The 57,671-nt window shown below is 62.9% G+C and carries 43 protein-coding genes (1 of these 43 only partly in view); 11 read left to right on the top strand and 32 right to left on the bottom strand.

The features are described 5' to 3' along the window. Nucleotides 1-147 precede the first annotated feature (147 nt). Nucleotides 148-2,076 (top strand): sensor histidine kinase, encoded by a 1,929-nt coding sequence (locus tag Q4S41_RS03210; protein WP_305029655.1) that lies wholly within the window; start codon nucleotides 148-150, stop codon nucleotides 2,074-2,076. 39 nt (nucleotides 2,077-2,115) lie between these two features. Here Q4S41_RS03210 and Q4S41_RS03205 read toward each other — a convergent pair whose 3' ends face one another. The 3 genes from Q4S41_RS03205 to Q4S41_RS03195 form a co-directional block, all read right to left on the bottom strand. Next, nucleotides 2,116-4,257: an FUSC family membrane protein gene (locus Q4S41_RS03205; protein ID WP_305029654.1), complete on the bottom strand. Its 2,142-nt coding sequence runs from the start codon at nucleotides 4,255-4,257 to the stop codon at nucleotides 2,116-2,118. Nucleotides 4,258-4,454: 197 nt separating this feature from the next. Further along, complete coding sequence (locus tag Q4S41_RS03200) at nucleotides 4,455-4,757, bottom strand: hypothetical protein (RefSeq protein ID WP_305029653.1); 303 nt, start codon at nucleotides 4,755-4,757, stop codon at nucleotides 4,455-4,457. A 63-nt stretch (nucleotides 4,758-4,820) separates the two neighbouring features. Further along, on the bottom strand, nucleotides 4,821-6,182 hold the full coding sequence (locus Q4S41_RS03195) for an alpha-amylase family glycosyl hydrolase (RefSeq protein WP_305029652.1): 1,362 nt from the start codon (nucleotides 6,180-6,182) through the stop codon (nucleotides 4,821-4,823). Nucleotides 6,183-6,657: 475 nt separating this feature from the next. On the opposite strand from Q4S41_RS03195, the gene Q4S41_RS03190 reads away from it, so the two are divergent. Continuing rightward, on the top strand, nucleotides 6,658-8,415 hold the full coding sequence (locus Q4S41_RS03190; RefSeq protein WP_305029651.1) for a T9SS type B sorting domain-containing protein: 1,758 nt from the start codon (nucleotides 6,658-6,660) through the stop codon (nucleotides 8,413-8,415). 154 nt (nucleotides 8,416-8,569) lie between these two features. On the opposite strand, the gene Q4S41_RS03185 is transcribed toward Q4S41_RS03190, so the two are convergent. Further along, entirely contained in the window at nucleotides 8,570-9,532 is a 963-nt protein-coding gene (locus Q4S41_RS03185) for a bestrophin family protein (RefSeq protein ID WP_305029650.1), read from the bottom strand. Between the two features lie 57 nt (nucleotides 9,533-9,589). Then, nucleotides 9,590-10,009, bottom strand: coding sequence for a RidA family protein (locus Q4S41_RS03180; RefSeq protein ID WP_305029649.1), 420 nt, complete (start codon nucleotides 10,007-10,009; stop codon nucleotides 9,590-9,592). Between the two features lie 155 nt (nucleotides 10,010-10,164). On the opposite strand from Q4S41_RS03180, the gene Q4S41_RS03175 reads away from it, so the two are divergent. From Q4S41_RS03175 to Q4S41_RS03165, 3 genes are all read left to right on the top strand, one after another. Then, complete coding sequence (locus tag Q4S41_RS03175) at nucleotides 10,165-10,977, top strand: energy transducer TonB (RefSeq protein WP_305029648.1); 813 nt, start codon at nucleotides 10,165-10,167, stop codon at nucleotides 10,975-10,977. A gap of 126 nt (nucleotides 10,978-11,103) precedes the next feature. Next, nucleotides 11,104-12,606 (top strand): DNA integrity scanning protein DisA nucleotide-binding domain protein, encoded by a 1,503-nt coding sequence (locus Q4S41_RS03170; RefSeq protein ID WP_305029647.1) that lies wholly within the window; start codon nucleotides 11,104-11,106, stop codon nucleotides 12,604-12,606. Nucleotides 12,607-12,643: 37 nt separating this feature from the next. Then, a complete protein-coding gene (locus tag Q4S41_RS03165; RefSeq protein WP_305029646.1) occupies nucleotides 12,644-12,973 on the top strand; it encodes a hypothetical protein in 330 nt (109 codons plus the stop codon). 23 nt (nucleotides 12,974-12,996) lie between these two features. Here Q4S41_RS03165 and Q4S41_RS03160 read toward each other — a convergent pair whose 3' ends face one another. The 9 genes from Q4S41_RS03160 to Q4S41_RS03120 all read right to left on the bottom strand — a co-directional run bounded on the left by Q4S41_RS03160 (nucleotide 12,997) and on the right by Q4S41_RS03120 (nucleotide 27,641). Next, the gene (locus Q4S41_RS03160; RefSeq protein ID WP_305029645.1) at nucleotides 12,997-13,497 is read right to left on the bottom strand and encodes a PaaI family thioesterase; all 501 of its coding nucleotides are present in this window, start codon (nucleotides 13,495-13,497) and stop codon (nucleotides 12,997-12,999) included. A gap of 158 nt (nucleotides 13,498-13,655) precedes the next feature. After that, the gene (locus Q4S41_RS03155; RefSeq protein WP_305029644.1) at nucleotides 13,656-15,632 is read right to left on the bottom strand and encodes a DUF3857 domain-containing protein; all 1,977 of its coding nucleotides are present in this window, start codon (nucleotides 15,630-15,632) and stop codon (nucleotides 13,656-13,658) included. Between the two features lie 60 nt (nucleotides 15,633-15,692). Next, nucleotides 15,693-18,611, bottom strand: coding sequence for a T9SS type A sorting domain-containing protein (locus Q4S41_RS03150; RefSeq protein WP_305029643.1), 2,919 nt, complete (start codon nucleotides 18,609-18,611; stop codon nucleotides 15,693-15,695). A gap of 42 nt (nucleotides 18,612-18,653) precedes the next feature. Beyond that, nucleotides 18,654-20,594, bottom strand: coding sequence for a DUF3857 domain-containing protein (locus tag Q4S41_RS03145; protein WP_305029642.1), 1,941 nt, complete (start codon nucleotides 20,592-20,594; stop codon nucleotides 18,654-18,656). 203 nt (nucleotides 20,595-20,797) lie between these two features. After that, nucleotides 20,798-24,100, bottom strand: coding sequence for a tetratricopeptide repeat protein (locus Q4S41_RS03140; RefSeq protein WP_305029641.1), 3,303 nt, complete (start codon nucleotides 24,098-24,100; stop codon nucleotides 20,798-20,800). Between the two features lie 114 nt (nucleotides 24,101-24,214). Next, nucleotides 24,215-24,760 (bottom strand): PPC domain-containing DNA-binding protein, encoded by a 546-nt coding sequence (locus Q4S41_RS03135; protein WP_305029640.1) that lies wholly within the window; start codon nucleotides 24,758-24,760, stop codon nucleotides 24,215-24,217. Nucleotides 24,761-24,940: 180 nt separating this feature from the next. Next, a complete protein-coding gene (locus Q4S41_RS03130; RefSeq protein ID WP_305029639.1) occupies nucleotides 24,941-26,188 on the bottom strand; it encodes a hypothetical protein in 1,248 nt (415 codons plus the stop codon). Then, the gene (locus Q4S41_RS03125; RefSeq protein WP_305029638.1) at nucleotides 26,185-26,931 is read right to left on the bottom strand and encodes a hypothetical protein; all 747 of its coding nucleotides are present in this window, start codon (nucleotides 26,929-26,931) and stop codon (nucleotides 26,185-26,187) included. The genes Q4S41_RS03130 and Q4S41_RS03125 overlap by 4 nt, the downstream gene beginning before the upstream one ends. Before the next feature lie 137 nt (nucleotides 26,932-27,068). Continuing rightward, on the bottom strand, nucleotides 27,069-27,641 hold the full coding sequence (locus tag Q4S41_RS03120) for an RNA polymerase sigma factor (protein ID WP_305029637.1): 573 nt from the start codon (nucleotides 27,639-27,641) through the stop codon (nucleotides 27,069-27,071). A 151-nt stretch (nucleotides 27,642-27,792) separates the two neighbouring features. Here Q4S41_RS03120 and Q4S41_RS03115 point away from each other — a divergent pair, with 151 nt between their 5' ends. From Q4S41_RS03115 to Q4S41_RS03095, 5 genes are all read left to right on the top strand, one after another. Next, nucleotides 27,793-28,335, top strand: coding sequence for a hypothetical protein (locus Q4S41_RS03115; protein ID WP_305029636.1), 543 nt, complete (start codon nucleotides 27,793-27,795; stop codon nucleotides 28,333-28,335). A 156-nt stretch (nucleotides 28,336-28,491) separates the two neighbouring features. Beyond that, complete coding sequence (locus Q4S41_RS03110) at nucleotides 28,492-29,562, top strand: NAD-dependent epimerase/dehydratase family protein (RefSeq protein ID WP_305029635.1); 1,071 nt, start codon at nucleotides 28,492-28,494, stop codon at nucleotides 29,560-29,562. A gap of 38 nt (nucleotides 29,563-29,600) precedes the next feature. Then, nucleotides 29,601-30,671, top strand: a complete 1,071-nt coding sequence (locus Q4S41_RS03105) for an NAD-dependent epimerase/dehydratase family protein (RefSeq protein ID WP_305029634.1) — start codon at nucleotides 29,601-29,603, stop codon at nucleotides 30,669-30,671. After that, nucleotides 30,668-31,411, top strand: a complete 744-nt coding sequence (locus tag Q4S41_RS03100; protein ID WP_305029633.1) for a glycosyltransferase family 2 protein — start codon at nucleotides 30,668-30,670, stop codon at nucleotides 31,409-31,411. Before Q4S41_RS03105 ends, Q4S41_RS03100 begins: the two co-directional genes overlap by 4 nt. Nucleotides 31,412-31,420: 9 nt before the next feature. Next, nucleotides 31,421-32,656 (top strand): hypothetical protein, encoded by a 1,236-nt coding sequence (locus tag Q4S41_RS03095; protein ID WP_305029632.1) that lies wholly within the window; start codon nucleotides 31,421-31,423, stop codon nucleotides 32,654-32,656. Between the two features lie 20 nt (nucleotides 32,657-32,676). Here the strand turns inward: Q4S41_RS03095 and amaB are convergent, their stop codons facing one another. The 16 genes from amaB to Q4S41_RS03015 form a co-directional block, all read right to left on the bottom strand. Beyond that, nucleotides 32,677-34,281, bottom strand: coding sequence for an L-piperidine-6-carboxylate dehydrogenase (gene amaB / locus Q4S41_RS03090; RefSeq protein ID WP_305029631.1), 1,605 nt, complete (start codon nucleotides 34,279-34,281; stop codon nucleotides 32,677-32,679). A 112-nt stretch (nucleotides 34,282-34,393) separates the two neighbouring features. Then, on the bottom strand, nucleotides 34,394-34,855 hold the full coding sequence (locus Q4S41_RS03085) for a hypothetical protein (protein ID WP_305029630.1): 462 nt from the start codon (nucleotides 34,853-34,855) through the stop codon (nucleotides 34,394-34,396). 201 nt (nucleotides 34,856-35,056) lie between these two features. Next, the gene (locus Q4S41_RS03080) at nucleotides 35,057-36,247 is read right to left on the bottom strand and encodes an AAA family ATPase (RefSeq protein WP_305029629.1); all 1,191 of its coding nucleotides are present in this window, start codon (nucleotides 36,245-36,247) and stop codon (nucleotides 35,057-35,059) included. A 303-nt stretch (nucleotides 36,248-36,550) separates the two neighbouring features. After that, nucleotides 36,551-38,047 carry a S1C family serine protease gene (locus tag Q4S41_RS03075; protein WP_305029628.1) on the bottom strand — a complete coding sequence of 499 codons (1,497 nt, stop codon included), beginning with the start codon at nucleotides 38,045-38,047 and terminating at the stop codon, nucleotides 36,551-36,553. A gap of 244 nt (nucleotides 38,048-38,291) precedes the next feature. Continuing rightward, nucleotides 38,292-38,813, bottom strand: a complete 522-nt coding sequence (locus Q4S41_RS03070; protein ID WP_305029627.1) for an Hsp20/alpha crystallin family protein — start codon at nucleotides 38,811-38,813, stop codon at nucleotides 38,292-38,294. A 245-nt stretch (nucleotides 38,814-39,058) separates the two neighbouring features. Then, nucleotides 39,059-39,886 (bottom strand): hypothetical protein, encoded by an 828-nt coding sequence (locus Q4S41_RS03065; RefSeq protein WP_305029626.1) that lies wholly within the window; start codon nucleotides 39,884-39,886, stop codon nucleotides 39,059-39,061. 68 nt (nucleotides 39,887-39,954) lie between these two features. Next, complete coding sequence (locus Q4S41_RS03060) at nucleotides 39,955-41,151, bottom strand: M20 metallopeptidase family protein (RefSeq protein ID WP_305029625.1); 1,197 nt, start codon at nucleotides 41,149-41,151, stop codon at nucleotides 39,955-39,957. A gap of 164 nt (nucleotides 41,152-41,315) precedes the next feature. Beyond that, the gene (locus Q4S41_RS03055; RefSeq protein ID WP_305029624.1) at nucleotides 41,316-41,888 is read right to left on the bottom strand and encodes a hypothetical protein; all 573 of its coding nucleotides are present in this window, start codon (nucleotides 41,886-41,888) and stop codon (nucleotides 41,316-41,318) included. Continuing rightward, the gene (gene deoC, locus Q4S41_RS03050) at nucleotides 41,869-42,537 is read right to left on the bottom strand and encodes a deoxyribose-phosphate aldolase (RefSeq protein ID WP_305029623.1); all 669 of its coding nucleotides are present in this window, start codon (nucleotides 42,535-42,537) and stop codon (nucleotides 41,869-41,871) included. The genes Q4S41_RS03055 and deoC overlap by 20 nt, the downstream gene beginning before the upstream one ends. A gap of 33 nt (nucleotides 42,538-42,570) precedes the next feature. Beyond that, nucleotides 42,571-44,250 (bottom strand): T9SS type A sorting domain-containing protein, encoded by a 1,680-nt coding sequence (locus Q4S41_RS03045; protein ID WP_305029622.1) that lies wholly within the window; start codon nucleotides 44,248-44,250, stop codon nucleotides 42,571-42,573. A 179-nt stretch (nucleotides 44,251-44,429) separates the two neighbouring features. Then, nucleotides 44,430-46,127 (bottom strand): T9SS type A sorting domain-containing protein, encoded by a 1,698-nt coding sequence (locus tag Q4S41_RS03040; protein ID WP_305029621.1) that lies wholly within the window; start codon nucleotides 46,125-46,127, stop codon nucleotides 44,430-44,432. A 203-nt stretch (nucleotides 46,128-46,330) separates the two neighbouring features. After that, on the bottom strand, nucleotides 46,331-47,953 hold the full coding sequence (locus Q4S41_RS03035; protein WP_305029620.1) for a T9SS type A sorting domain-containing protein: 1,623 nt from the start codon (nucleotides 47,951-47,953) through the stop codon (nucleotides 46,331-46,333). Between the two features lie 170 nt (nucleotides 47,954-48,123). Beyond that, nucleotides 48,124-51,534 carry a preprotein translocase subunit SecA gene (gene secA, locus Q4S41_RS03030; RefSeq protein WP_305029619.1) on the bottom strand — a complete coding sequence of 1,137 codons (3,411 nt, stop codon included), beginning with the start codon at nucleotides 51,532-51,534 and terminating at the stop codon, nucleotides 48,124-48,126. A 245-nt stretch (nucleotides 51,535-51,779) separates the two neighbouring features. After that, the gene (gene glf / locus Q4S41_RS03025; RefSeq protein ID WP_305029618.1) at nucleotides 51,780-52,958 is read right to left on the bottom strand and encodes a UDP-galactopyranose mutase; all 1,179 of its coding nucleotides are present in this window, start codon (nucleotides 52,956-52,958) and stop codon (nucleotides 51,780-51,782) included. A gap of 96 nt (nucleotides 52,959-53,054) precedes the next feature. After that, nucleotides 53,055-54,350, bottom strand: a complete 1,296-nt coding sequence (locus Q4S41_RS03020; protein WP_305029617.1) for a glycosyltransferase family 1 protein — start codon at nucleotides 54,348-54,350, stop codon at nucleotides 53,055-53,057. Nucleotides 54,351-54,534: 184 nt separating this feature from the next. After that, a complete protein-coding gene (locus Q4S41_RS03015; RefSeq protein WP_305029616.1) occupies nucleotides 54,535-55,056 on the bottom strand; it encodes a GNAT family N-acetyltransferase in 522 nt (173 codons plus the stop codon). 203 nt (nucleotides 55,057-55,259) lie between these two features. Between Q4S41_RS03015 and Q4S41_RS03010 the strand changes: the two genes are divergently transcribed. Next, nucleotides 55,260-55,988, top strand: a complete 729-nt coding sequence (locus Q4S41_RS03010; RefSeq protein ID WP_305029615.1) for an MOSC domain-containing protein — start codon at nucleotides 55,260-55,262, stop codon at nucleotides 55,986-55,988. Nucleotides 55,989-56,000: 12 nt separating this feature from the next. On the opposite strand, the gene dapF is transcribed toward Q4S41_RS03010, so the two are convergent. Together dapF and Q4S41_RS03000 are read right to left on the bottom strand one after the other, a co-directional pair. Further along, entirely contained in the window at nucleotides 56,001-56,801 is an 801-nt protein-coding gene (gene dapF, locus Q4S41_RS03005) for a diaminopimelate epimerase (protein WP_305029614.1), read from the bottom strand. A gap of 178 nt (nucleotides 56,802-56,979) precedes the next feature. Then, nucleotides 56,980-57,671 carry the 3' portion of a peptidoglycan D,D-transpeptidase FtsI family protein gene (locus Q4S41_RS03000; RefSeq protein ID WP_305029613.1) on the bottom strand. The gene runs 1,129 nt beyond the window's last position, so the window shows 692 of its 1,821 coding nt (coding positions 1,130-1,821); its start codon lies off the right edge, out of view — the gene reads right to left on this strand; its stop codon occupies nucleotides 56,980-56,982.

Here is a 57,671-nt window from a genome sequence, read left to right as displayed (position 1 = left end):
CCGGCTCCATAGAGCACTAACCCATAAATCCAGCAGCTCACCGCCCGAATTCCGGCTGGTGAGCTGCTGGATTTTTACATTATAAAAAGTGAGTTTTTAATGGAATAATAGTTACTTGCCGGCACTAATGTGCTTGACTATTCGCCTATGCGCTTTTTTCTATTCGCGGTATTAACGCTGGTTAGGCTGATAGGTGGGCAAGCGCATGCCGCAGAACCGTCGCATCCCTTCCGCGACACCCTGCTGCTAAAAGACCCCAAAGGCGCCCACGTTTCCGAAGCCTACCGCTACTACACCGAGCCCTTCGGCCCGGCGCCCGACCCGGAGCATGCCGAAGCCCAGTGGCGCGCCGGCCGCTTCCGCCCCGGCCCCTGGCACAAAACCCTGAACCTGGGCCTGATGCACCAGCGCGTGTGGCTGCGCCTGCCGGTGCGCAACACGGAGGCTCGGCGCCTGCGCTATCTGTGGAGCATTTTCAACTTTGCCGACAGCGCCGCCCTGTATTGCCGGCGCGCGGGCGAAACGACGTTTGCCCACCTGGGTGCCGCCAGCTCGTGGGTGCCGGCGGCCGAGCGGCAGTTTCCGGCCCGCTCGCTCAGCTTCCCGTTCGAGCTGGGGGCCGGCGAGTCGGCCGTGCTGCTGCTGCGGATTGACGTGCATACCGGCGGCGTTTATCTGCCCACGTACATCGAAACGGCCGAGCACTTTCTGGCTTGGGAAATGGGCTTTCCGTTTGAGCGGCACTGGGTGTGGCTGCTGGGTTTTTACCTGAGCAGCGCCTTGTTCAACCTGGTGCTGTTTGCTTTTCTGCGCGACCGGATTCATCTGTGGTACGTGGCCTACGTGGTGGCCGTGACGCTGTTTTTGATGATGGAAGACGGCTTGGATGCCATGCTGCTGCCCACGTGGCTCTACCAGCTGCTGTGGTCGGTGGGCCAGTATAATTTTATGATTCTGGCCGGGGCGGCGGGCATTCGCATCATGCTGCTGTTTTTAAGGCTGCCGCAGCGGCGCCGGCTCCACCAAACCGGCATCTGGCTGGCGGGCGCGGCCGTGGTGCTGGTGGCCGGGTATGCGGCGCTGTTTCCATGGGCCGTGCGCCACAGCCTGCCGCTGGTAGAAGCCCTGAACTGGGGCCGCGAGCTGCTGATGGTGCTGGTGTTCGGCTACGGCTGGGTGACGCTGATTTCGGCCTTTCTGACGCGGCACCGGCAACGGCTGGCAGCCTACTATGCGCTGACGTACCTGTTCTTTTTTGTGGGCTACGGCGTGTTTTGGCTGAATCATCTGGGCCTGTCGAGCTTCAACCCCGTTTATCCCAACACACTGGCCTGGGGGCTCTTCGCTGAGCTTTTGGTGCTGAGTGCGCTGCTTACCGGCCGCTTCCGCCACACGCTGCGCCAGAATGCCCAGCTGCGCATCCGCCGCCTGCAGCAGCGCAACGACGAAGGCGCCCGCCTCATTGCCGCTCAGGATGCCGAGCGCGAGCAGCTGGCCCGCGAGCTGCACGACGCCCTCGGCCCCAACCTGGCCGCACTGCACATGGCCTGGCAAAGCAACGCCGTGCGCGACGCCCTAGCCGCCGCCCCCAACGCCGCCACCATCGGCCTGCTGACGGAGGAAATTCTGGGCCAGCTCTACGGGCAGGTGCGCCAGCTCAGCCACGCGCTGCTGCCCACCGCGCCGGGCACCAACCGGCTCAGTACCTCCCTGGCAGCCCTTTGCGACGCCTTCAACCTGAACGGGACGCCGCACGTGACGACTCAGTTCGAAGGTGAGTTGGACAACCTGCCTTCCGCCGTGCAATCGGCCGCCTACCGCATTGTGGCCGAGCTGCTCAACAACGCCGTGCGCCACGCCCAGGCCCATCATGTGCAGGTGCAGCTGCGCCGCCGGCTGGCCGCCCTGGAGCTGTGCGTGCAGGACGATGGCCGCGGCTTCGGGCGCGGCGAGGACTCCCCCACCACCGGCATCGGCCTGCGCGGCGTGCGCACCCGCGCCGCCTACCTGGGCGGCACCGTCCGCATCGAAACGCCGGCAGTGGGCACGCGGGTGGTGGTGAGCTTGCCGTGCTGAGGGGAGGTTGGGCCCGTCTGCCATTGCAAGGACAGGTGACTACTTCACCAGCACCTCCGTAATCTTCCCGATATCCCCGCTCACCTTCTGCAGAAATGTCAGTTGCTCCAGCAGTGATTTGTCATCGGCATCGGCGGGCACGTCGGGCGCGGTGGGCGGCAGCTCGGGGCTGGGCTCGGTGGCGGCGGGCGCGATGCAACTCAGGCTTTTCTGGAGGGCGGTGGCGGCGCTGTTGAGGGCGCGGCGGCCCTCGGCGGCAAAGGGCGGCACGGCGGGCGCGGCCTCGCGCAGGGTACCGGTGAGGGCGGCGATGTTGGACGAGAGAATGTGGTTCAGCACCACGAATTCGTGGGTTTCGGTGGGGTGGTGCTGCTTGCTTTTGGGCTCGGTGAGCATGCGCTGGAAGGCCGCCGCCAGGTTGGCCTCGCTCACGTACACATTCTTGCGCAGCAGGCGGTACTCGTGGGGCGGCAGCGGGCGGCCGGCCAGACGGTTGGCCAGCTGGCGCAGGTAGGCCAGGTTAGCGCGCAGGGCGGCGGCCATGTAGTCGGTCAGCTGCTCCGATTCCCAACTGGGAAACAGGAAATAGCCCGCCGAAAACGCAATGGCGCAGCCAATAAGCGTGTCGGTGATGCGCTCCTCGGCCACGCCGATATAACTCAGCCCCAGGAAACTGAACATGATGAGCAGGTAAGCTGTGAGGAAAATGACCGTGGCCAGGTACACCGTGCGCTGAAAGCTGTAGGCCATTATCATAAACACCACCAGCACGCCGAAACGCACCTCCGTCCAGGGCACCAGCCACAGAATGGCGGCCCCCAGCGCCCCGCCCGCCAGCGTGCCGATGATGCGCTCTTGGTTGCGCTGGCGCGTGAGGCTGAAGCCGGGCTTGAGCATGATGGTCACGGTCATCAGAATCCAGTAGTTGTGCTGGCCGTGCCAGAGGCCTTCGGCGATGGCGAAGGCCACGAGGCAGGCCAGCGTCATGCGCACGGAGTGGCGAAACACGCCCGATTTGAGCGTAAAATTCTGGCTCAGGGCCTGGGCTTCGATTTCCTGGTGGGCCACGAAGCGGGTGTGCTCGGCGGCGCGGCTGGGCACGTTGGCGGGCGCCAGGCTCTCGTCGAAATAGCGCCGGATGTTGCCCACGCGCCGGATGATGTCGCGCAGGTTGACCAATATTTTCTTCAGCACCCGCGTATTGCCTTCGGCGTCGGTGTCGAGGGCGCTGATGCGGGCTTGCAGGCGCATCCACTCGTCGCTGAGGTCGGGGCCGACGCCGTCGTAGGGGCGGTTGGCCTGAATGGCGACGCCGAGGTGGTCGAGTTCGGTGGCGATGTGGCGGATGAGGGTGGAGATGTAGGGCAGTACCCCGCTGCGGCCGAAGCTGTCGCGCACGGCGGCGTAGTCGTAGTAGCCAGCCGTTACCCGCTCGTACATGTCCACGGTTTCGACGAAGGTGAGCACCAGGCGGCGGCCGGTGCTGGTGGTTTCGTTCACAATCTGGCGGGTGCGGAACAGGATGTCGCGCACGGCCTCCTGCTTTTCGTTCACCACCACCTGCTGGGCCACCAGCTCGCGGTAGTCGGAGTCGAGGGCTGTGGCCGGGTTGTAGAACTTGGCTTTCAGCTCCAGAAAACGGGCCACGGCGTGAATGCATTCGCCCAGCGCCTGCTGCGCCGGCCGGTAGGGCCGCACCTGATACGTCACCATGGCCAGCCCCGCGTACCAGAGGCCGCCCAGCAGCAGCAGGCCCGCGTGGGGCAGCGCCTGGGCCAGGGTGGGCGGGTGGGCCAGCATCAGCACTACGTTGAGCAGGCCGGCGGTGCCCACCGCCCCGGCCCGCGCCCCCCACACCAGCAGCATGGTGCAGCCGAAGCTGAGCACGCCCACTTCGAGCCCCAGCAGCCACACGCTGGTGGCCGCCACGCTGGTGAGCAGCGACGTGACGAGCACCATGGCCAGGGCGGCCAGCATGCCGTTGCGGCGGTGCGCGGCCGGGCCGGGCGTGTCGGTCACGCTCACGCACACGGCGCCGGTCGAGACGGTGAGGCCAAGGTCAAAATGCCCCCACTGGGCCAGCAGCAGCGCCGGCAGCAGGATGGCCACCGTGGTGCGGACCCCATCGGAAAAGTGCTGCCCGGAAAAAAAATAGCGAAGGCGGCGGGAGTAGGTGTTCATTCGGAGAAGCGGCGGACTGGCTGCGAATAAACGGGAAGCCGGGGCAAATGGGTTATTCCAGTTAAAAGTTAGCAGAACGGTCATGCTGAGCGCAGTCGAAGCATCTCTACCGCGCAACTAACCCAATCGACCGGATTTACTGCTGCGGCAGAGATGCTTCGACTGCGCTCAGCATGACCGTTTATGAAACTCTTAACTCAAAGCGTCGTCGTGTTCGGCCGGCCGTCCTCGTCGTCATAGGCGGCGGAGTCGCCCTCGTCCTCATACACGGCGCTTTCCAGGTCATCGACGCAGGTTTCGAGCTGGGCCACTTCTTCTTCTTTTTCGGCCAGTTGCTGGCGCAGGGTGGCCAGCTCGCGGGCCTGCTGCTGCTGGACGGCTTCGAGCTGGGCGAGGCGTTGCTGGTCGGCCTGGCAGGCGGGCAGCGCCGTCATCAGCGCCAGCGCCACGCTGCTACGGCCAATCCAGCTTTTTCCTCGGGTGGTCAACAAGGCTTTCATTACCCCAAAACTACGCACGCCGCCCGCCGCAGTTGCCCGGCGGGGCTTATGCATCTGCCCGTTTCAGCGCTGCCACACCGCGTAGCCGTAGGCGGCCAGCGGCACGGCGGCGGGGCTGCCCACAGCCGTTCTGGTCAGCGAATTGGTCCAGGCCGCGCCTTGCGACACGGCAGGCAGCGGCACCGAAACGGCGCTGCTGCGCAGGTTCACCAGCACCAGCACTTCCTGCGCGCCCAAGCGGTGGCGCACTACCACGGCGCCGGGTGCCTGGTCGAAATACTCAACCAAGCCGTAGCGCAGGGCCGGCTGGTCGTTGTATACGCGCAGCAAACCGCGGTAGAAAGGGCCCGCCGTGGGGTCGTTATTCCAGCGAATGGGCGTGCGGGTGGGGCTGTTGAGCTGGGCCGGGTCGCCGGCCTCCTGGCCGTTGTAGAGGAGCGGCGCGGCCCCGAAGGCCAGCGTGGCCACATAGGCGGCGCGGGCGGCGGCTTCGCTGCCGAAGCGCGCGGCCGGCGTGCCCTGCTGCACCTCGTCGTGGTTGGTGGTGAAGCGCAGGCGGTAGCTGCCGGCGGGCACGTTCTGCAGCTCGGCGGCGTGGGCGGCGGCCAGCGTGGCCGTCGGGGCCTGGTTGATGACCACGCGTTGCAGGGCATTATAGAAATCCCAGCCGAAGGTGAGCTGGAAGCCGGCGGCGTAGTGGCTGGTCTGGCTGCCTTCGGCGAGAAAAAACAGGTTGGGGTTGGCCTGGCGCAGCTCCGCGATGGCCGCCTGCCAGTAGTCGTCGGGCACGAGGTCGGCCGCGTCGCAGCGGAAGCCGTCGATGGCGTGCCCAGTCACCCAGGTTTTCATGGCGGCCGTCATGGCCTGGCGCAGTTCCGGGCGGTTGTAGTTGAGGTCGGCCACGTCAGTCCACTGCGGGTTGGGGTGCACGATTTGGCCGTTGGCGTCGCGGGTGTACCAGTCGGGGTGCTGCTGAACCCAGGGGTGGTAGTACGAGGTGTGGTTGGCCACCCAGTCGAGCAACACGCGCAAGCCGCGCTGGTGGGCAGCGGCCACAAGCCGGTCAAAGGCGGCCAGGTCGCCCAGCTCGCGGTTCACGGCGCCGTAGTCGTCCACGGCGTAGGGCGAGTTATGCGTGGGATGCAGCGGCATCAGCCAGAGCGTGTTCACGCCCAGCTTTTGTAAGGAATCGAGCCGCGGCAGCATCCCGTCAAAAGTGCCGGCCGCGCTGAAATCGGGCACGAATACCTCGTACAGCACCGCATCGCGGGCCGACAGCGCGGGCAGCGGGCTGATATTGGCTTCCGATGCCGGCGGCTCGGGCGAAGGCTGCTTGCAGCCGCCCCACAGGCACTCCAGCAGCAGCAGGTACAGCAGCAACCTGGGCCGCAGCGGCGGGCGGAGCAGTTGGAAGAGGTGGTTCATTGTCAAAAATAGGCAAGTATTCGCACCGAAGTAGCGCGACTGAAAACGGTGGCGCACGCTTTCCTTTTCGCTCCGGCCCCATCCCGAGCAATTTGCCGGTGCAAGGTTCCCGCCCGAACGCACGACCAGGCCACGGCGCGGCGCCGGCGCCGGATGCGCGGGCCCAATCGGGCCGGGCGGCAGGAAAAGATGCGCTTCCTTGCTACGCTTGGCTGAAGGGCGGCGATAAGTGACGCTCAGCCGGCAGACGGCCAGAAACGGGGTTTCCCAAGCCTGAAGGGCATAACGCCGCACGAAACCCGGGGGGGCGCAAAAAAATCTGTCTCTTTCGCAGGCCTTGCCATCGCCGAATCTGAATGCGGGCATGAAAATTGTCGCTGCTTAAACGTTTATTGTGGCTAATTTGCCCGCAGTAAGCGACTTTTTACCTCTCTTTCTTCACCACCCCTTCATTTTTTCACCCCCTCATCACCCAATGAGAACAAAAATTACGCATCTGGCCCTCTTGCTCGCGCTGCTGAGTCCGGGGGCATTGCGCACCGCCCGGGCGCAAACCGTGTACGTACCCGCAGCCGTGACCGGCTACACCGCCGACGTGGTGGCCGAAGGCACCGCCACCGGGGGCCCCGGCACGGTGGCCAGCCAAACCACCAACACCGTGGACCGCGGCAACTCCGCGGTGCGCTGGTGCTTTGCCACCACCAATTACCAGAACCCCGCCGGCCAGCGCCCCACCCGCGGCTTGCCGCAGTCGGGCCTCATCACCAGCATCAGCACGCCGGGCCTCACCTACCAGATGGGCCCCTTCAATGGCAACAACTCGCTGCGCATCGACGGCGCCAGTTCGGGCACGCTCACCCTCACCAACCCGCAGCCATGCAGCGAGGTGATGGTACTGGCTACCGAGGGCAACGGCAGCACCGTCGGTAAAACGTTCGTCGTGACTTTCACCGATGGCACCAGCCAGACGTTCAACAACATCGTGGTGCCCGACTGGTTCGGCGGCACCATTACGCCGGCCATCATCGTGGGCAGCCGCGTGAACCGGCCCGACGACGTGATTGACAACCCGGCCAACGACCCGCGCATCTACGAAGTGCGCCTGACGCTGAGCGTGGCGAACTACAGCCGGTCGGTGCAAAGCGTGAGCGTGACGAAAACGTCCACCGACCCGGTGCTCAACGTGATGGGCATCAGCCTGGGTTCCAACTGCCTGGGCGTGCCGCTGGGTGGCACGGCCATTGCCAGCGCCACCAGCGTATGCCCCGGCCAGCCGGTTGGGCTGGGCTTGGTGGGCGCGTCGAATACGGGCGGCATCACCTACCAGTGGCAGGTCTCGACGGACGGCGGCACCACGTTCGCCAACATTTCGGGCGCCACCACGGCCATCTATACCGCCAACCCTACCGTATCGACCCAGTACCGGGCCGTGGTGACCTGCCGCCTGCAGTCGAGCAACTCGACGGCGGTGAGCGTGACCGTGCCGCCCAGCGTGGCCACGGTGGCCTACGCACCGGGCCCCTTCTGCCAGGGGCTGGCCACCGGCCCCGTCCAAACGGCTTTGCCCACGTCCTTCACCCCCACGGGCGGCACGTTCACGAGCACCACGGGCCTGGTGCTCAACGCCACCACCGGCGCCGTGAACCTGACGGCCTCCACGCCGGGCACCTATACGGTGACGTACACCATTCCGAACTCCTGCCAGGCCGTGGGCACCACGTCCATCACGCTGGTGCGCACGGTGGCTGCGTTGGCTTACCCCGGTTCGTCGTTCTGCCGCGTGGGCACCACCGGCGCGCCCACCTTCTCGCCGCAGGGTGGCACGTTCACGAGCACGGCCGGGCTGTCGCTCAACCCCAGCACGGGCGCCATTGACCTGGGCAACTCCTCGGCCGGCAACTACACCGTGACCTACACCAGCAGCGGTGCCTGCCAGGCTACGGCCACGGCCAGCCTCACCGTGAAAAGCGACGCGCTGCCCGTCTTCCCTAACGTGCTTACGCCCAACGGCGACACTAAAAACGACGAGCTGAAGCTCACCATCAGCGACGTGTCGGGCTATCACATCCGCGTGTTCAACCGCTGGGGCCGCAAGGTGTACGAAGGCTACGACGCCGCCAAGGGCTGGAAGGCCGAAGACAACAGCGCCGGCATGTATTACTATCAGGTAGAATACGCCGACTGCGCCGGCCGCCGCCAGGAATACAAGAGCTGGGTGGAAGTGGTGAAATAGACTATAGAAGCTGACGCAAAAAGGGCCGTCATGCTGAGCGCAGTCAAAGCATCTTTACCTCACAAGTAATTATTTACTCTTGCGGTAGAGATGCTTCGACTGCGCTCAGCATGACGGCCCTTTTTAATTTTAAGTTCTTATCCGACCGACGACCTTAATACAGCACGTCGTCCACGGCTTCAATCTTGGGGGGCAGTTCGGTTTCCTGCAGCAGCTCGCGGATGTCGATTTCGATGCTGCGGCAGATGGTCGTCATGGGCACGTCGTAGATGTCGTTTTCGAAGGGGTTTTCGCTGGTGTGGCCCACCACTTCGATGACGTTGAACACCCACGAAACCAGCGTCGAAAACGGCACCATCAGCCACACGTGGTACTGGCCCAGGGCCACGCGGTGGTCGAACTCCTCTACCAGGCCCAGCGGCAGAATGGCGGCGAATATCCAGACAAATGCGAAGCTGAAAAACGCGAACTGCCGCGGAAATGGCGTGTTTTTGATGCGCTCGCAGCCGCCCTGCGCGTTGAACAAGTCCTGAATGGTTTGCATGAGGGCCACCTGGCGAAACTCGGTGAGCAGGCCGCGCTCGGCCAGCTCGCGCAGCTCGACGCTTTGGCGGCGCAGCAGGTGGGTGGGCGGGTTGCTAAGGGCTTTGGCTTGGGCAGCCTCGGCGGCGGGCAGGAAGGGCGCTACTTCGGTGTCCCACAGCTCGGCAGTCTGGCGGCGCAGGTGCAGGCGCAGGGCGTTGCACCACGCCACTTGCCGGTAGGCCAGGCGGCGGTGCAGGGCAGCCAGCTCGGGCTGGGCGTCGGGGTCGGCGTTGCCTTCGGGGTGCACGAAATCGAACACCCGAATGGCCCAGACCCGGCTGGTGTTCACGATGCTGCCCCACAGCTGCCGGCCTTCCCAGAACCGGTCGTAGGAGCCGTTGCTTTTAAAGCCGATGTAGAACGCCACAGCCGTGCCCAGCAGCGCCACGGGCTGCCACGGAATGTCGAGCACGTGCACGTTGAGCGGCCCGTAGAGCAAGCAGACCAGGGTATTGTAGACGATGAAGATGAGCAGGCTGCGCCAGGTAAGGTGCCAAACTACGTTCCACCGGAGGTTTTTACGAATGTACATTCGCCTCTTAACCGGAAAAGCAGCGCGGCGGTTGCGCTCCGTCCCGTCAAAGCCTGATTAATGCGACAAAGCCGCAATGCACTTCAGCTCGATGGCAATGGGCGTGGGCAGGCAATTGATTTCGAGGGTGGTGCGGCAGGGCTGGGCCGTGGCGAAGTACTCGGCGTAGAGGCGGTTGTACACCGGAAAGTCGTCCTTCATGTTGGTGAGAAACACGGTGACGTCCACCAGGTCGTCCCACTTGGCGCCAGCTTCTTCCAGGATGTAGCGCACGTTCTGAAACACGGCGTGGCACTGGCTCTCGAAGTCGTATTGCAGCACGTTGCCGTCCTCGTCGACCTCGACGCCGGGAATGCCGTTCTGGCCGCGCTGCCGCGGGCCCACGCCCGACAGAAATAGCAGGTTGCCCACGCGGCGGGTGTAGGGGTAGGCGCCAACGGGCTCGGGGGCGCGGGAGGTGGTGGGGGACTTGGCCATGCGGGAAGTAAAATGAGGTGCGACGGGGCGAAAGTAAAACGCCGGGCCGCACGTCGGCTTATTTGGCGGCTCCGGCTGGCAAGGTTTTTTCAGTGAGCGGTGTTCTCCATGCCGTAATTTGCATCCAACCCCGTCGAATTTATTCCGCTGCTCCCATGAAAACCCGGTTCCTTCTACTGCTCGCTTGTTCCATTGGCTTTGGCGCCCAGGCCCAGAAGCTCAAGATGCCGCCCAAGCCCTCCAGCGGCACCGTGTACGACTCGGTGGCCCAGCCAGCCGTGCCCATTGGCGGCACCGAGCGCTACGCCCAGTTTCTGGCCGACCACCAGAAATACCCCGCCAGCGCCATGCAAAAGGGCATTCAGGGCACGGTGAAGGTGAGCTTCATTGTGGAAAAAACCGGCACCGTGAACGATGTAAAAGTAGAAACCCCGCTCTCGCCGGAGCTGGATGCCGAGGCCATTCGCCTCATCAAAAGCGCCCCTAAGTGGACGCCGGCCCGCCACCACCGCAACGAAATCGTGCGCCAGCGCGTGGTGGTGCCCGTGTCGTTTGTGATGTCGCCGGGCAGCACCATCACCGTGGGCACGGCCGGTAAGGAGCGGCCCATCCTCACCCCGGCCGCCGACATCGCGGCCTCGGCCAACCCCAACGTGCGCCCTGTGGTGGCCCCCGACCGCCCCACCCAGCCCGTGGGCGGCACCCAGGCCTTTTTCGACTGGATTGAGAAAAACCAGAAGTACCCTTTGCTGGCCAAACAGCGTAAGATTCAGGGCAAGGTGATGGTCGAGTTCATGGTGCAGCCCGACGGCAGCCTCACCGACGTGCGCGTGGCCCGCAAGATGGGCTCGGGCCTGGATGAGGAAGCCCTGCGCCTTATCAAAGCCGCGCCCAAGTGGGAGCCCGCCATGTTTCAGGGCAAACCGATAAAGCAAAAGATGCTGTTGCCCGTCTTGTTTCAGTTGTAGGCCTCCGCGTTGCGGCGTTCGGGAGCGGCAGGTTTCGCTTGGCCCGGGCAATGCGAAATTTCCTTGCGCCCCGCGTGGGCATAGTGGATGTGGGAGGTTTTTGCCAGCCGTTTGTTATAGCGCTATATGATTCCCTCCCTCATCCTCGCCACCTCTCCCACCCTGCTTTGGGCCCATCAAATCCGCTACCACCAAGCCACCCAGGCCCTGGCGAATGACCTCTTCGATTTTCTCGACGACGACCTGAAGCCCTTTGTGCTGCTGCTGGCCCTGCCCACTGACCCCACGCAGTGCGCCCGCTGCCTGGAGCCCGAAGATTGCGGCCTGCCCAGCGAGCCGTTCGACGGGGCCGTGGCGCGCGGCAAGGTCATTCAGCTCACCGCGCCCCGGCCCTACGTGGAGAGCGACGACGTGCCCGCCGACATGGTGCGCCGCAAGCACGAGGTGCTGGGCATCCGCGATGCCGTGCAGGAAACCCTGGACCAGCTGGACGAGCACGCGCCGCACCAGCATTTTGCCGGCTGGCCCGTGGAGATGCACGGCCACTACGTGGTGACGGTGCTGCGCCTGCAGCGAAAACCGCTGCGGGCCTATCCGTCGCTGCGGCCCCACCGCTTCTATACCAGCGGCCGGCCGCTGGCGCCGTCGCTGCTGGTGGCGGCCATGTACCGCTTCAACGACGAAACCGTGAAGGCGCTGAAGGACGTGGCGGCCGGCCTGGGCTTTTTCGTGCGGCCCCGCGAGAGTGAGGAATTGCTGCGTAGCGCCGGCAAGGCCCTGATGGACACGCCCGCGCAAGCCCTGGGCCTCGACCCGGCCATGACGCAGCTCTTCAGCACCTGCAACACCATCAGCAGCCTGCGCTACGAGGGCGCCGAGGGCGTGGGCAAGCTGCTGCTGGCCCGCCGCGGCCACCCCAACCTGGAGGAAATATTCGCCCTCACCTGCCCCACGGCCCTCACCGACTACCGCGCTGTGCGCAAACTGCTGGAGATGACCACGCCCGACGTGCACCTGCTGGCCGACGGCGACAGCGTGTACGCCCTGGGCCGCCAGGTGGGCCCCTACGATGCCGAGCGCGAAGACCTGTTTATCATCAGCTTCGTGACGCACTACGCCTGGGAGTTGCAGCACGCCGGCCAGGTGCTGCTACGCTCGCACTACGGCCTGCCCGGCCTGCCCCACACGCGCCTCAACCGCACCGGTTTCCGCAAGGCCCTCAAGCGCACCTTCGCCCTCACCGACCCGGCCAAGGTGGAACGCCTCTGGGACGTGGTGCTTGAAGCCAGCCGCCAGAAGCACGGCACGCTGCTCGTCATCACCACCGAGGCGCTGGCCGAAGCCGACCGCCTCAAGCTGCAGTGCACGCTCATCGAGCCGGTGCCGCTCACGCCGCTCATCACCCAGCTCGTCACCAGCATCGACGGCGCCGTACTGCTCGACCCGGAGGGCTACTGCTACTCTATCGGCGTCATTCTGGACGGCCGCGCCTCCGGCCGGGGCGATGGCGCTCGTGGCGCCCGCTACAACTCGGCCCTGCGCTACGTGGAGAGCTCGGAGTATCCGTGCATCGCCATTGTGGTGAGCGAGGACGGGCTGGTGGACGTGATTCCGTCGGAACGGGAGTAAGCGTGAAACCATGTGCCCCGAATGTTTTCAGCAAGAATTGACAACATTTCCCTCTTATTGGGAATTCGCTGTTTTTGAAGCTGTGCTGCATGAGAAACTTGCGCAACAGAAATTATTCCCCTGGCAGCATCTGCCGTTCAAAGCCCCAAACGATTCAGATACTGAGCAATTATACCGATGCCCAGCCTGCGGAGAAATATGGGCGCTTTCCCAGCCAGATAATGCTTGGCGTGGCTATTTCCTGCCGCAACAGAAGGCCGAAACGTACCGCAGAAAACTTCACCGACAAGACTTTGCAAAAGGTCTCATCGGTGGAGTTTGCTTATTAGCGCTGATTGTTTTTTCGCTGTGGAAACTCTTGGGCTAAACCACGTTTCATCAAAAGAAACCCTACTTCTTCGCCCTAAACGACCAAGTGAGCCGGAACACGGCCACCACGTCGCCGGCTTCGTCGGTGCCGGTACTGGTGCATTCCACGGTGCGGCCTTCGCCGGTGGCGCGGCTTTCGGCCACGGCCTGGGCAATGCGTGGCCCGTCGGGACAGGTGAAGGAAATCAGGCCCACGGCTTTTTTGGTAAAATCGCCCTGGATGCTCACCACCAGCATCGAAACCGGCCCGCCGGCCTGCACGTGCATCATGGCCTGAATGCCGCTGGCCAACTCGGCTGCCATCGCTAGGCAGGCAAAGTAGATGCTGCGAAACGGGTTTTGCGTGAGGTATTTGTAGCGGATGGTGACGGTGGCTGCCTCCGGCGTGAGCGCCGTAAGGCGCAGGCCCGCCAGCCAAGCCATGGGCAGCTTTTGCAGCAGAAAGAGTCGCAGCTTCAGCGGGTTGAGTACCTGACGGCGAAAGGCGGCGGCTTGCGGAGAATCGGCGGGGACGGTGGGCATGGTCTTAAAGTTGATTGGTCTAAAGAACGTCATGCTGAGCGAAGTCGAAGCATCTCGCGTGGGGTAGTAAACCAATCGATTAAGTTACTACCCTACGCGAGATGCTTCGACTTCGCTCAGCATGACGTTCTTTTCTTACCAGTCCAGCGCAGGCGGCGCTAGCTTTTCTTGTCCAGCACCAGCACCACTTTGTTCCAGTTGGCCGAGGCATTTACCACGGCGCGGAAGGCTTCGAAATCGGCTTTGGGCCAGCGGATTTGGCGGTAGTTTTCGTCTACTGTCACCGTCACGGTCTGGCCCTGCTGTACGTAGGAAGAGTGGAAATCGTAGTCGGGTTTGGCGGCGTCGGCACCGGCTTTCACGTCTACGTTCAGGTCGTTGAGGTTGCGCACGGTGTAGCCGGCCGGCACGTCGAAACGGATGGTGCGCAGGTAGCGGCGGTTGTTGTCGTTTTCTACGTCGAACTGCCGCTCTTCCTTCTGGTAAAGCTCGGTTTGCGGGCCCAGCAGGGTGCCGATTTTGAAGAGGTAGCGCGGGCCGGCTTTGTCGAGCAATGAAGGCGAGTCGAGCTGGCCTTCGATGATGAAAGGCTTTTCGAGTGGGCTCACGCCGCGTTCTACGTTTTGCACAGTCATTTTCTGGAAGTTGGTGGCGTCGGCCACCACGCCTTTCTGCAGCTGTTGCATGATTTCGGTGCGCTTGGCTTCGGGAATTAAAGCCCAGAAAGGCTGGATTTGCAGGGCCGGGTAGCCGCCCAGCGTCTGGCGGAGCTGCACGGTGCTGCTGCTCAAATCGGGCGAGAAGGTTACGGTGGCATCGATGTTCTGTGGGCTCTGCTCGGCCGTGAGGGCCGGAATTTCCTTCACCTTGCCCACCGCTGATTCAATATTGCCCAGCTTTACACCCTTGATGAACAGCCCGGAGCCGGCCGTCCAGTCGGCGGGCAGCATGCCGTAGCGGTACTCGGGGCGGCCGGGGGCCAGGTACTGCCCGGTGGCCGGGAAATACAGCGCGAAATGGTCGAGGTAGTTCCAGGTATCGAAGCTGCCGTCGAAGGGCGCGGCCTCGCGTCCGCTCGTCACTACCACTTCATAATCGATGCCCAGCGTGCGGTAGATGGCGGCCAGCAGGTGGGTAAAGCCGGCTTCGGGGGCGTTGTGGGTGGCTACGACCTGGCTTAAGGCTGGGTTGGCGCCTTCTTCGAGGTTAAAGTTGAGTTTCACGTAGTTCTCGGCAGCCATAATGCGCTCGGGCAGCGGCCCGCTGGTGGGCAGCTTGGCGGCGGCCAGCACCTTGGCCACAGCCTTCACGTCGTCCTTGCCCAGCTCGGTCATGTTGCGGTAGAGAAACTGGCTGGCGTCGGCCCAGGTGAACTGGCGCACTTGGCCCTTGCTGGCAATGTAGGCCAGCTTGTACTCCACGCGCATGCGCTGGGCGGGCACGTTGGCGAAGGCTTCGTCGCGCACGCCCGGCACCGATTTTAGGGCGAGGCGAAGGGCGCGGTGGCCGGTCATGGTGGTGTCGACGGTCACGGCCGGGCCGTTGTAGACGTGGGCTTCGAAGGTCAGGGCTTCGGGCGAAATCAACTCGAATACCACGTCGCGGGCCGCAATGTCGGTTTGCAGCACCTCGCTGCCAAAGTGGTTGAAGCGCCGCTCGCGGGTGTAGAAGTACTCCACTTCGCTGCCCTTTTCCACGCCGTCCACGGCAAACACGCGGAAGCCGCGGCCGCCCTCCTGGTCCTTCAGCTCCTTCATGTCGGCGGCTTTCACCTCGTGCACCTCGCCGCGCGGGCTGATGGTGCGGGCCTTGATGTCGACGGGCGCGCCGGTTTCCAACACCGGCACTACAATCTTGTTAAACCGCTCGATGCCGTCGGACGAGTTCACGCGCACAATGCGGTGCTCGGTGGCAAACAGGCGCATGTCCTTACGCGACTTGTCGTAGTAGTACTCAATGCTCGTGAAATCGCGCAGAATAATGGCCGGCAGTTCGGCCTCCTCTTTGGAAATGGGTAGGCGCTGCTTGCGGGCCACGTCCCAGTTGTAGCCGGCGTGGATGAGGTCGGGCGGCAGGGTTTGGGCCGGTGCAGCGGCCGCGATGAGCAGGAGAATGGCGAGGAGGAAGGGACGCATTTGAAGGGGTAGCAAAACAATAAGTAAACGATTGGCAGACAGTTATTTTTGAATCAAGAACTAATATTTCACCAGCGTCTGCGAAATTGGCCCTTGCGTGGTGAAGAGCCGCAATACGTACAAGCCTGGAGCCAATGTACTTGCATCGAGCGAATAGCCGGAAGCATCGCGGTTAAAAGGCAACTCCTGGGTTTGCACCACCTGGCCCAGCTCGTTCAGCACCTCCGCCCGCAGAGCGGCCTGGGGCTGCAAGCCCGCAAGGCTGATGGTGACATGGCCGGTGGTTGGGTTGGGAAACAGGGTCAGCGCCGCACCCGGGCGTTTTGCCACCGTGGCCAGGGGCACGCGCCGGGCCCCGAGCACGGCGGTCCAGTAATCGTAGCCGCCCTGATTGGTGGACTGGTGCTCGCCGCTGGCGGTGGGCGAGTTGGACTTGCCGCCCACGGCGTACCCGTAGCCGCGCGTGGTGGCGAGGCAGGTGAGCACATCTTCGCCGCTGCCACCCAAGCGCTTATCCCACGAGGGCGTGCCGCTGCTGGTGAGGCGCAGCAGCCAGTAGTCAGTGCCACCGCGGCTCGGCTGGGTCACGTCGCCGCTCACGGGCGAGGTGCTGGAGGCGCCGATGATGTAGCCGCCGTCGGGGTCGATTTCGAGGGTGGCGGCCAGTTCGGCGCCGCTGCCGCCATAGCGACGCTGCCACTGCACCAAGCCGGTGTCGCTCACTTTCAGCACCCAGAGGTCGCGGCCGCCGTGGCTGGCCTCGGTCATCTCACCGCCGATGCCGGAGGACGTGGTGCCCAGCAAAATGCTGCCGCCGTCGGCGGTGGGGCGCGCTGCGGCCAGCCAATCGTTTCCTGGGCCACCGTAGCGGCGCTGCCATTGCAACACGCCCAGGCTGTTTACCTTCACCAGCCAGAAATCGGCGCCGCCGCGGCTGGGCTCCGTCACGTCGCCGCCAGCGGACGAGGTGGTGGAGCCGGCAAGCAGGTAGCCACCATCGGCAGTTTGGCGCACACTCACCAGCGAGTCGAGACCGGAACCGCCAAAACGGTGGTCCCATTGACGCGCCTGACGGTTGTTGATTTTCAGCAACCAGAAGTCGGTGCTGCCGCGGCTGGCTTCGCTGTGGTCGCGCCCGCTGCCGGAGCGGGACGTGCCGCCCAAGATGCTACCGCCATCGGCCGTTTGGCGGGCTTCGGCCAGCCAGTCGTCGCCAGAGCCGCCGAATTGAGCTTGCCAACGGAAGCGGCCCTCCGCCGACAGCTTCCACACTTCAAAATCCGCATCGAGCGGCAGGCGGGATGAACAGTAGTCCGGGCCGCCGCTAAACATCGTGCCGCCTACCAGCAGACCGTGGTCGGGAAGTTCCTGAAGCGAAGCCAGGTAGTCGTCGCGGCCTTCGGCACTAAAGGTGGTATCCCAACGAGCGACGCCGAGGGAGTCGCGCTTCACCAGCCACCAGTCGTTCAGGGTGCCATAGTTTGAGTAGCTGACGTCAGCCCCTGGCCCCGATTGTTTGAACCCAGCGCTGAGATACCCGGAATCAAAGGTTTGCAATACGGCCGTCTGCGTTTCGTCGCCGCTACCGGTGGCGGCCCGGTCCCACACGTGGTTTCCCAGCGAATCGGCTTTTACCACCCAAGCCTCTAGCACGCCCCGTCGGGGCTGGGTTCGGGTGCCCGACACCGACGAGGACGAGGTGCCAATGGCCATGACGCTGCCATTGGCGCCCGGCACCAGGGCCCCCATTAGCTCGTCGCTGCCGCCCCCGAAGACATGGTCCCAGCGCACTGCGCCGGTAGCGGCGAGGCGCAGCATCCAGATGTTGTCGAAAGCCGTGAAATTGGCCTGGGTTTTATCGCCGCCGATGGGCCCGCGGGTGAATCCGGCCACCACAAGGTCGCCGCCGGGCAGCTCCAGAATGTCGCGCGGCACGTCGTCTTCCACGGAGCCGAAGCGGCGGTCCCACACTTTCTGGCCGGTGGCGCTCAGCCGCAATATCCAGTAGTCGCTGCCGCCCCGGCTGAGCTGGCTGTGGTCGTGGTCTTGCCCCGACCACGAAACGCACCCCAGCACGTAGCCGCCGTCGCGGGTTTGGCGCACGGTCAGGGCTTCCTCGCCGTCATCGCCGCCCAGGCGGCGGTCCCACTGCTTGGTGCCGGCGGCGTCGTACTTCACCACCCAGACATCGTCCTCGTAAACCGGACCATTGGGATTGATGCGCGGCTGCGTGACGTCGCCGCCGGCCGCCGAAGCCGTTGCGCCGGCCAGCAAAAAGCCGCCATCGGCGGTGGGAATGCCGCGGCCCAAAATGTCGTCGCCTTCTCCCCCGAGGGTGCGGTCCCACAGCTTGTTGCCTTGAGCATCAAGTTTGATAATCCAGATGTCGTACCCGCCCCGGCCCGGTTCCGACTTGTCGCCCTGGGGCGGGGTGGCGCTTGGCGTATTGTTCCAGGTGTGGCCGGCTATGATGTAGCCGCCGTCAGCCGTTTGCCAGCAGCTTTTCACGAAGTCCATGGAATCGGTGCCGAAGCGGCGGTCCCACTCTTTGTTGCCCAGCGCATCGGTTTTCACCACCCAATAGTCCCAGGCGCCGCGGCTGGGCTGGGTGCGGTCGCCGCTACGGCCCGAGGTCGATTCGCCCGCTAGCAGGTAGCCGCCATCGCGCGTGGGCCACACGGCGCTACCCTCGTCGTCGCGGCTGCCGCCGTAGCGGCGGTCCCACTGCCTGGTGCCTGCGGCGGCGTATTTTATCAGCCACATATCGTTGCCGCCGCGCAACGAATCGGTCATGTCCAGCCCCCGCCCGGCGTATGAAGTAGCCAGGACGGCAAATCCACCGTCGGGGGTGGCAGTCCCGGCCCAAGCCTCAGTATGGCCCAACCCGGAAAACGTGCGTTCCCAACGCAGCGCCTGCGCCGCCAGCAAGCCCGGACTCAGCACGCTCAGCAGCAAAGCGAGGATGGAAATACGCCACATAATCATTCTAAACGAAAGGTTGCCTGATGCCCCACGGGGCGGCTAGGTCTTCTTTTTCTTCAAAATCACCACCTCGCGGTAGGCGCTGCCCAGCTTGCCCACCACGGCGTTCCAGCTGCCGAATTGCTTGGGCTGGAGCAGCAGGTAGTTCACGTACACCTCACGGTCCTGGATGATTTTGTCGCCCTGGCGCTCGTAGCTCACCTTGAAGCCGAGGGCGTCGCCCTGGGCCTGCACGGTGGGCGGCAGGTAGCTCACCTCGTAGCCGGCTGGTACTACCAGCTCGGTGCGGGTGTGGTCGGTGTGGGCAAATTCGTTGTAGCGCGGCAGCTTGCGGGTGGTCGAGTCGATGCGGTCGGTGGCGTAGGGGCGCTCCAGGCTCAGGTTCACGTATACCTCGTCGTCCACTTTCTGCACATAGTCCTGCAGGCGGTAGTCGTAGCTGATGCTCAGCGGCTGGTCGCGGGCGTCGAGGTTGGCGATGCTGTATTTGTCGACGAAGAACTTGTTGTTGCCGCGCTCCAGCAGGGCCTTGATGTACTTGGGCTCGGCCGTGCGGTCCAGCCCGTCGAGGCCGTAGCTGTGGTTCACTTTGGTGTAGCCGGCCAGGCTCAGCTTGCCGGTGCCGCGCAGGGTGGTGCCGTCCAGCGTCAGCACCGAGGCATCGTCGAAACCGCTGCGGGCCTTATCCATCGTGGGAATAGGCACTACGAGGCTGTTTTTAGGGTCGAGGCCGAGCAGGCCTTCTTTGCCCTGAATCATGGCTGAGGGCATGCCGTAGGGCGTGTGCTTGCTGGTGGCATCCAGGAAAACGTACTGGCCCGGCTTGGGCTCGTAGGTCGCAATCATGTGGTTGTCGACGCCGGGCGTGGCCAGCTCGGCGTACTTGTAGGGCAGGTCGCGGGTGCCCACCCAGGTGAGGTAGGCGTTTTTCACGCCGGCCAGGTGCAGCATGTCGTTGGTGAGGTTGGCCATGTCCTTGCAGTCGCCGTAGCGGCGGGCGTACACCAGGCCGGCATCGTGCGGAATGAAGCCGCGCAGCCCCTGCTCGAAGGCAATGTACTTCACGTTGTCCTGCACCCAGTAGTAGATGCGGCGCACCTTTTCCTCCTCGGTTTTGGCGCCGGCCACCAGCGAATCGACGCGGTGCTGCAGGGCCGGGCTGGGCTGCCGGTCGATGCGGCGCACGAAGTCGGCATACATCGTGTAGAGCTCGGGCACGCCGGCCAACAGTTTGCGCGTCTGGCCGTTCACGTTGGCTTCCTGCACGAAGAAAACGAGGTGCGGCAGGTAGTAGCTGGCCTCGGGGCCGTCTTCTTCGCGGGGCGGACTGGGCAGGTTGTCGGCCGTCCAGCGGTACACCACGGTGTTGCCCTTTTCCTCCCTGGTGTACTTGATGGGTGTGTTTTCGGCGTGAAACGTCTTGTAGCCGATGACCACGCCCTTGGGGGCCGTGATGGTCAGCTCGGCGTGCTTCACGGGCACGTAGGAACCCACGAAAAACGGCATCACGAAGCGCGCGTCCACGTGGCGCACGGTGTAGTCGGTGATGGTGCGGGCCCCGGGCGTCACGTTCGGAAACGAGAACGAGGTGGAACGGGTGTCATCGAAAAACACGCCCGATTGAATCTCGAACTTGTCTTTGAACTCCGTCACCTTCACCGTCTTGAACTTCTCGCCATTCGGCACCATGGTGCGGGCTTCCAGCTTCTGCAGGCGGTTGAAGTGCGAGCTGAACACCCGGTCGTCGGCGTACATGCCCGACTGTTCGTCGAGGTGTAGCATGTCGGCGTGGTGCCGGGCCAGCACCTGCACCGAGTCGTTGCGGATTTCAACGGTCAGGTCCTGGCGCATTTCCAGGTACACGGCTTTCTCGCCGGGGTACTGTTTTTTCAGCTCGGTCACGGCCTGGCTGGGCGCCTGGGCGTGGGCGGCGGCGGCCAGCAGCAGGAGCAGTGGGAGAAATAGTTTGGGAGAATACATCTAATGAATGGCTTAAAATCAGGGGCATAGAAAAGCCTCACAATGTACAAAGCGGCTGGCTAAAAAGTATTATCATTCAGCGTTTCCGCAGTGGGCAGAGTCATTTCCCGCAGTGCGCGCAGTGGTTTGGCGCAGTGGCCGCAGTATCGTTCTGGCATTGCTGGCAGAACGACACTGCGGCCACTGCGGGAAACGGCCTAGTCCTACTTCGTGGCGTACACCATCTGGTTCCAGTACACTTCGGTGCGCTGGGGCTTGCCGCTGGCGTCGAAGTAGGTGGTGGGGCCGCGGCGCTCGCCGCTGCGGTAGGTTTCCTCGCGCTCCAGGGTACCGTCGGGGCGGTAGTAGCGGCAGCGGCCGTGCAGCTGGCCGTGCAGGTACTGCTCCTCCTCCATGCGCTTGCCGCCGGGGTAGAAGCTTTCCAGCAACCCCGACCGCAGGCCCTTCACGTAAGCTGAGCGGCGGAACACTTCACCCGAAGCGTAGTAGTAGGTTGACGTACCGGTGTTCTGGTTGTGGTCGAAGGTTTCGGCGGCGGCGGGCTTGCCGTTGGCGAAGGCCACGGCCACGGGGCCGGTCTGGTTCACCAGCGGCTGCAAGGGCGCGCCCTCGCCTGGCCCGCGGAAGCTCACCAGTTGGCCGTACTCGTACATTTTTTCCACCACCAGCTCGCCGGCCGGGTTGAAGCGGCGGCTCGAGCCGTGCAGCTCGCCGCCCTCGTAGTGCTCCACGAAGGCCACCTGGCCGTTGGGGAAGTAGAAGGTCCATTCGCCTTCTTCATCGCCGGCGCGGTAGCGGCCCTTGCGGTTCAGCTGGCCGTTTTCGTAGTAGGTCAGCCATTCGCCGTGCTGGCGGCCGGTGCGGTATTCGCCCACACGCTCGGTCTTGCCGTTGGCAAACATGAGCTTGTAGGGGCCATGGCGACGGCCGTCCACCTGCGTCAGGGTCGACTCGGTGCTGCCGTCGGGGCGGTACGACAGGGCCACGCCGTTGCCGTTGTAGCACGTCATGGCGGCGTGGTAGTATTTCTTGCCGTTCGGGTAGCTCAGGTCCAGGTCCTTGCTATCGGGCTTCAGTTCCACGCGGCTCAACTCCTTGCCCGTGGAATCAAAGGAAACGACGCGGCGCAGCGTGCCAAACTCGCTCAGGCGCTCCTGCGTGAGCTTGCCGCCGGGCTCGTAGCTGCGCGAGGGGCCGTTCACTTCGCCTTTGAAATACTCGTACTCCTCACTCACGCGGCCATCGGCGTAATAATCTTTCCAGGCGCCGTGGCGCTGACCGGCCAGGTAGTAGCCGGTGCCCGAGGGCTGTCCATCCTGGTAATACTGCTCGTAATAGCCGTTTTCCTGCCCGTCGGGCCCGTATTGCAGACGGCGCTGCAGCTGCCCGCCGTGGTAGTAGAATTCCGAAGCGCCACTCTTTGTGCCTTTGTCGTCGTAGTGCGCCACTTCCTTCACCCCGCCGTCGGCGTAAAACCACTTCCACTCGCCGGCCAGCTGCCCGTCCACGAGCGTGCCGGTGGCGGCTTTCTGGCCCTTGGCATTGAGGGTCTGCACGGCCACGCGGCCTTTTTTCACGGGCTGGTCGAGCACCACTTTATTGGCTGGGTCGAAGTAGCGCAGGCGGGTGATGCGGCCGTGGGCGTACTCGGTTTCGGCGAAGAGGTGGCCGGTGTCGTCGAAGTTGCGGTAGGTGCCCTGGCGCTCGCCGGTGTCGTCGTAGGTTTCCTCCACGTTGGGCTTGCCGTTGGCATGGAAGGTGCGCCAGGTGCCCACGCGCTTGCCGTGGGCGTAACGACCCTGCTCGCTCACCGTGCCATTGGGGTGGTATTCGGTGTAATCGCCGTCATGCTCGTCTTTGTCGTTGGTCCCTTTGTTCTCCGGGGTTTTATCCGGGTAGTAAGTAACGAACGGGCCTTGTTTCACGCCTTTCACCAGCATGGTGGTGTATTCGGGCGTGCCGTCGGGGTAGAAGCCTTCCTCCAGACCGTCCACTTTGTCGTCGTGCAGCGTAGCGCGCAGGTGCAGCTGGCCGGTGTCGTAGTAGGTGGCGTAGGGTCCTTCCAGGTTGCCGGCCTTGAAGGTGCGGCTGCCGATGCGGGCGCCGCACTCGTTGTAGGCAATCAGGGTGCCTTCCACCTTGTCGGCCCGGTACGGAATATCCAGCGACGGCTGGCCGTTGGCGTGAAACTCGTGGGCCAGGCCCTCGCGCTCGCCCTTGTCGTTGTAGAGGAACGTCTTTTCCACGGTGCCGTCGGGCCGCAGCACTTTCCACAGCCCGATGCGCTCGCCGGCCGCGTTGTAGCGCCCCACCGCATCGATGGAACCCTGGTTGCTGAGCGAAATCCACTCGCCGGCCTCGTGGATGAATTTGTCTTTCTCGTTGCGGCCCGGCCCTAGCCCTTCCGGCTTGCCATCGCTGAACCAGCCCTTGAGGCGCTGGCCGGCCGGGCCGCCCACCACCTGCTGCTGGCCGCGCAGGTTCATCAGGGGTTCCAGCACGGTCTTCAGCATGGCTTCCACCTTGCTTTTATTCGATTTCACCCACTGCGCGGCCTTTTTATCGTCGGCCGATTGCAGGATGAGGTAGGTGAACGTGGTCAGGTTGTCGCCCTCGCGCAGGGCCTTCACCATGGGCCCGTAGGCCCGAATCCAGAAGTCGGTGGCCGGCCCGTCCACCGGAAATTTCTCCACTAGCAGCTGGGTTTGCTTCACCACCGCCGCCTGGAATTTCACCTTGCTTTCGTAACTTTTTTGCAGGGCAATTTTGCTTTCCAGCAGCTGGTCGAGCTCGGCAAAGGCATCGTTGGGCGCCAGCGGCTTTTCCTTGTCCTCGTCCCGCACCGTGGGCTCGCCTTTGGAGAGACGCTCGGCGTTCACCAGCATGCTGTGGCTGGTGGTGCCGTCGTCGGCCAGGGCCAGGAAGGTGAGCCAGCTTATCAGCGCGTGCGAAGGTTGGCCCTGCTCGGCGGCCAGCGAGCCCAACAGGCGGTGCGAGTTGGGGTGCAGCGGACGCAGTTCGATGCTGTGCTCCAGGTTGGCCAAGGCCGGCGCCACCCGGTCGTGCTGACCGAATTCCATCACGCCCAGGTTGTAGTACAGGCTCTGGCTGTACGGGAACAGGCGCAGGCCCTGCTGGTAGGTGGTGCGGGCGGCGTCCAGCTGCTTCAGCTCCTCCTGGGCGCTGGCCAGTGTGTTGTAGGTCTGGGGCTCGAAGGGCTGGAGGGCAATGGCGCGCCGGGCGGCGGCCACGGCGTCCTCGTGCTTGCCGGCCGCGCTCAAACTCAGGGCCAGCTCGCTCTGGGCAGTGGCGTAGGACGAGTCGCCGGGCGTCACAGCGCGGTACTTGGCAATGGCGCCGGCGTAGTCCTCCTTGTCGTGCAGGGCAATGCCTTCTTTGATGAGCTGGCCGGGCTGGGGCCAGGCATTGGGGTTTTGCTGGCTCAGGCCCAGCAGCGGGGCAGCCACAAGCAGCGCCACCGAGGCACCGCGGATAACAGTAGACATAACGAACAAGGGAAGGAAACAGAGAAGGCCACTTCCCGGCCGCTGGCCGTAGCAGCGGTGCCTACAGTGCCACAATGATAATCATCTGCGGCTATCCCTTCATGTTCAGTTCCTCTATTTTTTAGCCTTCGGCTGATTTTTTTTCGGCGGCACCGAAACCGGCCCCGGCAAGGCCGACGCGGCCGGGTAAACCACCAACTCCTGGTAGCCAAACGTGGCATCGGGTTCGCGCCGAAATTCCAGCTCCGGCAGCTCACTCAGTACGATTTCAGCCGTGGTGTACACCCGGCAGCCATCCAGCAAATGCCCGCCGACGGTGCGGCCCGTGCTGTCGGCCACCGAAATGTGGACGTGCGAGCCGTTGGTAGACAGCGTGCCCACCAGCGACACAATCTCGAAATGCCCACGGTACACGCTGGGCCCTTCCTGGTTGGCCAGCCGCAGCGTGGCCACCGTGAGGCTGCCCACGCACGTCACCAGCGCCCCGGCCCGGATATTGTTGGCCTTGATAAACGCGGTGAGCGACTGGCGCAGGTCGTCGCCGGGCCGCAGGCGCAGGGCGTATGTTTTCGTGGTGGAAGTGGAGGCAGTGAGCACAGCGGGCGCGGTTTGGGCCAGCGCGGGGCCGGCCAGCAGGCAAAGAAGCAGGATACGAAGCACGGGGCAAAGTAAGGCCTCAACGTGCGTCGACTGTCATCCTGAGCGCAGCGAAGGACCTTATAACGGCTGCTTCGTCCTGATTACTGCAAATCGTTTTGACGTGATAAGGTCCTTCGCTGCGCTCAGGATGACAGTCGACGCACGCAAGATGTCTCGGCCAGTTCGACATGACGTTCTTACCTACTTCACGAACCGCACGGTCCCATACCTCACCTTGATATTAACATTCCCGGCGTTGTGAGCTGGCACGGCGCCGCCAAATACGCCCAGCACGTCGCTGGTCTGCGGTCCGTTTTCCTGCGAGAGCACGCGCACGAAGTTCTTGTCGACCAGCAGCTGCCCCTGTTCGGTACTTACGTCGAAGCGAAAGCCCGGCGCCTCGGCAAAACCCAGCCGGATGGTGCTGAAACCACCGTCCAGGTTCACCTGGCGGAAGTTGGCGCCCATGTCGCGCACCACGAAGTCGGGGCAGTAGCGCAGGGCCATGTCCAGGCCCTCGCTCAGCTTATCAATGGTGAAGCGCGAGTAGCCCGACGAGCCGCGCAGGTTGCGTACGGTGCCCAGGGCAACATCGCCGTACTTGCTGTGCACCGTCAAATCCTGCACGGTACCGATATCAATATCAGAGAAGTTGTTGCGAAGGTCCACGGTGGTGCCTTCGTCGAGGCGCAGGCGGGCGTAGCTGGCATCAATGCTGGCGCGGCCGGCAAAGGCCACGGTGCAGTCGCCGTTGCCGATGCGTACTAGGTTGCGCGGCCCATCGAGGCGGCTGGCGCGCAGGGTACCGTAGTCCACGGCCAGCTCGGTGGGGCCGCTCAGGTCGCCGGCAATATTGACTTCGCCGAAGTTGTTGTGCACCCGCAAAGCCGTGGTGTGGGGCAGCCACACCACGTAGTTCACCTCGTAGCGACAGCCGCCCGGGCGTCCGCGCAGGGCTGGGCCAAACTGCGTGCTTACGGCCACGCCGCCAGTGCGGGCGTCGTAGTCCAGCCACTGCACGCCCAGCGCGTCCAGCACCTGGCGGGCGCCGGCCTCGGTTTCGGAGCGCGCCACCAGTTCGGCTTCCACCTTGATTTCACGCTTGTTCCAGGTATTGACCTGTACCCGGCCGTAGCGCGTTTCGAGCGAGAAGGGGCGGCCGGTTTTGGGCACGCTGTAGCTGCGGCTCAGGCGCCGCCGCTGCTCAGCCTGCAGGATGCCGGCTTCCCCATTGGGCTGGTCGGCCACCGGGTTTTGCTGCTTCCCAACGGCAAATTCTTCAGCTGCAAAGGCATTAAACACTGGCGCGGGGCCGATAACCAACGGCGTAACCGCTACTGCCCGTTTGGCCAGCGCCTGCCCGGGCAAGCAGCACAGCAGCGCGGCCATTGCCATCAGCAGCAAGGCTGCCGCCCGGCGGCGGGTCGGGCCCTCTGTCAGCTTGCTCATTCGGCTTGGCGCCGGCTATCGGCCAGCACAAAAGAACTGGTGTTGCGTTCTTCCGGGGCGGCCGTAGCGCGCAGGTGCAGCTGCTGGTCGAGGATGTCGAGGCGCACCTGCAGGTTGCGGTTCATGGCCGTGAGCACGGCATCGGGCTGCGGGTGGTTCAGCAGCTCGGCCTTGAGCTGGCGGTAGCTCGAATCGAGCGACACGAGTTCCCGCTGCCAGTCGGCGTTCATGCTGGCCATGCCGGGGCCGGTTACTTCGCTCAGCTCGTGTTGCCGGCGGGCCAGCTGGCTGGTGTAGTAGGTTTCCATGCCGCGCACGGCCCGCACCAGCTGGCTGTCGGCGCCGGTGCTGCGCTCAGCGGCCGAAATGGCCAACGGGTTGCCACCCTGGTAGAGCGCGGCGTCGTTTTCAGCGGTTGCGTTCGAGGTACTGGCGCTGGCAGGTGCAGCAATGGCTGTAACCTCCTCGGTGGTGTGGTTCGATTTCCACGCCTCGCTGGCGCCGGCGGCAAATACCAGCAGGGCCAGCGACGCGGCCACGCCGTAGCGCTGCAGCCAGCTGGCGCGCTCCACTACTTTGGGCGCAACCGGCTCGGTGGCCAGGCGCATGGTGGGCGCGGCCACGGGTTCGGCCAGCTGCTGTTCGAGGGCGGCCCACAGGTCGGGGCGCGGCTCGTGGGTGTCGAAATCGGCGCGGTGCCGCTCGACGAAGCTTTCTAAAGAATTCGGCTTATTCGTGTTCATGAAAGGGTTACAGACGCACGGTTCTTCCAGGTTTCAGGGGGCGGCGGGGATAATTGGGTGGGGCCGCTGCCAGGCGAAATAAGGATGAAGAGTAGGGTGGAAATACGTTAACGTAATGAATGGATAAGGGTAATAGTTTAACTCAGGCCGCGCTGGGCGGCCAACTCGCGCAGGCGCACCCGAGCCCGGCTATACTGCGATTTAGAGGTTGATTCGGAAATGCCCAGGATGCCGGCGATTTCCAGGTGGTCGTAGCCTTCCAGTAAGTACAGGCTCAGCACCACGCGGTAGCCGTCGGGCAGCTCCTGAATGCAGCGGCGCAGCACGTCGGCGCGGTAGTGGGTGTCGGCCTCGTCGTCGGGCGAGAGGGTGGCGGCTTCGGCGGGTTCTTCGTGGTGCTGCTCGCCCAGTGGCACCAGCGCCAGGCGCCGTTGCCGCAGGCAATTGATGCTTTTATTCACCACAATGCGCTTCAGCCAGGCTCCAAACGAGGAGTCGCCTTTATAGCTGCTCAGCTCCCGAAAGGCGCTCAGAAACGACTCCTGGAGCACGTCTTCGGCCTCGGCATAGTCGCCGGTGATGCGCAGGGCCGCGTTGAACATGGCCTTGGCGTAGCGCCGGTAGATTTCGGCCTGGGCCTGGCGGTCGTTCAGGCGGCAGCGCTCCACCAGGGGCGCATTGATGTCAACGTAGGCAACGGCGGCTTCCATGTGCAGAGAAAGGCGGGGTTAGAATGCTTAAGCGAATAAAGGACCCCGGCCCGGCCCACAGGGTTGCAGGCCGGCGCCGGCAGTCGGGGGCGCAGTGCAATTTACCGGTTCTTTACCTTTGATGCCTAACTATCCCCTCTTCTCCACTAACATGCGCCGTCGCTTCCTACCCCTACTGCTGTTGCCCACGCTATGGAGCTGCAGTACCTCCGACTCTAACCCCATCATCGATTTTGGGGAAGGCGAGGGTATTACTTATCGCCAGGGAAACAATGTGCCGACCGGCCCGCGCGACTATACCGACTGGACCACGGACGCCACCTGGAACAAGCAGGAGCGTGCGCTTTTCGCCGATGCCAACCTTGACCTGAACGGCCCGCAACGGCCGGAGTTAATCGCCTACACCACCGCTTACCCCAATCCGACGTGGAGCGGCCAGGCCAGCTGGGCCATCGGCCCTCGCACCGGCAGTGCCAGCGGCGGCCCATTCACCGTGCGGGCCGTTTTAGTCAACCGCCAGTACCGGGCCATGCTCCGTATCGCGCCCCAGGCGCTGGTTGTTTCCGGCCTCACCTACGCCCTCGATTACACCAAAGCCGGCCTCGAACCCCGGGAGCTGTACCGGCTCTACTACTTGGTGACGGACGCCAGCGGACTGGTTTACAAAGGCCACGGCGATGTAAAGGTTGAGTAATTGTCCGGTGCAATATCCGCTTAACGCGGGAGAAAGCAAGGCAATATCAACAGGCACCCCTGAACACACAGATAGGTGATTTAAAGATATTTATCAAAAATCTCCTACTTTTAAGACCTTTGCTCCTAAGTTTACATTATAATTCCATTCTATTCTATGTCCTTAAAATCCTTGCTCATTACCGGCGGTGCCGGCTTTGTGGGCTCTGCCCTAGCCTTACGCTTCCGCGAAGCCTATCCCGATTGCCGCATCTTTGCCCTCGACAACCTCAAACGGCGCGGCTCGGAGCTGAACCTGCCCCGGCTGCGCGCCGCCGGCGTCGAGTTTGTGCACGGCGACATCCGCAACAAGGAAGATTTCGACGCCCTGCCGCCCGTCGAAGCCGTCATCGAAGCCTCGGCTGAGCCGTCGGTGCTCGCCGGCCTCACCTCGGCCCCCGACTACCTGATTAACACTAATCTGACGGGCACGGTAAATTGCCTGAACTACGCCCGCCAGCACAACGCGGCTTTTGTGTTTCTGTCCACGAGCCGGATTTACCCGATTAACCAAATCGACAAAATCCAGACCGTGGAGGCCGAAACCCGCTTCGAGGTGAGCGCCGAGCAGCCCATTGCCGGCATCTCGCCGCGCGGCCTGGCCGAAGATTTTCCCCTCGAAGGCTACCGCTCGCTCTACGGCGCCACCAAGCTGTGCTCCGAATACCTGATTCAGGAATACCACCATTTCTACAACATGCGCACGGTGATTAACCGCTGCGGCGTGCTTACCGGCCCCTGGCAGATGGGCAAGGTCGACCAGGGCGTGATTGTGCTGTGGGTGGCCCGGCACTTCTGGAAGCAACCGCTGGGCTACTTCGGCTTCGGCGGCACGGGCAAGCAGGTGCGTGATATTCTGCACGTTGACGACTTGTTCGACCTCGTGAAATACCAGCTCGAAAACCTTGACCAGGTGAGTGGCAAAACCCTGAACGTGGGCGGCGGGCGCGATATCAGCGTGAGCCTGCAGGAGCTGACGGCCATTTGCCAGCGCGTGACGGGCAATACCGTGCCCATCAGCTCGCAGGTGGAAAACCGGCAGGCCGACATTCAGCTCTACCTCACCGACAACTCCCGCGTGACCGCCCTCACCGGCTGGACGCCCCAACGCTCGGCTGAGAAAATCGTGACCGATGTGTACCACTGGCTGCGCGAAAACGAGGCCCAGCTCAAGCCTATTCTGGGCTAACCTTACTCATTCCTTTTCAAAATCAAGCGTATATCCCGATGAAAGTTGTACTCATAACCGGTGCCGGTGGCCTGATTGGCAGCGAGGCCGTCGAATTCTTTGCCGATAAGTTTGACGTTGTGGTTGGCATTGACAACAACATGCGCAGCTACTTTTTCGGTGAGCAGGCCTCGACCGACTGGAACCGGGCCCGCCTGCAGAGCAGCTTCGACAACTACCGCCACTACACGGCCGACATCCGCGACGTGAGCGCGCTGGAAGCCATTTTTCAGGAATACGGCACCGACATTGCCCTCATCGTGCACACCGCCGCGCAGCCGAGCCACGACTGGGCCGCCCGCGAGCCGTTCACCGACTTCACGGTGAACGCCAACGGCACGCTGAATATGCTGGAGATGACGCGCCAGCACGCCCCCGAGGCCGTGTTCATCTTCACCTCCACCAACAAGGTGTACGGCGACACGCCCAATGCCCTGCCCCTGGTGGAGCTCGAAACCCGCTGGGAAATCGACGAAAGCCACCCTTACTTCGCCCACGGCATCGACGAGCGCATGAGCATCGACCACACCACGCACTCGCTCTTCGGGGCCAGCAAGGTGGCCGCCGATGTGCTGGTGCAGGAGTACGGACGCTACTTCGGGATGAAAACGGCCGTTTTCCGCGGCGGCTGCCTCACGGGGCCGCGCCACTCGGGCGCGCAGCTCCACGGCTTCCTCTCGTATCTGATGAAGTGCGCCATCACCGGCCAGCACTACACCGTGTTTGGCTACAAAGGCAAGCAGGTGCGCGACAACATCCACTCGCACGACCTGGTGAACATGTTCTGGCACTTCTACCAGGCCCCGCGCCCGGGCGGCGAGGTGTATAACGCCGGCGGCGGGCGTTTCGCCAACTGCTCGATGCAGGAGGCCATTGCCCTGTGCGAAACCATCACGGGCAACAAGATGAGCTACTCTTACTCGGAGCAAAACCGCATTGGCGACCACATCTGGTACGTGTCCGACGTGCGCCGCTTCCAGGAGCACTACCCCGGCTGGCAGTTCGAGTACGGCCTCACGGCCACCCTCACCCAGATATTCAACGAGCTGCGCCAGCGCCAACCCGCATGAAGCTGAGCGTTGTTATTCCGGCGTACAACGAAGAGGACAGCATCGGGGAAACCCTGCACACACTGCACGCCAAACTGGTAGAGGAAGGCATTGACCACGAGATTGTCGTCACCAACGACAACTCCAAGGACGGCACCCTGGCTCGCCTGCAAGCCCTGGCCCAGGAGATTCCCACGTTGCAGTACTACACCAACGCCGGCCCCAACGGCTTCGGCTACGCCGTGCGCTACGGTCTGGAGCGCTACAGCGGCGACTGCGTGGCCGTGATGATGGCCGACCTGTCTGATGACCCCGCCGACCTAGTGCGCTACTACCGCACCATGGTCGGCGGGGGCTACGACTGCGTGTTTGGCTCGCGCTGGGGCAAAGGGGGCCGGGTGATAGATTACCCGGCCCACAAAAAGCTGCTCAACCGCGTGGCCAACGCCATTGTCAAAACCTTGTTCCGGCTCAAATACAACGACTGCACCAACGCCTTCAAGCTCTACAGCCGCCACACCATGGAGGGGCTCAAGCCGTTCTTGTCGCCGCACTTCAACCTCACCCTAGAGCTCCCCCTGAAGGCCATCGTGCGGGGCTACTCCTACGCCGTGGTTCCCAACTCCTGGACCAACCGCAAATACGGCGAGAGCAAGCTCAAAATCAAGGAGATGGGCTCCCGCTATTTCTTTATCATGATGTATTGCCTCATCGAAAAGCACTTCTCCCGAGGCGATTTCCGGAAGAAACAAGCACAATAGTTATTCTTCATGGAAAACACGACGGATGAGTCGACGGCAGCCCAAATCCTAAGCCCCCTCGTTTCCTTCTACCGATTTGCCGAGAAGCTGCTGGGCTCCAGGTTCTGGCAAATTCAGGTGGTTATCCTATGCGTAGTGATGGCTGGAGTAATGCAAACGCCTCGCTATCAGTATTATTATCGCTATGCAATAGCTAAGAGCGGTGAAAATCACATCTTCACGGCCCTCGATAAGCAGGTGAGCGAACCCCTGGGCTCAACCAACTTCGCCCCCGAAAGCCACCAGTCGAAAATGGCTTTCCGGCTGCTGGTGCCCCTGCTGCTGAAGGGACTGCACATTCCTTCGGCCGGCTATTTGGGGCTGCAGTTCGTTTTTGGCCTGCTCATGCTCTATGCGCTGACCAAGCTGCTACACGACATCACCCAGGACCGGCTGGCCACCGCCCTTTTGCTCTTAGGCCTCAGCTGCACCTACTTTGGCTGCGCTTATCTGACCGATGTTCTGACGTTGCTCGACGCCTTTTCGTACGCACTGTTGGTCTTCATGATGCTCTTCCGCTCCCCCCTGGTACTGGCGCCGCTGATGGTGCTGGGGGCTTTCAACGACGAGCGCACCATTGTGGCCATTCCCATCGTTATGCTCTGGCACGCTTGCCGCAACAGCGACTTGTTGCACGAGAAAAGCTGGGGGTTGTTGTTGAAACGCGTGGTGGCCAACCCACAAGTGCTGGCCCTGTTGCTGGGCATCGGCCTGTACGTGGCCATTCGCTTGTCGCTGGCCAGCGTCTTTCATCTAAAAACGGTCGATGGCTACGTTGGATTTTCGGCGTTGGCCCTGAATGCCTTGGCGGGCACCCTCGACACCGCCCTTTTTAGCGGATTGGAGTCGTTTTGGGTGATTTTGGTCGCCTCACTGCTGCTTTTGCTGTCGTTGCGGGCTTATCGGCTGCTGCTGTTGCTGCTGCTCGCCCTCATGCCCATTTTTCTGGGGTCGTTTCTGGTGTTCGATGTCACCCGAAGCATTTCCTACGGCACGCCGGTTTTCCTGCTCAGCCTCTACCTGCTACGCCCTTACCTCACACGCGTCAACCTGCGGCATCTGGCGGCCGTGGTGATGTTCGGGGCCGTGTTCATTCCCACAACAAGCGTTATGTGCACGGCCATGCCCTTGCCCTCGGCTTTCAACTTTATTATTTACAAAGTTTTCGCCAAAAGCGCTCAAGGGATGCAGCCGCCCACCGACTGAGCAGCTGCATCCCGCTTGCCTTACACGTCGAACTTAATACCCTGTGCCAGCGGCAATTCCGTGGAGTAGTTGATGGTATTGGTCTGGCGGCGCATGTACACCTTCCAGGCGTCGGAACCGGACTCGCGGCCGCCGCCGGTTTCCTTTTCGCCCCCAAAGGCCCCCCCAATTTCAGCACCGCTCGTGCCGATGTTCACGTTGGCAATGCCGCAGTCGGAGCCGCTGGCGGCCAGGAAGGCTTCGGCCTCGCGCATATTCAGCGTGAAGATGCTGCTGGAAAGGCCCTGGCGCACGTCGTTCTGCAGGTCGATGGCCTGCTGCACGTCGCCGCTGTACTTGATGAGGTATAGGATGGGTGCAAATGTCTCTTCCTGCACGGTGTGGTAGTGGTTTTCGACTTCCACCAGCGCGGGCTGCACGTAGTGGCCGCCGTGCAGCTCGGCGCCGCTCAGCACCTGGCCGCCGGTGAGCAGCTTGCCGCCTTCGGCCTGCACCTTGGTCAGGGCTTCGGTGAACATCTTCACTGCGTCGCCGTCAATGAGCGGGCCTACCAGCGTGCCCTCTTTTAGCGGGTGGCCGATGGGCAGTTTCGGGTAAGTAGCCAGCAAGCGGTTTTTCACTTCCTCATACACGCTGTCTTCGATGATGACGCGGCGGGTGCTGGTACAGCGCTGCCCGGCCGTGCCCACCGCCCCAAACACAATGGCCCGAATGGCAATATCGAGGTCGGCGTTTTCGGTGACGATGATGGCATTGTTGCCGCCCAGCTCCAGCAGCGCACGGCCCAGGCGGGCGCCCACCACTTCGCCTACTTTGCGGCCCATGCGGGTGCTGCCCGTAGCCGACACCAGCGGCACGCGCCGGTCGGCAGCCATAGCGGCCCCGATGCTGGCATCGCCGATAATCACGCTGAACACGCCTTCGGGAATGTCGTTTTCGGCCAGCACGTCCTTAATTATGTGCTGCACGGCTACGGCCGTCAGGGGCGTTTTCTCGGAGGGTTTCCAGATGCTCACGTCGCCGCACACGGCGGCCAGCATGGCGTTCCAGCTCCACACGGCCACCGGGAAGTTGAAGGCCGAAATGATGCCCACCAGGCCCAGCGGGTGGTATTGGTCGTACATGCGGTGCGCCGGGCGCTCCGAGTGCATGGTGAAGCCGTGCAGTTGGCGCGAGAGGCCCACCGCGAAGTCGCAGATGTCAATCATCTCCTGCACTTCGCCAAGGCCTTCCTGCAGGATTTTGCCCATCTCGGCGCTCACCAGCTTGCCCAGCGGCTCCTTGTATTCGCGCAGCTTGTTGCCAATCTGGCGCACGATTTCGCCACGCTTGGGCGCCGGCACGTGGCGCCAGGTTTGGAAAGCCTCCTGCGCAGCTTTAACAACGGTTTCATAATCATCCAACGTGGCGAAGGCCACGCTGGCAATGCGGCGGCCATCGGCCGGGGCGTTGATGACGCGGCGCTCCGCGTTGGTGCTGCCGCCCCAGGCGCGGCCGGTGCTGTAGGCCGCATTGTCAGCCGCTACGCCGAGCTGGCGCAGCACGTCCTGGATGCCGTGGGGGTCTTCGTGGGGGTGCGCCACGGTTACGTCGGGTGCGGTGGCTTCTTCGAGGGCCTGCTTCATATAAAAAGGGGGGTGGGATGATGCGGCGCAAAGCTACGGTTTGCCGGCTAACGGGGCAGCCCGGCCGCCATTTTCCATCCTCCGCACCGCCTTCATCGCCCGAATCACAGGGTTAGCGTGGCCGTTTTTCGTCCGGGTCATTGGGCAGCAGGCCCGCCCGCTCCTGCTGGTCGTGCAGCCAGCTCATGGCCTCGGCTTCGTCGTTGTAAAACAGCGGATACGAGTCGATAGTGGCCGCTTGGCGCATGCGTTCCTCCATTTCGGCACTCTCGGCGGCCAGCTGCTGGTGAGGGCCCGCGAGGTAGGCGGTGAATAGCGGGCCACCCAATTCGGCCGCCACCTGCGGAGAAAACTGGTCGCGAAACCACTCGTTCAGGTCGGGTCCGTCCAGGGGGCGGCGGCGCAGGTCCAACAGCCAAAACCGGCAGTTGCCGTGTTCTTTAGCAGCCGCCAACATGGCCTGGTACGTTCCCTGCACCTCGGGCGGGGGCAGCGCCTGCAGCCACCGGCCAATGAGAACACCTAAGTCAGCACGGTATTCGAGCGAGAATGCGTTGTTGGGGAAAGCAGGCACAGGCAGAACAGGATTATCGAATGCTCTCTTATACGTTGGGCAAAAGACGAGGTTAATTTGCGGAAAGCGTCCTGGCCCGTTATGTCGAGTTGGCCGAGACATGACGGCGGTGCGGGTTAAACCCTGTATCACAAGCTAGCCAGAACGAAAAAGCCCCGGCCTGAAATCAGGCCGGGGCTTTTGTTTTAATCCTTGAAACCGCTACCCCACCTTCCGCAGGGCCACGCGCTCCTGCTCCAGGTCGCCGAGGTTGTTGAACACATCCAGGCTGTCGCGCCGCAGGCCGCGCACTTCTTCGTCGGAAAGCTGTCGGACTTTGGTTTGAAAATCCTTGTAGTACGCCACAAACACGGCCAGCTCGGGCACTCGGTTTTCGTAGGGCACCATGTTTTCCAGCACCTCGCTGAAGAAATGCGGGCTGTGGGTGGTTACGAAAAACTGGTTGTCCTGCTGCGTGGCAATGCGCTCGGCCAGCTGCGACACATACAGTGGGTAAGAGTGTGCCTCCGGCTCTTCAAGCAGAATTATCGTGTTTCGGTTCGATTCCATGGCCGCCAAGTAGAAGCCGTAGCGCTGCAGCGTGTCGCCGCTGCCCGAATAGGGATAGGCGAAGCTCAGGCCGTCAACTTCCTTCATCACCTCAAAACGGCCGGTGTCAGGGCGCACGCGCATGCGCAGCCCGCGCTCGGCAAAGAGACCGGCAAATTCCTGGCGCAAATCGGCGTGCTGCTCCAGCACCTGCACTAGGTTGTTGCCGTGTGGCGGCCGCAGGGAGGCATCGGCGTAGCGGCGGTCGATGTGCGCACCGGGCTTGTAGCGGTAGGCTTTCACGGCCCGCGGCTGCCACGCCGGACTCGACGTCACAAAATGACCGTCCTCGCCGGGCTGGTCCATCAGCCCGTGCCGGTCGAACTCGGTATAGAGAAAGCCGGGCTCGGGCAAGGGCGCAGTTGTGGACAAGTGCGGATAGAGTCGGTCAAGCAGCAGCGAGTCATCGCCGGTGCGGGTTTTGCTGCGGCCTTCCAGCAGCGGTAGGCCCAGCTGGGCGCGCAACAGGCGATACACGGCCTGGCTGAACACGCCGTAGCGGAAACGTTTGCTTTTGCTTTCGTGCCCCAGCAGACAAATGTCGCGGTCGGTTTCAATACGAATGGGGTGCGTCATCACGCCATCGTGGAAGAGGTGCGCCGGCTTCTCGTAGCGCACGAAGCTGCTCAGGAATTTTTTCTTCTTTTCGAACGGCAACCCACCCAGCAAGCTCATGGCTTCCAGCACCGTCGATTTTCCCACATTGGGCTGACCAATGATGAGATTGACGCGCCGTGGATGTAACACGGCACTCCGAATCGACTTGAAATTCTGGATATAGAGTGTGTTAATGACGTTTTCCATGCGCATTTAATGGTAAACAAGCCGAACCGTTTACCGTTCAAAACCGAAAGCAAAATTTCCCAAGATGGGACTACCACTTACGGATAAAACTGGCAACCAGACTCAGCTTTGCCAAGTAAATTGCCAGTCATTCAGCAGTTTTTTTGTCGAAGTTATGCCTATAAGTCAATCTTTTCCGCTGGTTTTACCAAATAAATTTTTCCTGCTAGTATCCGTCACTAATTCATTAAAAAACGTGTCCTGCCGAAGTGCAAAAAAAAGCCCCCGCCGATTGGACAGGGGCTTTTTCAACGCAGAAAGATATTATTCAGCACCAATGGGATAGTAAGCCTTGCGGCCGTCGGGGTACACCCCTTCTACCAGCACGCCCGAGCCGTTGCGGGCTTGTTCGAGGATGTTCTTCACATCCGACGGCTTGGTCACCTGGCTCTTGTCGATGCGGGTGATGATGAAGCCGTCGGCCATGCCGGTTTCGCGGAAGCTGCTGCCCTTGATGCCCGAAATCTTAGCACCGCCTTCCAGGCCGAGCTTGGCCAGGTCGCGGGCCGGCACGGCGGCAATGGTAGCGCCTTCGTACTTGATGGCGGCCACCGCGTCTTCGCGCACCACGCCGGTGGTGCCGGTCGAGTTGCGCAGCGTGGCTTCGGCCAGGCCGGCGCTGCCACCGCGCAGGTAGCTCACTTTAATCTTGTCGCCGGGGCGAAAGCGGGCCACCTGCTCCTGCAACTGCGGAGACGTGTTCACGTTCACGCCGTTGATTTGGGTGATGATATCGCCCGTTTTCAGGCCGGCGGCGGCGGCGGCGCTGCTCTCGCTCAGGCCTTCCACGTACACGCCGTTCAGGGCATTGAGCTTTTTCTCCGAAGCCAGTTTGGCGTCGACTTCGCGAATACTCACGCCGAGCATGGCACGCTGCACCACCTTGTACTTCAGCAGGTCATCAACCACCTTGCTGGCCAGGGAGCTGGGAATGGCAAAGGAGTAGCCTTCGTAAGAACCTGTGTGCGAGGCAATGGCCGAGTTGATGCCAATCAGGTCGCCGTTGAGGTTGACCAAGGCGCCGCCCGAATTGCCGGGGTTTACCACGGCGTCGGTCTGGATGAACGACTCCAGGCCCATGTTGTCCTTGCGGTTCAGGATGCCGATGTTTCGGCCTTTGGCCGAAATAATGCCGGCCGTCACGGTCGAGTTCAGGTTGAAGGGGTTGCCCACGGCGAGCACCCACTGGCCCACCTTTACGTCGTCGGAGTTGCCATACTTCACGAAGGGCAGGTTGTCGGCTTTCACCTTCAGCACGGCCAGGTCGGTGTTGGGATCGGCGCCCACCAGTTCGGCGTCGAATTTGCGCTTGTCGTCGAGCACTACCTCAATTTTGGAGGCCTTGTCGATGACGTGATTGTTGGTCACGATGTAGCCGTTAGCGGCGATGATGACGCCCGAGCCGGAGCCCTGGCCCCCACCCTGGGGCTGCTGCTGAAACTGGTCGAACTGGTCGCCGAAGAACTGGCGCAGGAAGGGGTCCATCTGCTGCCGGCGCTGGTCGACCGGCGCGGCGGCGTATTCGGTCATCACGTGCACCACGGCCGGGGTCACGGCGGCGGCGGCGGCTACAAAGTTCAAGCCTTCGGGCACGGTGTAGGGCGTGCTCCGCATCTCGGACGTGTAACGCACCTGGGGGTTGGCGGCTACAGCCTGGGGCGCCATTGGGGCGGGCTCCAGCAGCTTGTACCCCCCCACGGCCACGCCGCCGCCCAAAATGGCGGAACCGAGCAGGCCGAGCATCATTTGTTTTGCTTGCATGGGGTAAGGGAAAATTGAAAAAAGGGTGAAACCAGGTAATGAAGGCACTAATTTAACGTGGCAAGCATGAAAACCGGATGAGAAATTCCGGCTATTTCATTCCCAACGTCCGAAAGATTCGCTTTAGCGCCCGATGGTTGCTTTTAGCAGAAAACAGGCCAGTTTGGGTTGCCTACGGGCACAACACGCGAAGCGGCAAAAAAGGCACCCCGCGGGGTGCCTTTTTTAGTTCAATAGTCCGCGCTTAGCGGATTTCAATGTGCTGCTTGGTCACCTTGTCGGTATCGAAAGGCAGTGTGACGCGCAGGATGCCGTCGGTCAGCTCGGCGCCGATGGCCTTCACGTTCACCGTATCAGGCAGGCGGAAGCTGCGGGAGAAGGCGCCGTAGTTGGTTTCGAGACGCCGGAACTTGGGCGCGGCGGGCGCCTCGGGCGCTACCACGGCGGGCTTGTTTTCATCACTGGCGTTGGCCTCGGTGGCCGTGGCAGCGGCTTCCTTGGCGGCGGCGGCAGGGTTGGCGCGTTCGCCGGAAATCACCAGCTGGCCGTCGTGGAATTCAATGTTGACCGCCTCCTTTTTCAGGCCGGGCAAAGCCAGGTGCAGCTCAAAGCCATTCGCGGTTTCGAGGATATCGGCGGCCGGCGTGAAGGCGGGCGCGGGCTGGGCCGGGGTCGTTTGCGGGGCTTGGAGCATATCGGCCAGCATAGCACTCAAGGCGCGGCTGGGGCGGAGGGAAGGGCGGTTGTTATACAGCAAAGTTGCCATGGTTGATGTAGAAATAGAAGTGAAAGAATGACTGCCGAACGTGCGGCGTATCTGCTTTCCTTAAATTCTGTACCAAACCAATTCCAGCCTCGCCACACAGACAAATTGTCTTATTCAAACAATATCTGTAAATACGACGCTTCGCGAAAACCAAGAAAAATGCCGCTTCAACAACGCCAAGGCTGAAAATTCGAGATACATCGTCCCGACAATTTGTCAATACTCCGCTAAAAGCAATAGCGGCGTTAGTGCTGCGTGGGCAGCTGGCGGCGCTCAAACACTGTCTTGCCGGCGAAGAGCGTGAAGCGCGCGTCCAGACCGATGACGGGCGTCACCAGGTTGAGCCGACCGGGGTCGGCAGTGGGCGTGCCACTGATGGGATTGTACTGGGGCAGGGTGAAGTAATAAGCCGTGGTGTAGGCAAACCAGGGCGTGAAATCGAAATGGTTGCCGACGCGGCAGCCCACCTCGGCGCGCAGGCTGGTGTATTGAATGGTGCGCTCGTCGGCATCGGCCTGCGTTTTTTGGATGCGCACGTGCATCACGCCCTCGTAGCTGAGGCGGGGCCGGAGCAAAACGCCGCTACTGCCCACGGGAAACACCTTTTCGAGGTCGGCACGCAGGCTGACGTAGTTCTGGGGCGTGGGGGTGTAGTAGTTGCCTTTCACAAACGGAAAAGCACGGTAGGCACTCAGGCGCTGCCCAAACGTGAGCGGCCCCAGCTGGCTGCGGTGGCGCAGCAGCAGTTCGGGCGTGAGCACCTTGATGTCGCTGCTGGGCTGATATTGCAGGGCGCCGCCCCCGCTCCAATGGTCGCTCCAGAAATGCTCATACGATAAAGCCACCGCCCGCTGGTCGAAGCCCAGAAAACGGTCGGTGCCCACATAGTTGTTGTAGGCGGGGATGTGTTCGCCGTGCAGCTCCAGCAGCAGGTAGTCGCCGTTTTTCAGGGCCATTTCGGCTTGCAGGGTAGCCCACAGCTGGTAGTTGGCCACCTCGCGGCGGGTTTGGGCGGCGACGGGGAAGGCCAGTAGTGTGCCGAAGGAGAGCGCGAGGAGGAGCGGTTTTTTCATTCTGTAAATTAGCAATGCGCGCGAAATGCCCGCGACAATCAAACAAGGGCCGACAGCAGCGGCTGCCGCTATTTGCCGGCCAGCTCCTGCACGGCCAGCCAGGCCATCAGGCCTGGCCCGGTGGCGAGGGCCTGCTCGTCGATGTCGAAGGTAGGCGTGTGCACGGAGGCGGCAAAGCGGCCGTCGGCGTGGCGCGTGCCGAGGCGGTAGAAGCAAGCCGGGGCGGCCTGCGAGAAATAGGCAAAATCTTCGGCGGCCATCCACTGGTCGAGCTCTACCACGTTTTCGGGGCCGAGGTAGGCTTCGGCGGCGGCGCGCACGCGGGCGGTGAGGGCGGGCTCGTTTTCCAGATACGGGTAGCCGTGGCGGATTTCGAGCTCGCAGACAGCGCCCATGCTTTCGGCCAAGCCTTCGCAGAGGCGACGCAGGTGCTGGTGGGCTTCGGCGCGCCATTCCTCGTTCAGGGTTCGGAAAGTGCCTTCGATGTACACCTCATTCGGGATGACGTTGGTGGCACCGTTGGCGATGACCTTGCCGAAGCTGAGCACCGAGGGAATCTTGGGATTGGCGCGGCGGCTCACAATTTGCTGGGCGGCCACGATGATGTGGGCGGCCACCAGCACGGGGTCGAGGTTCATTTCGGGCATGGCGCCGTGGCCGCCTTTGCCCTTGATGGTGAGGTACAGCTCGTCGGTGCTGGCCATGTAGCGGCCGGGGCGCAGACCGATTTTGCCAGCCGGCAGGTGCGGAAACACATGCTGGCCCAGCACGTGGCCCACCGCCGGGTTTTCCAGCACGCCTTCCTTTATCATTAGCGAAGCGCCGCCGGGCAGCCGCTCCTCGCCCGGCTGAAACATGAGCTTCACGGTGCCTCGGAACTCGCCTTTCAGCTCGTTGAGGATGCGGGCAGCGCCCAGCAGCGAGGCCGTGTGCACGTCGTGGCCGCAGGCGTGCATCACGCCGGGGTTGGTCGATTTGTAGGGGACGTCGCTGGTTTCCTGGATGGGCAGCGCGTCCATGTCGGCCCGCAGCGCGATGGTGGGGCCGCCGGGCTGGCCTTCAATAAGGGCCACCACGCCGGTATTGGCGATGGGCCGGGGCGTGAGGCCCAGCTTCTGCAGCTCCCGCGTGACGAAAGCGGCGGTGTTGGTTTCTTCAAATGACAGCTCCGGGTGGGCGTGCAGGTGGCGCCGAATGGCCACGGTATCGGCGGCGTGTTGGGCAGCAAGACGCTGGATTTGGGGGATGAGGGCAGCAGTGGACATGGACAATCGATGGTTAAAAGCTGTCATCCTGAGCGCAGCGAAGGACCTTCTCACCCCTGCATAGGCAGTGAGTTGCTTTACTGCAAATCGTTCAGCGGGGAGAAGGTCCTTCGCTGCGCTCAGGATGACAAGCAGCGCGCGGCCTTTCCTCCACCTGTTCTCCCCTACGGGTTCTTGTTCAGCAGCACCTGGGTGGGCTCCAACTCCAGCTTGGGCGTGAGGCCGCGCAGGCGAGCCAGGCCACGGGCGGCTTCGAGCTTGGTGAGGTAGTCGCCAATGTACAGGCGGTAGACCGGCGACTTGAACACGATGTAATCCGTCTCGTCGGGGTAGCGGCCGATGATGGTGCGCCGGATGGCCATCACCTTGTCGCGCTCCAGGCCCAGGTAAACCAGAATTCGGTAGCCCTGGGCATACTTCACGTTCTGATTGGTGTAGGCTTGGTCGCGCAGGCGCTGCTCCACCTGGGGGTTGACGTGGGCGGTGGGCACCACGGTGGCTTTGGGCGCGGTGGTGACTGCGGTAGCGGGCAGGGGCTTAGGCGCCGCAAATACGGGCCGGTACTTGCTCACATCCTCGGCGGGCAGGGGCGCGGGGGCGTTGGCCACGACGGGCGCGTTTTTTTTCGTGGTATCGGGCGGGGCACTGGCTTGCGGCGCCTGCTGGGCGGTGCTGGCGCAAGCGCCCAGCGTGAGCAGCAGCGCCGCCACAAGGCCCTTAAGCAACGGTTGAGTCATTATTTTCAGCAATCAGGGCCACACTATTGGACGAGCCGATGCGGTTGGCACCGGCGGCTATCAGCGCCTCGGCCGCGGCCCGGGTCCGGATGCCGCCTGAAGCTTTGATGCGCATGGTTTCGGGCAGCACCCGGCGCATCAGCTCGATGTCGGCCACCGAGGCACCGCGGCTGGCAAAGCCGGTGGAGGTTTTTACAAAATCAGCCTCGCCGGCCACGCACAACTGGCAGGCCAGTTCGATTTCCTCTTCCGTAAGCAAAGCGGTTTCGATGATGACCTTGAGCAGGGCCTGATGCACGTGGCAAAGGTCGGCCAGGTCCAGGATTTCATCCTGAATTGCGGCCGTCTTGCCCGATTTCAGGGCCGAGATGTTTAGCACCATGTCCAGCTCGTGGGCGCCGTCATACAAGGCCACTTCGGCTTCCTTAAACTTGACACTCGACGCCGCGTAGCCCAGCGGGAACCCAATTACGGTGCACACCGGCACGGGGGTGCCGGCCAGTTGGGCGGCGGCCAAGGGCACGTAGCAGGGCGGCACGCACACGCTGGCAAAGCCGTGGGCCACGGCTTCCTCGCAAAGCTGGATAATTTGCGCCTCCGTGCAGTCGGGGCGCAGCAGGGTGTGGTCGATGTGGGCGGCGAGGTTCATAGAACAAAGGTAGCGGGTAAGGCCGCCCCTGCCCTACTCCACCACAAGGCGCCGGGTTGCCGTGCCGCCCCCGGCACGAACGTGCACGGCGTAGACGCCGGGGGTCAGGCCGGCAAGGTCCAGCATGGTGGCGGGGCTGGCAGCAGCCGAACAGGTGCGCACGGGACGCCCCAGGGCATCGAGCACGGTAAGCACCGCCCCCACGGGCGCCTGCACCGTGGCCGTGGCATGGGCCGGGTTCGGAAACAGCGCAATATCCCCCAGCTCAGCGGCTCTGACAGCCAGCGGCGCCGCGGCCATCGAAGCCAGAAAACCCACGGTATTGGCCGTGCCGCTGGGAATCAGCAGGCTACCGAAGGAGGCCGGGGGCATGGCACTGCCGCCCACAAATACGGTGGCGCCCGAAAGGGCCACACTGGCCGCCTGGTCGTTGCCGGTGCCCCCGGCCTGTTGGGCCCACACGTAGCTGCCGAAGGTGCCGGCATCGGTCAGGCGCGCCACAAACACCTCGGTGGCGCGTCCTGCGGGCGTTGTGTTGTTCAGCACAAGGGTGCCAAACGCCGCCGTGGGGCTCGAAAAGGCACCGGCCACGTACACGCTGCTGCCGCTCACGGCCAGGGCAGCGGCTTGGTCCGAGGCCGTGCCGCCGGCCTGCTGGGCCCAGGTAAAGGAACTGCTCAGGCCGGCATCCGTCAGACGGGCCACGAAGGCATTGACGGTGCCGGCGCTCACCAGGCCAATGGCATCGAAGATGGCCAGCCCGCTGAAACTGCCGGCCACGTACACATTGCTGCCGCTCACGGCCAGCGCGGTGGCCTGGTCGGGGCCGGTGCTGCCGGCGTTTTTGGCCCAGGCAAAAGCCGTGTTGTTGCCGCCATCCACCAGCTTGGCCACGTAGGCATCGCGGCCGCCGTTGCTGCTGAGTGTAGTGGTGCCGAAGGGAATGTTGCCCACAAAGTCGCCGGCCATGTACACGTTGGTGCCGCTCACGGCCAGCGCGGCCACCTGGTCGTCGCCGGCGTTGCCGCCGTTGGCCCGCGCCCAGCCGAAAGTGCTGCTGGTGCCCACGTCGGCCAGCTTCGCCACGAAGCAGTGGGCCAGGCCGGCCGTGCCGCCGGTAGCGGTGGGGTTGTTGAGCGTGATGCCGCCCAGCGTCATGCTGGGGCTGCGGAAGGTGCCGGCCACGTACACGTTGGTCCCGCTCACGGCCACGGCGGTGGCGCGGTCTTCGTTGGCGCCGCCGGTGGCCTGCACCCAGGCCACGCCGGCGCTGGTGCCCGCGTCCACGTATTTGGCCACGAAGCCATCGGCAGCCCCGGCCGTGCTCACCGCGGTGCCACCAAAGGAAACGGTGTTCACCATCACCCCGGCCACGTACACGGCCGTGCCATTCACGGCCAGGGCCAGGGCCTGGTCGTTGTTGGGGCCGCCCATGCGCTGCACCCACATGAAGCCGCGGTTGGCCACGTTCCATTTGCCCACAAACCCATCGGCGAGGCCGTAGCTGGTGAGCAGGGAGCCGCCCAGGGCCACCGTGCCAGTGAAATAGCCAGTCAGGTACACGTTGGCACCGGTAGCATCGGGCGCAGTGGCCGTCACAGTGTAAGCGCCGTTGGCGGCGGAGGCCACGGGCACCGCGCTTTGCCAGGCAGGGGCCTGCGCGTGGGCCAGGCCACTGCCCAACAGCAGGCCGCTCAACAGAAGGTTTCGCACGAGAGTAAACAGTTTTTTCATCGGATGACGGAGAGTTGGAACAGTGAAAAAGAGCGGCCCGGCCGCCTGTTCCGATGGACTGCCCCGGCGCTCGCTGGTTTAACCATTAGTCAAAAGCAACGAAGCCCCGGCCTGGCGGTCGGGGCTTCGGATAATCAAGCCACTGGATTCGGACGAGCCTACTCTACCACCAGCGGGCGCGTGGCGGTGCGGCCGCCCATCACTACGCGCACGGCGTAGAGGCCGGGGGCCAGGCCGGTCAGGTCCAGGTCGTGGCGTAGGCCCGCGGCAGGCAAGGCCACGCCCGCCGTGTGGACAGCCCGGCCCAGCGCATCGAGCAGGGTGAGCGTGGCCGCGGTGCTGCCAGGCATGGGCGGCAGCTGCACCGTGGCCCGGCCGTGGGCGGGGTTGGGCGCCAGGCTCAGGCCGGGCAGAGCCTGGGGCACACCCGCCGCCAACCCTACAGCAGCCAACGAGGCCAGGAAGCCCGTGCTGCCGCTGGCCGCTCCAGCGGTGGCGAAAGAGCCAAAAGCGGCCGGTGGGAGCACGGTGCCGCCCACGTAGATGCGCCCTCCCGTCAGGGCCAGTCCGTAACCGTTGTCGTTGTAGCTCCCACCGGCGCGTACTGCCCACCGAAAAGCCGGGGAGCCCGTGCTGGAAAGTTGCGCCGCAAATACATCGGTGCTGCCGGCACTGACCAGCGTGGTGGCCCCAAAAAAAGTAGTGCCGCCGAAGGTGCCCGCCAGGAATACCTCGGTGCCGCTCACCTTCAGCCCCCAGGGCTCAGCATAGCCCGTGCCGTCCGATTGCTGGGCCCAGGCGAAGGTGGTGGCGCTGCCCACGTCCAGCAGCTTGGCCACGAAAAGGGGACTGGTGCCGGCAGCACTGCTCAATACGGTATTGCCCAATGCCATGCCCGGGCTGTTGAAGCGCCCCGCCACGTATACCTCGTTACCATTGGCCGTCACCACCGTGGCCGATTCGGCGCCGGCGGCGCCGGCCGCGCGCGTCCACGCGAAGTCGCCGCTGGTGCCGGCATCGGTAAGCCGGCTCACAAAAAAATCGGAGATGCCAGCCGCCGTGAGCGAGGTACTACCAAAATCGCCCGTTCCGTTGAAATAGCCGCATACATACACATTGGAGCCGCTCGCGGCCACGTCGATGCCTTGGTCGAGGCCACTGCCACCGGCGCGCCGGGCCCAGGCAAAGGCAGCGCTGGTTCCCAAGTCGGTGAGTTTGGTTACAAGTATATCGCTGGAACCAGCCGACGTGAGTCCGATGCCGCCAAGGGCTACCGTTCCGCTGAACGAGCCGGCCACGTACACACTGTTGCCACTCACGGCCACCTTGGCCCCGTTGATGCTGGCAAGGGAGCCGCCGGCCTGCTGCGCCCAGGCAAAGCTGGCCGAGGTGCCGGCGTCCACAATTTTGGTTACGAACAGGTCGGATGAGCCAGTACTGGGGAGCACCGTGGTTCCAAAGTCGGCGGTTGCCCCGAAATTGCCCGACACGAACACCCCGCCGCCGCTGGCCGCTATGCCGTAGGGGGTTTCGCTGCCGACGCCGCCAGCGCGCAGGGCCCACACGAAGGCGTTGCCGGCCGGGCTCCATTTTGCCACGAATAAGTCGCTCCGGCCCGCGCTTACCAGGGTGGTGCTGCCCAAAGTTACCGTCCCCACAAAGTAACCCGTCACAAACACGTTGCCGCTGGCATCGGCCGCGCTCTCGTACACTTCCGAATACGACCCGCTGGGCTGGGAAACCAGGTCCAGCCTTTGCCAAACGGGGGCCTGAGCGCGGGCCACCATGCCGGTCAGCAGCAGCAGCAGCGTAAAAACCAACGTTGGGTAGCGACGACGGTACGGTACAGGTTTCATCAGATGGCGGTGTTTGGGAAAGGCGCGGCCAAGATAATCTATTATGCTTTTAACCCAGCGGGTACTGCTCCCGCCAAACAGTCCCCCTTTATTGCCAGCTCAAATCCCAGTGTGCGCTTACCTATTTGGCGGGGCCGTTGTCCCAAGCCAACTCTGTGGGCCGGGCCGGCCAAGGCATTGGCGCGTCATTGGGCAGGCTCGGCCTACTCCACCACCAGCCGCTGGATGGCGCTGCTGCCGCCCGCCGCCACGCGCACGGCGTAGAGGCCGGGGGCCAAGCCGGTCAGGTCCAGGTCGGCGCTGGGGTTGGTGGTCGTCTGGGTGCGCACGGGGCGGCCCAAGGCATCGAGCACGGTGAGGGTGGCCGGGCCGGCGCCGGGCGGCAGCTGCACGGAGGCGCGGCCGTGGGCGGGGTTGGGATACACTGCCAAGCGAGCGGCGGCTAGCCCTGGCCCGGTACCGGTCGTGGTAGCATCGGCAAAGGAAGCGAGGAAGCCAACCCGGGCACCCGCCGTTGCGGGCAGGAGGATGCTGCCGAAAGCAACGGGCAAGGTCGCATCGCCGCCCACATACACCCGGCGGCCCGCATCTACGGCGACGCTGGTTGCCAGTTGCGGGCCGGCGCCCCCCACGGGCATTGCCCAAGCAAAGCTGCCGGTGCTGCCGGCGTCGGTCAGCTTCGTCACGAATATGTTGTCGTTGTTGCCCACGTTGGTCAGGCTGGTGTTGCCAAAGGCGCAGGTGTTGGAGAAGCCCCCCGTCACGTACACGTTGGCGCCGCTGGTGGCCACCCCAGCGGCGTAGTCGCTGAAGGGCCCGCCAGCCACGGCAGTCCAGGCAAAGCTGCCCGTGCCGCCGACATCGGTTATTTTCGTCACGAAAGCATCGTAGCCGTTCAAATTACCGGTGCTTGTGAAGGAAGCGCTTCCAAAAGCGACACGGAAGACAAATCGACCGGCCACGTACACATTCGAACCAGCCACCGCCACCGCATTGGCAATGACGAGGCCGCTGGGTTGGATGGCCCAGGCAAACTGACTGCTTGGACCCGCATCGGCCAGCTTTGCCACAAAGGCCCCCGCGCTGATACCCTGCAACGTAGTGTTGCCGAAGGCAACAGCGTTGGAAAACTGCCCGGTGAGGTACACGGTGCTTCCCGTTGCGGCCAAAGCCGTCACAAAGTCAGAACCAGAGCCGCCGACCTGCTGCACCCACGCCACGGTACCGGCCAGGCCGCCATCGGTGAGCTTGGCCACAAAGCCATCGGCCGTGGCGCCATTCGTCGACCTGTTGGCCAGGGCAAAGGCGCCCAGTTGCAACGTTGCACTGTTGAAAACGCCGGCCACGTACACGCTGGCATCGCTCACGGCCAGGGCATAGGCTTGGTCGCTGTCAGCCCCGCCTAGTGGCACGGCCCACTCCCACCCGGCACCATTGCCGCCATCGGTAAGTTTGGCAACGAAGCCGTCGCTCAGCCCGCTACTGCTGATGCTATGCCCCCCAAAAGTCATCGTTCCGGCAAAATCGCCGGCTACGTACACCCCGGCACTGCTCACGGCCACGGCCGTGGCACTTTCATCGCCGGTTCCTCCTGCCCGTTGGGCCCACACAAAGGATGCGCTGGCCCGGCTCCACTTGGCCACAAACACATCCACACCGCCCGCACTGGTCAGGGAAGCCGTGCCAAAGCCGACTGTGCCCGTGAACGGGCCCGCCACGTAGACGTCGCCATTGGCATCGGTGGTCGTGGCCTTCACCGTCGAGGCGGCGCCGTTTAGCGCCACTGCCGTTTGCCAGGCCGGCGCCTGGGCATGCGCACAGCGCACAGCAAGCAGAAATACCAAACTGAATAAGGTGATTGGTACTAGACGAGCCATGTACATTTCTTACTTGTGAAAAGGTCTAATCAGGCTGCAAATCAACGAAAAAAAGAATGGCCGGCAGCCCCCACGGGGACCACCGGCCATTTAACATTTACGGCTCCGAAGCCGCCAGTTTAGTCCACCAGCACGGCGCGGCCGCTTTCCACGTCCTGCTCCACCGACTTGTACTTCACGTCGCGCTTCACGGTGCCGTCCATGTACTGCACGTTCACCTTGTCGTTGCGGTTGGCCACTTTCTGGCTGCGCACGGGCACCTGCTTCTCGGCGGCCTGGGGCGACTGGTAGTCGGGGCCCATGTCCTCGGGGCCGGCGCCCAGCGAGTCGAGGTTACTCTCGTGCTCCACCGTGAAGCTGGTGTGCTGCTCCTCGTCTTCGAGGTAGTAGTCCTGCTCCTCGTTGGTGCCCACGGCGCCCTGCTGCACCGGCACATCGGCGTGGAAGAGGAACGACGTCGTTTCCTCGTTCACCTTCGCAATCATGCGCTTGAACAGCTCGAAGCTCTCGAACTTGTACACCAGCAACGGGTCTTTCTGCTCGTACACCGCGTTTTGCACCACCTGTTTCAGGTCGTCCATCTGGCGCAGGTGCTGGGTCCAGGCCGTGTCAATCACGGACAGCACCACCACTTTCTCCATCTGGCGCAGAATGTCGTGGCCGCCGGTGGCCTGAGCGCGCTTCAGGTTGGCAATGGCCTGCACCTGCTTCTTGCCATCGGTGAAGGGCACGGCGATGTTCTCGTAGGGCGCGTTCTGGCTCAGCAGGTCGTTGATGAGCGGCAGCGAGTTCGAGGCAATGTGCTCGTTCTTGCTCTGGAAGTAGCCCAGGGCCTCGTCGTACAGCTTCTGCGTGAGGGCCGGCAGCTGCAAGCCGGCTAGGTCCTGCGCCGTCAGGAAGGTGTCGTAGCCGAAAACCTTGATGATATTCAGCTTGAAATCTTCGAAGTCGCCCGTGATTTTGTGGCCGTTGGCGATGTCCTCGCTCACGTCGTAAATCATGTTCAGGATGTCCACTTCCATGCGGTCGCCGTGCAGGGCGTTGCGGCGGCGCTTATACACCACTTCGCGCTGGGCGTTCATCACGTCGTCGTACTCCAGCAGGCGCTTGCGCGTGCCGAAGTTGTTTTCCTCCACCTTCTTCTGGGCGCGCTCAATGGAGTTGGTAATCATCGAGTGCTGAATCACTTCGCCCTCTTCCATGCCCATGCGGTCCATCAGCTTCGCAATCCGGTCGGAGCCGAACAGGCGCATCAGGTTGTCTTCGAGCGATACGAAAAACTGCGAGGTACCCGGGTCGCCCTGGCGGCCGGCGCGGCCCCGCAGCTGGCGGTCGACGCGGCGGCTTTCGTGGCGCTCGGTGCCGATGATGGCCAGACCGCCCGCATCGCGCGACGTTTCGCGCAGCTTAATGTCTGTACCGCGGCCGGCCATGTTGGTGGCGATGGTCACGGTGCCGGGGTAGCCGGCGGCGGCCACAATCTCGGCCTCGCGCTGGTTCTGCTTGGCGTTGAGCACCTGGTGCTGGATGCCGCGCAGCTTCAGCATGCGCGAAACCAGCTCGGAAATCTCTACCGAAGTGGTGCCCACCAGCACGGGGCGGCCGGCTTCTACCAGCTTCTGGATTTCCAGGGCTACGGCGTTGTATTTCTCGCGCACCGTCTTGTACACCTGGTCGTCGGAGTCCTTGCGGCTGATGGCGCGGTTGGTGGGAATTACCACCACGTCGAGCTTGTAGATTTCCCAGAACTCGCCGGCTTCGGTTTCGGCCGTGCCGGTCATGCCGCCCAGCTTGTGGTACATGCGGAAGTAGTTCTGCAGCGTCACGGTGGCGTAGGTCTGGGTGGCGTCTTCCACGCGCACATTTTCCTTGGCCTCAATGGCCTGGTGCAGGCCATCGGAGTAGCGGCGGCCTTCCATTACGCGGCCGGTCTGCTCGTCCACGATTTTCACCTTGCCGTCTTCGGTCAGGATGTACTGGTCATCCTTCTCGAACAGCGTGTAAGCCTTGAGGAGCTGGTTCACGGTGTGCACCCGCTCGCTTTTCTCGTTGTAGTCGCTCATCAGCTTTTCCTTTTGCTGGAGCTTCTCTTCGGCCGAAAGCGCGGCATTTTTCTCAATGTCGGCAATGCCCATCCCGATGTCGGGCATGATGAACAGCTGCGGGTCTTCGCCCTGGGCCGTAATCAAATCGATGCCTTTTTCGGTCAGCTCAATCTGGTTGTTCTTCTCGTCAATCGTGAAGAACAGCGGCTCGTCGGCCTTGGGCATCTGGCGCGAATTATCGGCCAAGTAGTGGTTTTCGGTGGCCTGGAGCACGGCGCGGTTGCCGCTTTCGCTCAGGAATTTGATGAGGGGCTTGCTCTTGGGCAGGCCGCGGTGGGCGCGGAACAGCATCAGGCCGCCCTCGCCGTTCTTGTCGCCTTCTTCCACGCCGGTTTTGCCTTCGGCGATGAGCTTGCGGGCCTGCACGAGGTAGTTCTGCACGATTTTCTTCTGCTCGTCCACTAGGCGCTGGATGCGCGGCTTGAGCTGGTAGAACTCGTGCACGTCGCCGCGCGGCACCGGGCCGGAGATGATGAGCGGCGTCCGCGCATCGTCAATCAGCACGGAGTCCACTTCGTCGACCATGGCGTAGTGGTGCTTGCGCTGCACCAGCTCCTCGGGGTCGCGCGCCATGTTGTCGCGCAGGTAGTCGAAGCCGAACTCGTTGTTGGTGCCGTAGGTGATGTCGGCCTGGTAGGCCGCGCGGCGCTCCGGCGTGTTCGGCTGGTGCTTATCGATGCAGTCCACCGTGATGCCATGGAACTCGAACAGCGGCGCGTTCCATTCCGAGTCACGCTTGGCCAGGTAGTCGTTGACGGTTACAAGGTGCACCCCACGCTTCGACAGCGCATTCAGGAACGACGGTAAGGTCGAAACCAGCGTCTTGCCTTCACCTGTGGCCATTTCGGCAATCTTGCCCTGGTGCAGCACCACGCCGCCAATCAGCTGCACGTCGTAGTGCACCATGTCCCACACAATCTCGGCGCCAGCGGCCAGCCACTTGTTGCTCCAGATGGCTTTGTCGCCCTCGAAAGTCACGTTGGCGTGCGTGGCGGCGTATTCGCGGTCACGGTCGTTGGCGGTTACCACCAACTGGCCATTCTCCTTGTAGCGGCGCGCCGTTTCCTTCACAATGGCGAAGGCGTTGGGCAGCACCTCCAGCAACACGGCTTCGAGGTCCTTATTGCGCTGCTTTTCCAGGGCATCAATTTGCTCGAACAAAACCTCCTTCTGCGCCACATCCAGCTGCGGCTGGCTGTCGATTTGCTGGTGCAAACCGCCAATCTGGCCATCAAGGCCGGCCAGACGCTCGGCAATGCGGGCGCGCACCATGTCGGTCTGCTCGCGCAGCTGGTCGTCGGTCAGGCCAGCCAGTTTGGCATATTCGGCGTTGATGAGGGCCACGTAAGGCACCACATCCTTGAGGTCCTTTTCAGCTTTGGAGCCAAATATTTTGGCGATGGTTTTGCCGAGAAAATCTAACATTAGGTAGTCTTTTAGCGAATAAGCGCCTTGGGCGCACCTCAAATTTACGCAGCCTTCCGCTAAAACCGTCCCAAAACGAAAAGCCCCGCCAAATTGGCGGGGCTTTTTCTGTAGCGCGGACTTTGCAGTCCGCGTCTCGCCGCCGGGCGGCGAATCATTGTCAGAGCAGTTGCGTAGCCGTTTTGCGGCACCAGCTTCGCCGCGTTGCGGCGAGACGCGGACTACAAAGTCCGCGCTACAACTGGCTACTCCTGTTGCGGCGAGCGGCTGATGAGTTTCTCGACCAGCGCGGTGCTGCCCGAAATGGCGGGAAGCGCCGGCTTGGCAGCGTTTTCCTTCTCCGTCAGCTTCTTGTAAAGCGTCAGGGCCTGGGCCACTACCTGGTCCATGTTGTAGTACTTGTAGGTGGCAAGGCGGCCCACGAAGTGCACGTTGGGCGTCTCATCGGCCAGCTTCTTGTACTTGTTGTACAACTCGGCGTTTTCCGGCATCGGAATGGGGTAGTACGGGTCGCCCTCGGCCTGCGGGTACTCGTACACGATGGCCGTTTTGGGATGGTCCTGGCCGGTGAGGGCCTTAAACTCCGTGATGCGGGTGTAGGGGTGCTCGTTGGGGTAGTTCACCACGGGCGCGGCCAGGTGCTTCTCCTTGTTCAGCGTCTCGTGCTTGAACTCGAGCGAGCGGTAGGGCAGCTTGCCGAATTTGAAGTCGAAATACTCATCTACCGGGCCGGTGAAGATGATTTCCTTGTAGGGAATGAAGTCGATTACCTCGTGGTAGTCGGTATTCAGCATCACCTTGATGTTCGGGTGGTTGAGCATGTTCTCAAACATCCGGGTGTAGCCGTGCAGGGGCATGGCCTGGTAGGTATCGGTGAAGTACCGGTCGTCGCGGTTGGTGCGGGTAGGCACACGCGAAGTCACCGACTTGTCCAGCTGCGAGGGGTCGAGGCCCCACTGCTTATTGGTGTAGTTTTTAAAGAACTTGTTGTACAGCTCGCGGCCTACTTTGCTCACCACCACGTCTTCCGACGTTTTGATGACATCGACCTGTTCGGCCACCGAGGCGAAGAATTCTTCTACTTCGAAGCTGGTCAGGTTCAGGCCGTAGAGCTTGTTGATGGTGTCGAGGTTGATGGGCATGGGCACCATCTGGCCGTCTACCGAAGCGAGCACGCGGTGCTCGTAGGGACGCCACTCGGTGAAATTGCCGAGGTAGTCGAACACATCCTTCGAGTTAGTATGGAAGATATGCGGACCATACTTGTGCACCAGAATGCCGTCCTCATTGTAATGGTCGTAGGCATTGCCTCCAATGTGGCTACGCTTGTCGATGATGAGGACTTTTTTGTTGCTGCGGGTGGCCAGCCGTTCGGCGAGCACGCTGCCGGCAAAACCGGCCCCAACGATGAGGTAATCGAACATGGTGCGTAGGGTATGGATTGTGTAAGGAAGGGACTATCGGGAGGGAATGAGGCAATAAGGAACTGGCCGTCTGTAGGTCGCATGAACGACTGTCGACTACGAAACGGGCGGCAGGGTTACTTCCGACACTTTGGGGGCCATCAGCGGCTCGTGGGCCTGCGTGGTGGTGGCGGCGTCGGGGGTTTTGGCGGTCAGGCGGGCCTGCATCAGGTCCACCATTTGCTGCCAAGTCTGGTCCCACGAGATGGTGGCTAGGTAATCGTCGGTGCGCTTCCGCCAGTCGGCATCTTCGCGCTGGGTGAGGGCCTTGGTGATGGCCTTGCCGAAATCGGCGGCATTGTCAGCAATCTGGACGAGGTTGAGGTCGCCGTAGGGGCGCACCACGTCGCGGATGGGCGTGCTCACCACGGGGTTGCCGGCGGCGAGGTACTCGGGGGTTTTAGTGGGCGAAATGAATTTGGTGCTCTCGTTATCCGCAAACAAAAGCGTCGCCACATCCCAACCCTTCAAATAGGCGGGCAGTTCCTTGTAGTCTTTGCCGCCGAGGTAATGCACGTTGGCCGTGCGGGGCAAAATGGCGGGGTCAATCTTGACCACCGGCCCGATGATGACAAACTGCCACTCTGGGTGCGCCTGCGAAAGTTCGCGCAGCAACTCAATGTCCAACCGCTCATCGACCACGCCGAAGAAGCCGATGCGCGGGTGCGCAATGCCGGCTTGGTCGGCGGGCTCGGCCAGCGGGCCGCGGGCCTGGCCAAAGTGGGCCTTGTCGATGCTGCTGGGGAAAGGGTGCGCGTCGGGGTGTTGCTCGCGCTTCGATTCGTAGAGCGTATGGCCGCCAGTGAATACCAGGTCGGCTTTGGTGAATAATTCCTGCTCGCGCTTTTTCAACTCGGGCGGCGCGAATTTGAAGGCTGCCAGTTCGTCCATGCAATCGTATACGGTGAGCTTGGGCGTGAACTGGCGCGACTTGCCGAGGGCCATCGGCGTGTAGTACCAGAAAATGTACTCCCGAACGCCTTGCTCGTTGAAATAATGGCTGAGAACTTCAAACTGAGCCTGGTCGGCGGCCGCTTCATCGGCCCGGAGGCGCTGGGGCAAGTGCACCACCACCACTTTCACGCCGTTGTCCCGCTCTTTGATTTCAACGTGCGGCTCGATGAGGTCGTCGTTGTGGTAAAACGCATCTTCCACGTAAAACACGCGGCCGTGCTGGGCGAAGCGGGAAAGCAAATGCTGGGGCCGCTGCCACACAAAGTCCCAATGCAAATGCGCAAAGCAAACCAGGTCGGGCAGGGTGTAAGGGGCAGTGGTTTCGGCGGCTGATGCGCTGGGCCGGGCAGCGGTGGCAGAGGCACGCAAAGGCGCTTCCACCGTCGATGAAGGGGGCATGAAAACAGGCGAGAAGAAGGAGTTTCGCGCCGCTCCGGAGTAATAACAGGATAATAACCGGGGCGCTTGCCACCCTATACGCAGCCGCCGGGCCGAAGGATATGGTTGAGCTTAAACACGGAATATCCCGTTGGCAAGCATGTAAACAGTAATATATCTATAAAATCCTGTTTTATGCATTGGATTATTCACCCAACAAACACTGCCACTCCACGGCGTCGGCCCAGCCATCGGCGGTGCGCAACCATTGCCGGCGCGTGCCCACGCGCCGAAAGCCCGCCGCCCGAAACAGCCTCATACTGCCTTGGTTACTGGCCCCGACGGTAGCATAAATCTGGTGCAGCCGCAACACCTCGCGGGCGTATTTCTGCAGTGACGCAAGGGCCTGGCGGGCGTAGCCGTGGCGCCGCTCGCTGGCCAAAATGGTAATGCCCACGCCGGCCCGCTGGTGCAACGGGTCGTACTCAAAAAGGTCGATGACGCCCACCGGAATCTGGCCAATTTCAGTAGTAATCACCTGGCGCAGCTGCCGCACTACGTATATATCCGTAGTGGCGTGGGCCAGGTACTCGCGCAGTGCGTGGCGCGACATTGGCGCCAGGGTGTCCGACACGCCCCAGATGTCGCGGTCATTCTCCAGTTGGTAGAGAAAATCGAGGTCGGTAGGTTCGAGGGCGCGGAGGCGGATGAGGGGCGAAACCGGCATTGGGGAGTGAGAATTTGGAAGAAGTTCGTCTGGTACGTCCAGAAGCGAGGCTGACGGGCTAAGCGCGCTACTGCACGAATTAGCCAAAGGACGCTAAAACCAACCGGGCATTCTACACCAAGCAGCGGCGGCCATTGCTTCCTAGCGATACTTTAATGGCCTCGTTTCCCGTTGGCACGCAAATCCTTTACTTTCTTAACGACATGCCTGCTCCACTACTCACCCTGCCGCTGGCTTCGCTGCAAGTGGGCCGCCCCCGCACCCTGGGCGAACCCGGCGCCACCAACCCGCTGCACCGAACCTGGACCACCGCCCTGCTGAAGGAGCCGATAACCGAACCGCAGTGGCTGTCGGAGCTGAACATTGACGGTGACGAGCAAGCCGACCTGCGCAACCACGGCGGGCCCGACCAGGCCCTCTGCGTTTATCCAGGCGTGCATTACGCGCACTGGAGTGCGCAAATGGACCAGCCAATGGTTGCGGGCAGCTTCGGCGAAAACCTGACGCTGGCGGGCACCTGGGCAGAAGCCGACGTCTGCATCGGCGACATTTTCCAGTTCGGGGAGGCCACGGTGCAGATTTCTCAGCCTCGCTCGCCCTGCTGGAAAATTGCTCGCCGCTGGCAGGCGCCGCTGCTTTCTCAGTGGCTGCAGGAAACCGGCTTCACTGGCTGGTATATGCGCGTGCTCGCGCCCGGCCGCATCCAGCTCAGCAGCAGCCTGGAATTGCTGGAACGCCCTTATCCCGAATGGACCGTGGCGCGCGCCAACAGCGCTAAGTACGAGCAGCGCCACAACCGGGCCCTGGTAGCAGCACTGGCCGCCTGCCCCGCGCTGGGCCAGCACTGGCTCCGCAAGATGCAAGGCCGCTTATCCGGCGCCCTACCTCTCAACGACGATGCCAACCGCCTGCAAGGCCCCAACGCCGAGTAGCCTTCAGAACACTCAGATTTGTCCTGAAAAAACCCGCACGGCCGGGCCGCTCAGCCACACGTTGGTGAAACCGCCGTCGGGCCGGGGCTCGAAGGAGACGGCCAGCTCGCCGCCGGGCGTGCGCAGGCGCACCGGCGAGGCGGCACCGCGCTGGGAAGCGGCCAGGGCCACGGCCGTGACGCCGGTGCCGCAGGAGAAGGTTTCGTCCTCCACGCCGCGCTCGTAGGTGCGCACGGGCCAGGGGTGGGCGGGGTCAGCGGGCACTTCCACGAAGTTGACGTTGGTGCCGGCGGGGTCGTAGGCTTGGTCGTAGCGGATGTCGTGGCCGGCGGCGAAGACGTTGAATTCAGCCAGCGTGGGGTGCTCTTCGGGGTCGAGGAAGTGGACGTGGTGGGGCGAGCCGGTGTGCAGGAACACGTCGCCCTCCTCCCCTACTTCGGCTTCCTGCGGGGCAGCCACGTCAATCATTTTGAGGCGCACGGTGCCGTCGGATTCTACGCGGGCATCGTGAGGGCCGTCCACGGCCAGGAAATGGGCCTGGTCCTGAATCACGCCCAGGAACTTGGCGAAGGCCACGAGGCAGCGGCCGCCGTTGCCGCACATGGAGCTGGGCAGGCCGTCGGCGTTGAAATACACCATCTCGAAGTCGTAGCCGTCCTTGTTGCGCAGCAGCATCAGCCCATCGGCCCCGATGCCGAAGCGGCGGTGGCAGAGGTGGGCAATGCGGGCCTGGTCGGTTTCGTCGAATTGGCGGGCGCGGTCGTCGATGATGACGAAGTCGTTGCCGGTGCCCTGGTATTTGTGGAATTGCATTTGAGTATTAAATATCTTCAATCGAAAAAGACTGTCATGCTGAGCGCAGCCGAAGCATCTCTACCGTGAGAGTAATTGATTTTACTGTTGCAGTAGAGATGCTTCGGCTGCGCTCAGCATGACGTTCCATAGCATGACGTTCTGCTGCAAAGAAACCGCCGCCCCAGCATTTCGTTCCTCAATGGCCCTGCTCAGCCAAATCGCCGCAACGCAGCCAGTTTTCCCAGCGCTTGCGCTTTTTGGCGACTTTGCCGCGCAGGTATTTTTCCATAATGAGTGCGGCACAAGGGGCGGCGGAGAGGCCCCCAAAACCCGCGTTTTCGATGTAGACGGCCACCACAATTTTTGGCTTTTCGGCCGGGGCGAAGCCGGCGAAGGTGGCGTGGTCGTCACCTTCGTCGTTTTGCACGGTGCCGGTTTTGCCAGCAACCGAAATACCTACGTCGTCGAGGTTGGCTAATTCGGCGGTGCCGCCGCGGCGCAGAGCCGCCACCATCCCGGGAATGAGCTCGGCAAAATGTATGCTATCGACCAGCGTGTGGTGCTGCTCGCGGAAGCGGGGCAGCGGGCCGCTGATGCCCACGCTGCGCACGAAATGCGGGATGTAGTAGTAGCCGCGGTTGGCGATGATGGCCTGCACGTTGGCCATTTGCAGGCCGGTGAGGTTGATTTCGCCCTGGCCGATGCTGAGGGAATAGATGCTGCCGTAGGTCCAGCCGCAGCGGCCGCGGCGCTTGTCGTAGTAGGCGGGCGTGGGGATGAAGCCGGGGCGCTCCTGCGGCAGGTCGACGCCCAGCAGTGTATCGAGGCCGAAGGACCGGACGTGCCGCGTCCAGGCGGCTAGGTTCAGGTGGCGCTGAGCGCAGGTAT

Source organism: Hymenobacter convexus (genome assembly GCF_030580955.1).
GTDB lineage: Bacteria > Bacteroidota > Bacteroidia > Cytophagales > Hymenobacteraceae > Hymenobacter.
This window is presented reverse-complemented; position numbering and strand designations above follow the sequence as displayed.

Excerpts from the sequence above, each read along its gene's own strand:
- Q4S41_RS03070 (WP_305029627.1), bottom strand. The coding sequence starts at position 38,813 with ATGGCAACTTTGCTGTATAACAACCGCCCTTCCCTCCGCCCCAGCCGC.
- Q4S41_RS03120 (WP_305029637.1), bottom strand. The coding sequence starts at position 27,641 with ATGGAAGCCGCCGTTGCCTACGTTGACATCAATGCGCCCCTGGTGGAG.
- Q4S41_RS03125 (WP_305029638.1), bottom strand. The coding sequence starts at position 26,931 with ATGAACACGAATAAGCCGAATTCTTTAGAAAGCTTCGTCGAGCGGCAC.
- deoC (WP_305029623.1), bottom strand. The coding sequence starts at position 42,537 with ATGAACCTCGCCGCCCACATCGACCACACCCTGCTGCGCCCCGACTGC.
- Q4S41_RS03055 (WP_305029624.1), bottom strand. The coding sequence starts at position 41,888 with ATGACTCAACCGTTGCTTAAGGGCCTTGTGGCGGCGCTGCTGCTCACG.
- Q4S41_RS03190 (WP_305029651.1), top strand. The coding sequence starts at position 6,658 with ATGAGAACAAAAATTACGCATCTGGCCCTCTTGCTCGCGCTGCTGAGT.
- Q4S41_RS03095 (WP_305029632.1), top strand. The coding sequence starts at position 31,421 with ATGGAAAACACGACGGATGAGTCGACGGCAGCCCAAATCCTAAGCCCC.
- Q4S41_RS03155 (WP_305029644.1), bottom strand. The coding sequence starts at position 15,632 with ATGCGTCCCTTCCTCCTCGCCATTCTCCTGCTCATCGCGGCCGCTGCA.
- Q4S41_RS03080 (WP_305029629.1), bottom strand. The coding sequence starts at position 36,247 with ATGGAAAACGTCATTAACACACTCTATATCCAGAATTTCAAGTCGATT.
- Q4S41_RS03200 (WP_305029653.1), bottom strand. The coding sequence starts at position 4,757 with ATGAAAGCCTTGTTGACCACCCGAGGAAAAAGCTGGATTGGCCGTAGC.
- Q4S41_RS03160 (WP_305029645.1), bottom strand. The coding sequence starts at position 13,497 with ATGCCCACCGTCCCCGCCGATTCTCCGCAAGCCGCCGCCTTTCGCCGT.
- Q4S41_RS03060 (WP_305029625.1), bottom strand. The coding sequence starts at position 41,151 with ATGTCCACTGCTGCCCTCATCCCCCAAATCCAGCGTCTTGCTGCCCAA.
- Q4S41_RS03175 (WP_305029648.1), top strand. The coding sequence starts at position 10,165 with ATGAAAACCCGGTTCCTTCTACTGCTCGCTTGTTCCATTGGCTTTGGC.
- Q4S41_RS03020 (WP_305029617.1), bottom strand. The coding sequence starts at position 54,350 with ATGCCCCCTTCATCGACGGTGGAAGCGCCTTTGCGTGCCTCTGCCACC.
- secA (WP_305029619.1), bottom strand. The coding sequence starts at position 51,534 with ATGTTAGATTTTCTCGGCAAAACCATCGCCAAAATATTTGGCTCCAAA.
- Q4S41_RS03185 (WP_305029650.1), bottom strand. The coding sequence starts at position 9,532 with ATGTACATTCGTAAAAACCTCCGGTGGAACGTAGTTTGGCACCTTACC.
- Q4S41_RS03015 (WP_305029616.1), bottom strand. The coding sequence starts at position 55,056 with ATGCCGGTTTCGCCCCTCATCCGCCTCCGCGCCCTCGAACCTACCGAC.
- Q4S41_RS03150 (WP_305029643.1), bottom strand. The coding sequence starts at position 18,611 with ATGTGGCGTATTTCCATCCTCGCTTTGCTGCTGAGCGTGCTGAGTCCG.
- Q4S41_RS03140 (WP_305029641.1), bottom strand. The coding sequence starts at position 24,100 with ATGTCTACTGTTATCCGCGGTGCCTCGGTGGCGCTGCTTGTGGCTGCC.
- Q4S41_RS03210 (WP_305029655.1), top strand. The coding sequence starts at position 148 with ATGCGCTTTTTTCTATTCGCGGTATTAACGCTGGTTAGGCTGATAGGT.
- Q4S41_RS03105 (WP_305029634.1), top strand. The coding sequence starts at position 29,601 with ATGAAAGTTGTACTCATAACCGGTGCCGGTGGCCTGATTGGCAGCGAG.
- Q4S41_RS03170 (WP_305029647.1), top strand. The coding sequence starts at position 11,104 with ATGATTCCCTCCCTCATCCTCGCCACCTCTCCCACCCTGCTTTGGGCC.
- dapF (WP_305029614.1), bottom strand. The coding sequence starts at position 56,801 with ATGCAATTCCACAAATACCAGGGCACCGGCAACGACTTCGTCATCATC.
- Q4S41_RS03205 (WP_305029654.1), bottom strand. The coding sequence starts at position 4,257 with ATGAACACCTACTCCCGCCGCCTTCGCTATTTTTTTTCCGGGCAGCAC.
- Q4S41_RS03110 (WP_305029635.1), top strand. The coding sequence starts at position 28,492 with ATGTCCTTAAAATCCTTGCTCATTACCGGCGGTGCCGGCTTTGTGGGC.
- Q4S41_RS03010 (WP_305029615.1), top strand. The coding sequence starts at position 55,260 with ATGCCTGCTCCACTACTCACCCTGCCGCTGGCTTCGCTGCAAGTGGGC.
- amaB (WP_305029631.1), bottom strand. The coding sequence starts at position 34,281 with ATGAAGCAGGCCCTCGAAGAAGCCACCGCACCCGACGTAACCGTGGCG.
- Q4S41_RS03115 (WP_305029636.1), top strand. The coding sequence starts at position 27,793 with ATGCGCCGTCGCTTCCTACCCCTACTGCTGTTGCCCACGCTATGGAGC.
- Q4S41_RS03040 (WP_305029621.1), bottom strand. The coding sequence starts at position 46,127 with ATGAAACCTGTACCGTACCGTCGTCGCTACCCAACGTTGGTTTTTACG.
- Q4S41_RS03075 (WP_305029628.1), bottom strand. The coding sequence starts at position 38,047 with ATGCAAGCAAAACAAATGATGCTCGGCCTGCTCGGTTCCGCCATTTTG.
- Q4S41_RS03130 (WP_305029639.1), bottom strand. The coding sequence starts at position 26,188 with ATGAGCAAGCTGACAGAGGGCCCGACCCGCCGCCGGGCGGCAGCCTTG.
- Q4S41_RS03195 (WP_305029652.1), bottom strand. The coding sequence starts at position 6,182 with ATGAACCACCTCTTCCAACTGCTCCGCCCGCCGCTGCGGCCCAGGTTG.
- Q4S41_RS03145 (WP_305029642.1), bottom strand. The coding sequence starts at position 20,594 with ATGTATTCTCCCAAACTATTTCTCCCACTGCTCCTGCTGCTGGCCGCC.
- Q4S41_RS03065 (WP_305029626.1), bottom strand. The coding sequence starts at position 39,886 with ATGAAAAAACCGCTCCTCCTCGCGCTCTCCTTCGGCACACTACTGGCC.
- Q4S41_RS03100 (WP_305029633.1), top strand. The coding sequence starts at position 30,668 with ATGAAGCTGAGCGTTGTTATTCCGGCGTACAACGAAGAGGACAGCATC.
- glf (WP_305029618.1), bottom strand. The coding sequence starts at position 52,958 with ATGTTCGATTACCTCATCGTTGGGGCCGGTTTTGCCGGCAGCGTGCTC.
- Q4S41_RS03180 (WP_305029649.1), bottom strand. The coding sequence starts at position 10,009 with ATGGCCAAGTCCCCCACCACCTCCCGCGCCCCCGAGCCCGTTGGCGCC.